The sequence below is a fragment of the Streptomyces sp. URMC 129 genome, from assembly GCF_051386415.1.
GTDB lineage: Bacteria > Actinomycetota > Actinomycetes > Streptomycetales > Streptomycetaceae > Streptomyces.
Genome location: NZ_JBPQTQ010000040.1, coordinates 1 through 41,854, shown reverse-complemented (window position 1 = coordinate 41,854; position 41,854 = coordinate 1). Strand labels below are relative to the sequence as shown.

The 41,854-nt window shown below is 73.1% G+C and carries 32 protein-coding genes and 1 pseudogene; 8 read left to right on the top strand and 25 right to left on the bottom strand.

Annotated elements, in window-relative coordinates:
* Positions 1–33: 33 nt before the first annotated feature.
* The 11 genes from mshA to ACSNOC_RS11145 form a co-directional block, all read right to left on the bottom strand.
* Complete coding sequence (mshA, locus tag ACSNOC_RS11195) at positions 34–1,386, bottom strand: D-inositol-3-phosphate glycosyltransferase (protein ID WP_436747191.1); 1,353 nt, start codon at positions 1,384–1,386, stop codon at positions 34–36.
* 47 nt (positions 1,387–1,433) lie between these two features.
* Positions 1,434–2,306 (bottom strand): formate dehydrogenase accessory sulfurtransferase FdhD, encoded by an 873-nt coding sequence (gene fdhD / locus ACSNOC_RS11190; RefSeq protein WP_436747188.1) that lies wholly within the window; start codon positions 2,304–2,306, stop codon positions 1,434–1,436.
* A gap of 171 nt (positions 2,307–2,477) precedes the next feature.
* The gene (locus ACSNOC_RS11185; RefSeq protein ID WP_436747187.1) at positions 2,478–3,860 is read right to left on the bottom strand and encodes an L-serine ammonia-lyase; all 1,383 of its coding nucleotides are present in this window, start codon (positions 3,858–3,860) and stop codon (positions 2,478–2,480) included.
* Between the two features lie 73 nt (positions 3,861–3,933).
* The gene (glyA, locus tag ACSNOC_RS11180; RefSeq protein ID WP_436747186.1) at positions 3,934–5,193 is read right to left on the bottom strand and encodes a serine hydroxymethyltransferase; all 1,260 of its coding nucleotides are present in this window, start codon (positions 5,191–5,193) and stop codon (positions 3,934–3,936) included.
* Positions 5,190–6,398 (bottom strand): NAD(P)/FAD-dependent oxidoreductase, encoded by a 1,209-nt coding sequence (locus ACSNOC_RS11175; protein ID WP_436747185.1) that lies wholly within the window; start codon positions 6,396–6,398, stop codon positions 5,190–5,192. The genes glyA and ACSNOC_RS11175 overlap by 4 nt, the downstream gene beginning before the upstream one ends.
* Complete coding sequence (locus tag ACSNOC_RS11170) at positions 6,395–6,715, bottom strand: bifunctional 3-phenylpropionate/cinnamic acid dioxygenase ferredoxin subunit (RefSeq protein ID WP_436747184.1); 321 nt, start codon at positions 6,713–6,715, stop codon at positions 6,395–6,397. The genes ACSNOC_RS11175 and ACSNOC_RS11170 overlap by 4 nt, the downstream gene beginning before the upstream one ends.
* A 272-nt stretch (positions 6,716–6,987) precedes the next feature.
* Positions 6,988–8,724 (bottom strand): BCCT family transporter, encoded by a 1,737-nt coding sequence (locus tag ACSNOC_RS11165; RefSeq protein ID WP_436747183.1) that lies wholly within the window; start codon positions 8,722–8,724, stop codon positions 6,988–6,990.
* Between the two features lie 136 nt (positions 8,725–8,860).
* Positions 8,861–9,982, bottom strand: a complete 1,122-nt coding sequence (locus ACSNOC_RS11160) for an aromatic ring-hydroxylating oxygenase subunit alpha (RefSeq protein ID WP_436747182.1) — start codon at positions 9,980–9,982, stop codon at positions 8,861–8,863.
* Between the two features lie 20 nt (positions 9,983–10,002).
* Positions 10,003–11,151: an N-methyl-L-tryptophan oxidase gene (solA, locus tag ACSNOC_RS11155; protein WP_436747181.1), complete on the bottom strand. Its 1,149-nt coding sequence runs from the start codon at positions 11,149–11,151 to the stop codon at positions 10,003–10,005.
* A 91-nt stretch (positions 11,152–11,242) separates the two neighbouring features.
* Positions 11,243–11,872 carry an MBL fold metallo-hydrolase gene (locus tag ACSNOC_RS11150; RefSeq protein WP_436747180.1) on the bottom strand — a complete coding sequence of 210 codons (630 nt, stop codon included), beginning with the start codon at positions 11,870–11,872 and terminating at the stop codon, positions 11,243–11,245.
* Positions 11,869–12,954 (bottom strand): S-(hydroxymethyl)mycothiol dehydrogenase, encoded by a 1,086-nt coding sequence (locus ACSNOC_RS11145; RefSeq protein ID WP_436747179.1) that lies wholly within the window; start codon positions 12,952–12,954, stop codon positions 11,869–11,871. The genes ACSNOC_RS11150 and ACSNOC_RS11145 overlap by 4 nt, the downstream gene beginning before the upstream one ends.
* 558 nt (positions 12,955–13,512) lie before the next feature.
* On the opposite strand from ACSNOC_RS11145, the gene ACSNOC_RS11140 reads away from it, so the two are divergent.
* Positions 13,513–14,274, top strand: a complete 762-nt coding sequence (locus ACSNOC_RS11140; RefSeq protein WP_436747190.1) for an IclR family transcriptional regulator — start codon at positions 13,513–13,515, stop codon at positions 14,272–14,274.
* Between the two features lie 134 nt (positions 14,275–14,408).
* On the opposite strand, the gene ACSNOC_RS11135 is transcribed toward ACSNOC_RS11140, so the two are convergent.
* The 5 genes and pseudogenes from ACSNOC_RS11135 to ACSNOC_RS11115 form a co-directional block, all read right to left on the bottom strand.
* Positions 14,409–15,077 carry a sarcosine oxidase subunit gamma gene (locus tag ACSNOC_RS11135; protein ID WP_436747178.1) on the bottom strand — a complete coding sequence of 223 codons (669 nt, stop codon included), beginning with the start codon at positions 15,075–15,077 and terminating at the stop codon, positions 14,409–14,411.
* Positions 15,070–18,170, bottom strand: a pseudogene (locus ACSNOC_RS11130) (sarcosine oxidase subunit delta family protein). The gene ACSNOC_RS11135 and the pseudogene ACSNOC_RS11130 overlap by 8 nt, the downstream one beginning before the upstream one ends.
* Positions 18,171–18,180: 10 nt before the next feature.
* Positions 18,181–19,413 carry a sarcosine oxidase subunit beta family protein gene (locus ACSNOC_RS11125; protein WP_436747177.1) on the bottom strand — a complete coding sequence of 411 codons (1,233 nt, stop codon included), beginning with the start codon at positions 19,411–19,413 and terminating at the stop codon, positions 18,181–18,183.
* Between the two features lie 73 nt (positions 19,414–19,486).
* Positions 19,487–20,398 (bottom strand): bifunctional methylenetetrahydrofolate dehydrogenase/methenyltetrahydrofolate cyclohydrolase, encoded by a 912-nt coding sequence (locus ACSNOC_RS11120; protein ID WP_436747176.1) that lies wholly within the window; start codon positions 20,396–20,398, stop codon positions 19,487–19,489.
* A 14-nt stretch (positions 20,399–20,412) separates the two neighbouring features.
* Positions 20,413–22,851, bottom strand: coding sequence for a GcvT family protein (locus tag ACSNOC_RS11115; RefSeq protein WP_436747175.1), 2,439 nt, complete (start codon positions 22,849–22,851; stop codon positions 20,413–20,415).
* A 216-nt stretch (positions 22,852–23,067) separates the two neighbouring features.
* Between ACSNOC_RS11115 and purU the strand changes: the two genes are divergently transcribed.
* Positions 23,068–23,940: a formyltetrahydrofolate deformylase gene (gene purU / locus ACSNOC_RS11110; RefSeq protein WP_436747174.1), complete on the top strand. Its 873-nt coding sequence runs from the start codon at positions 23,068–23,070 to the stop codon at positions 23,938–23,940.
* Positions 23,941–24,003: 63 nt separating this feature from the next.
* Complete coding sequence (locus ACSNOC_RS11105) at positions 24,004–24,801, top strand: IclR family transcriptional regulator (RefSeq protein WP_436747173.1); 798 nt, start codon at positions 24,004–24,006, stop codon at positions 24,799–24,801.
* Here the strand turns inward: ACSNOC_RS11105 and ACSNOC_RS11100 are convergent.
* From ACSNOC_RS11100 to ACSNOC_RS11080, 5 genes are all read right to left on the bottom strand, one after another.
* The gene (locus ACSNOC_RS11100) at positions 24,789–27,143 is read right to left on the bottom strand and encodes an FdhF/YdeP family oxidoreductase (RefSeq protein WP_436747172.1); all 2,355 of its coding nucleotides are present in this window, start codon (positions 27,141–27,143) and stop codon (positions 24,789–24,791) included. The two genes, ACSNOC_RS11105 and ACSNOC_RS11100, sit on opposite strands and share 13 nt — an antisense overlap.
* A 221-nt stretch (positions 27,144–27,364) precedes the next feature.
* Positions 27,365–28,222, bottom strand: a complete 858-nt coding sequence (gene folP / locus ACSNOC_RS11095; RefSeq protein WP_436747189.1) for a dihydropteroate synthase — start codon at positions 28,220–28,222, stop codon at positions 27,365–27,367.
* A gap of 187 nt (positions 28,223–28,409) precedes the next feature.
* Entirely contained in the window at positions 28,410–29,495 is a 1,086-nt protein-coding gene (locus ACSNOC_RS11090; protein ID WP_436747171.1) for a chorismate-binding protein, read from the bottom strand.
* Between the two features lie 817 nt (positions 29,496–30,312).
* Positions 30,313–30,942 carry a choice-of-anchor C family protein gene (locus ACSNOC_RS11085; RefSeq protein WP_436747170.1) on the bottom strand — a complete coding sequence of 210 codons (630 nt, stop codon included), beginning with the start codon at positions 30,940–30,942 and terminating at the stop codon, positions 30,313–30,315.
* A gap of 245 nt (positions 30,943–31,187) precedes the next feature.
* Positions 31,188–31,760: a TetR family transcriptional regulator gene (locus tag ACSNOC_RS11080; protein WP_436747169.1), complete on the bottom strand. Its 573-nt coding sequence runs from the start codon at positions 31,758–31,760 to the stop codon at positions 31,188–31,190.
* Positions 31,761–31,834: 74 nt separating this feature from the next.
* Here ACSNOC_RS11080 and ACSNOC_RS11075 point away from each other — a divergent pair, with 74 nt between their 5' ends.
* Both ACSNOC_RS11075 and ACSNOC_RS11070 read left to right on the top strand, forming a co-directional pair.
* Complete coding sequence (locus tag ACSNOC_RS11075) at positions 31,835–33,601, top strand: ABC transporter ATP-binding protein (protein WP_436747168.1); 1,767 nt, start codon at positions 31,835–31,837, stop codon at positions 33,599–33,601.
* A gap of 103 nt (positions 33,602–33,704) precedes the next feature.
* Positions 33,705–34,292, top strand: a complete 588-nt coding sequence (locus ACSNOC_RS11070) for a PadR family transcriptional regulator (protein ID WP_436747167.1) — start codon at positions 33,705–33,707, stop codon at positions 34,290–34,292.
* 410 nt (positions 34,293–34,702) lie between these two features.
* Here ACSNOC_RS11070 and ACSNOC_RS11065 read toward each other — a convergent pair whose 3' ends face one another.
* Positions 34,703–35,410 (bottom strand): TetR/AcrR family transcriptional regulator, encoded by a 708-nt coding sequence (locus ACSNOC_RS11065; RefSeq protein ID WP_436747166.1) that lies wholly within the window; start codon positions 35,408–35,410, stop codon positions 34,703–34,705.
* Positions 35,411–35,769: 359 nt separating this feature from the next.
* On the opposite strand from ACSNOC_RS11065, the gene ACSNOC_RS11060 reads away from it, so the two are divergent.
* On the top strand, positions 35,770–36,771 hold the full coding sequence (locus ACSNOC_RS11060; RefSeq protein WP_436747165.1) for a purine-nucleoside phosphorylase: 1,002 nt from the start codon (positions 35,770–35,772) through the stop codon (positions 36,769–36,771).
* 43 nt (positions 36,772–36,814) lie between these two features.
* On the opposite strand, the gene rpsR is transcribed toward ACSNOC_RS11060, so the two are convergent.
* The 3 genes from rpsR to ACSNOC_RS11045 all read right to left on the bottom strand — a co-directional run bounded on the left by rpsR (position 36,815) and on the right by ACSNOC_RS11045 (position 39,124).
* Complete coding sequence (gene rpsR / locus ACSNOC_RS11055; RefSeq protein WP_436747164.1) at positions 36,815–37,069, bottom strand: 30S ribosomal protein S18; 255 nt, start codon at positions 37,067–37,069, stop codon at positions 36,815–36,817.
* Between the two features lie 139 nt (positions 37,070–37,208).
* The gene (locus ACSNOC_RS11050; RefSeq protein ID WP_436747163.1) at positions 37,209–38,216 is read right to left on the bottom strand and encodes a porin PorA family protein; all 1,008 of its coding nucleotides are present in this window, start codon (positions 38,214–38,216) and stop codon (positions 37,209–37,211) included.
* Positions 38,217–38,371: 155 nt separating this feature from the next.
* Positions 38,372–39,124 carry a hypothetical protein gene (locus ACSNOC_RS11045; protein WP_436747162.1) on the bottom strand — a complete coding sequence of 251 codons (753 nt, stop codon included), beginning with the start codon at positions 39,122–39,124 and terminating at the stop codon, positions 38,372–38,374.
* 209 nt (positions 39,125–39,333) lie between these two features.
* Between ACSNOC_RS11045 and ACSNOC_RS11040 the strand changes: the two genes are divergently transcribed.
* A complete protein-coding gene (locus tag ACSNOC_RS11040; RefSeq protein WP_436747161.1) occupies positions 39,334–40,995 on the top strand; it encodes an FAD-binding dehydrogenase in 1,662 nt (553 codons plus the stop codon).
* Positions 40,992–41,789, top strand: coding sequence for an SDR family oxidoreductase (locus ACSNOC_RS11035; RefSeq protein ID WP_436747160.1), 798 nt, complete (start codon positions 40,992–40,994; stop codon positions 41,787–41,789). Before ACSNOC_RS11040 ends, ACSNOC_RS11035 begins: the two co-directional genes overlap by 4 nt.
* The last annotated feature ends 65 nt before the right edge of the window (positions 41,790–41,854 follow it).

Below are 41,854 nucleotides of genomic sequence, written 5' to 3'. Positions count from 1 at the left end.
CGCCCGCCCGGAATGAACCTTCATGCCCCATATCTAGCATTGCTGCCGGTGTACGGATACTCGTTCGGCCGAGTGCGCGGAGGGCATCGGTGAGCGGCTCACACAGGTGCCCCGGCGCTCGTCCACTGCCGCCATGTACACGTCTGCCGTGGCCGCCGCGGCCGTGTCCCAGCCGAAGGACCGGGCGTGGCGGGCCGCGGCCTCGCCCATCCGGGCGGAGAGCGCCGGGGCGTCGGCGAAGCGGCGCAGCGCCCGCGCGTAGTCCGCCGGATCGTGCCCCGGGATGAGCAGCCCGCTCGCCCCGTCCCTCACCGCCACCGGCAGGCCGCCGACGTCGGCGGCGATCACGGGGGTTCCGCAGGCCTGCGCCTCGAGGGCGACCAGGCCGAAGGACTCGTTGTGGGACGGCATGACCAGGACGGACGCCGCCCGGTACCAGTCGGCCAGCTGATCCTGGCCGACGGGCGGCCGGAACCGCACCACATCGGAAATGCCGAGCCGTGCCGCCAGCTTCGGCAGGCCGTCGGGCCCGGCGAGGCCGCGCCCGCTCGGGCCGCCCACGACCGGCACCACGATCCGCTCGCGCAGCCGCGGCCGTTCCGCCAGCAGCAGGGCGACGGCGCGCAGCAGGACGTCCGGCGCCTTCAGGGGCTGTATGCGGCCGGCGAACAACGGGATGAACGCGTCCCGCGGCAGTCCGAGGCGGGCGCGGGCCGCGGCCCGGCCCGCCCCGGCGTTCGGGGCGCCGGTGTGGAAGCGGTCCAGATCGACGCCGGGGTGGACGACGGCGACCCGGCCGGTGTCGGCGAGGTAGTGGCGGAGCAGTTCCCCCGCCTCCTTCTCGGTGTTCGCTATCAGCCGGTCGGCGGCCCGCACGACCTGGGTCTCGCCGAGCACACGGGCGGCGGGCTCGGGGGTGTCGCCCGCGGCGAGGGACGCGTTCTTGACCTTGGCCATGGTGTGCATGACATGGACGAGCGGGACGCCCCAGCGCTCGGCGACGAGCCGGCCGACGTGACCGGAGAGCCAGTAGTGGGAGTGGACCAGGTCGTAGCGGCCGGGGTCGTGGCCGGCCCGGGCCCGCAGCACCCCGTGCGCGAATGCGCCCAGCCGTGCGGGCAGGTCGTCCTTGGCCAGGCCGCCGCGGGGTCCGGCGTCCACGTGGCGTACGAGGACGCCGGGCGCGAGCTCGACGCTGGGCGGGAGCGCGGCGGAGGTGGCCCGGGTGAAGATCTCCACCTCGATGTCGATCGCGGCGAGGCGCTTGGCGAGCTCGACGACGTAGACGTTCATCCCGCCCGCGTCGCCGGTGCCGGGCTGGTCCAGCGGTGAGGTGTGCACACTGAGCATCGCGACGCGGCGGGGGCGGCGTCGGGTGCCGGGCAGCGGGGGCCCGGGCGGGGCGACGAGCGTGCCGGAGGTCGCGTGCGGGTTCACCTGGCGTGTCCTCCTTCCGGCTGCCGTGGCCGGCCGGCCGCCCGCAGATCGATGCGCCGCTGTCCCGCGTAGACGTTCATGGAGCCGCCGCGCAGGAATCCGACGAGCGTGAGCCCGGTCTCCGCCGCGAGGTCCACCGCGAGGGAGGACGGCGCCGAGACCGACGCCAGCAGCGGGATGCCCGCCATGACCGCCTTCTGCGCCAGCTCGAAGGACGCTCGCCCGGAGACCAGCAGGACGCTCCGGGACAGCGGCAGGTCGCCGGACCGGAGCGCGCGGCCGATCAGCTTGTCGACGGCGTTGTGCCGGCCCACGTCCTCGCGCAGGTCCAGCAGTGTGCCCTCGGGCGAGAACAGCCCGGCGGCGTGCAGTCCCCCGGTCCGGTCGAACACCCGCTGCGCCGCCCGCAGGCGGTCGGGCAGGGCGGCCAGCAGCTCGGGGGCGACCCGGACCGCGGGTGTGTCGGAGATCGGCCAGCGGGCGGTGGTCCGCACGGCCTCCAGACCGGCCTTCCCGCACAGCCCGCAGGAGGAGGTGGTGTACACGTTCCGCTCCAGCGTGATGTCGGGCACGGTCACGCCGGGGGCGAGGCGCACGTCGACGACGTTGTACGTGTTGGCACCGTCCTCCGTGGCGCCCGCGCAGTACACGATGTTCGCCACCTCCTCGGCGCGGCCCACGACGCCCTCGCTGACCAGGAACCCGGCGGCCAGCGCGAAGTCGTCACCGGGCGTGCGCATGGTGATGGCCAGCGGCTTGCCGCCCAGCCGGATCTCCAGCGGCTCCTCCGCGACCAGCGTGTCGGGGCGGGTGCTCGCCGCACCGTCCCGGATCCGCAGCACGCGCCGTCGCTCGGTGACCCGTCCCATGGCCTTCCTCCCGGTTCTGTCGTCCTGGTGGCCGAACTGCTGGTTCCTGTGACGGCGGTGCGGACGGGCCGGACGGTCTCCCTGTCGTGGGTGAGCGCGTGCGGCCCGGTCGGGCACGCCGGCCGCCGCGCGGTGCCCACCGCGCCCGATGGCGCCGTTCCGCCCACGGCCTCAGCACTCGATGACATTGACGGCGAGGCCACCGCGGGCGGTCTCCTTGTACTTGATCTTCATGTCGGCGCCGGTCTCCTTCATGGTCTTGATGACCTTGTCGAGGGAGACGTGGTGGCGACCGTCGCCGTGCAGCGCCATCCGTGCGGCGGTGATCGCCTTCACCGCGGCCATGCCGTTGCGCTCGATGCAGGGGATCTGGACCAGGCCGCCGACGGGGTCGCAGGTCAGGCCCAGGTTGTGCTCCATGCCGATCTCGGCGGCGTTCTCCACCTGTTCCGGGCTGCCGCCGAGCACCTCGGCGAGCCCGCCGGCCGCCATGGAGCACGCGGAGCCGACTTCGCCCTGGCAGCCGACCTCGGCGCCGGAGATGGAGGCGTTCTCCTTGAAGAGGAGTCCGATGGCGCCCGCCGCCAGCAGGAAGCGGACGATCCCGTCGTCGCCGGCGCCCGGCACGAAGTCGAGGTAGTAGTGCAGAACGGCGGGGATGATGCCGGCCGCGCCGTTCGTCGGGGCGGTGACGACCCGGCCGCCCGCGGCGTTCTCCTCGTTGACGGCCATCGCGTAGAGGGTCACCCACTCCATGGCGCGGCCCGCCGGGTCGCCCTGGCTCCGCAGCGCCCGGGCCGCCGCCGCGGCCCGGCGGCGGACCTTCAGGCCGCCGGGGAGGATGCCCTCGCGGGTCAGGCCCCGGCCGACACAGTCCGCCATGACCCGCCAGATCTCCAGCAGGCCCGCGCGGATCTCCTCCTCCGTGCGCCAGGCCTTCTCGTTCTCCAGCATCAGCGCGGAGATCGACAGGCCGGTCTCGCGGGCCAGGCGCAGGAGTTCGTCACCGGTGCGGAACGGGTGGGGCAGCACCGTGTCGTCGAGCTTGATCCGGTCGGCACCGGCGGCTTCCTCGTCGACGACGAAGCCGCCGCCGACCGAGTAGTACGTCTTCTCCAGCAGCGGCAGACCGTCGGCGTCGTACGCGAAGAGTGTCATGCCGTTGGCGTGGTACGGCAGGGAGCGGCGGCGGTGCAGGACGAGCTGGGTCGGGACGTCGAAGTCGATCTCGTGGGCCGGGCCGATCTCGGCGCCCAGGAGGCGGATCCGCCCGGTCGCGCGGATCCGCTCGACGTCCAGTTCGGCCCGGGCGACATCGACGGTGTGCGGCTCGTTGCCCTCCAGGCCGAGCAGCACGGCCTTGGGGGTGCCGTGGCCGTGCCCGGTGGCGCCGAGGGAGCCGAACAGTTCCGCCCGCACGGCGGCGGTCTGGGCGAGCAGGCCGTCCTTCTTCAGCCGGGCGGCGAACATCCGGGCGGCCCGCATCGGGCCGACGGTGTGCGAGCTGGACGGGCCGATGCCGATGGAGAACAGGTCGAAGACGCTGATAGCCACGCCATACTCCGGGGGATGGGAGGGGTGTGCCGCGACGGGTCACGGGCACACCCCCGCGGGAGGGGTTGCCGGATCACAGACCGGGGTAGAGCGGATGCTTCCGCGCCAGGGCGGTGACGCGGGCCTTCAGTCCGTCGGCGTCGTACGCCGGCTTCAGCGCCTCGGCGATGATGTCCGCGACCTCGCGGAAGTCCTCGGCCGCGAAGCCGCGGGTGGCCAGCGCCGGGGTGCCGATCCGCAGGCCGGAGGTGACCATGGGCGGTCGCGGGTCGTCGGGGACGGCGTTGCGGTTGACCGTGATGCCGACCTCGTGGAGGCGGTCCTCGGCCTGCCTGCCGTCCAGTTCGGACGTGCGCAGGTCGACCAGGACGAGGTGCACGTCCGTGCCGCCGGACAGCACGGAGACGCCCGCCTCGGCGGCATCCGCCCGGCCCAGGCGCTCGGCGAGGATCCGGGCGCCCTCGAGCGTGCGCCGCTGGCGCTCCTTGAAGTCCTCGCTCGCCGCCACCTTGAAGGCCACGGCCTTCGCCGCGATGACGTGCTCCAGCGGGCCGCCCTGCTGGCCGGGGAAGACCGCGGAGTTGATCTTCTTCGCCAGCTCGGCCGTGGACAGGATCACGCCGCCGCGCGGGCCGCCGAGGGTCTTGTGGGTGGTGGTCGTCACGATGTGGGCGTGCGGCACGGGGTTGGGGTGCAGGCCCGCGGCGACCAGGCCGGCGAAGTGCGCCATGTCGACCATCAGGTACGCGCCGACCTCGTCCGCGATCCGGCGGAACGCGGCGAAGTCGAGGTGACGCGGGTACGCCGACCAGCCGGCGACGATCAGCTTCGGCCGGTGTTCCTTGGCCAGGCGCTCGACCTCGGCCATGTCGACCCGGCCGGTCTCCGCGTCGACGTGGTAGGCGGCGACGGTGTAGAGCTTGCCCGAGAAGTTGATCTTCATGCCGTGGGTCAGGTGCCCGCCGTGGGCGAGGTTCAGGCCCAGGATGGTGTCGCCGGGGGAGAGCACGGCGAACATCGCGGCGGCGTTGGCCTGCGCGCCGGAGTGCGGCTGCACGTTCGCGGCCTCGGCGCCGAAGAGCGCCCTGACCCGGTCGATGGCCAGTCGCTCGATCACGTCGACGTGCTCGCAGCCGCCGTAGTAGCGGCGGCCGGGATAGCCCTCGGCGTACTTGTTGGTGAGCACCGAGCCCTGGGCCTGGAGGACCGCGACCGGGGCGAAGTTCTCCGAGGCGATCATCTCCAGGGTGGACTGCTGACGGTGGAGCTCGGCGTCGACGGCGGCGGCGACGTCCGGGTCCAGCTCGTGCAGGGGGCGGTCGAAGAGAGTCATCGGCGGGCTCCTTGGACTGGGGCGGGGTGCGCGGCAACCGCGGCGGCGGGGGTGAGGGTGCGGCGGAGCCGGTTGAACGACTTCGGCTGGTTCATGGCGAGAACGGCGACCGGGAAGCCCTCGCGCCGGTAGACGGCCGTGAAGCAACGGCTGTCGACGTCGCCGTCGAGGAGCTCGGGGCGGTCGCCGGGGGCGACGTGTCCGGCGAACTGGATACGCACCTGGTACTGGTCGGACCAGAAGTACGGCGCGGTGACCGGGCCGGGGGCCGACACGCCGGTGAGCAGCGTGCGGGCGGCGGTCCTCGCCTGCTCCACGGCGTTGCTCCAGTGCTCGATGCGGGCGTGCCGCCCGGTGAACGGGTGGGGGCGGCGGGCGACGTCCCCGACGGCCACCACGTGGGGCACGCCGGTCGCGCTTCCGGCGTCGCACACCACGCCGTCGTCCACCTGGACACCGGAACCGGAGAGCCAGTCGGTGGCGGGCCGCACGCCGACCCCGACCACGACGATGTCGGCGGGCAGCAGGCGCCCGTCCGCCAGCCGGACGCCGGTGACCCGGCCGTCGCCGGTGAGTCCGGCCACGCCGGCTCCGCACAGCAGCCGGACGCCGTGGTCGCTGTGGAGCGACGAGCAGGCCAGCCCCATCTCGGGTCCCAGCTGGCGCTCCAGCGGCACGTCGAGCGCCTCGACGACGGTGACGTGGAGGCCGAGCCGGTGGGCGGTGGACGCCACCTCGGCACCGATGAAGCCGGCGCCGATGACGACGACCCGGGGCAGGCCGTCCAGCAGCTCGGCACGCAGGGCCTGGGCGTCGTCCAGGGTGCGCAGGGTGTGGACGCCGGCCAGTCCGTCCGTGCCGGGCAGCGTCCGGGGACGGGCGCCGGTGGCGATGACGACCCCGTCGGTGGACAGCTCCCGTCCTCCGGCCAGGGTGACGGACCGGGCCGCGGGGTCGAGCCGTACCGCGCGCTCGCCGAGCAGCCACCGCGCTTCCAGGTCCTCGTACTCGTCCGCGTCCCCGAGGGCGAGCGCGTCGGCGGCGAGGTCGCCCTTGAGGAAGTCCTTGGACAGGGGCGGGCGGTCGTAGGGGGCGTGGCGCTCCTCCCCCACGACGACAATGTCGCCGTCGAATCCTTCCGCGCGCAGGGCGCGGACGGTGCTCAGGCCGGCCAGCGACGCTCCGACGACGGTGATGCTTCTCATGCCGGCTCCCCCTCGGTGACGTGGAGCAGGACGTAGCCGTCCGCCAGGGAGACCCGGTGGGTGCGCACCGGGTCCTTCGCCGGCGGGCAGGTCGGGCGACCGGTGCGCAGGTCGAAGGAGGCCTCGTGCAGGGGGCATTCGACGAAGCAGCCCTCCAGCCAGCCGTCGGCGAGCGAGGCGTCCTGGTGCGTACAGGTGTCATCGATGGCGTACACCGTGCCGTCCGCGTTGAACAGCGCGATGGGGACGGGGACGCCCTGGGTGACACGGATGGACTCGCCAGGCGGCAGGTCTTCGATCCGGCACACCGTGATCATGGGGAACCTCCGGGTTGCGGGTGCCCGACAGAGAGGGGGAGCCGTCGGCCGGCCGGTGACGCCCGGCCGTGCGACGGGAGAGGAGAGACAGCGGGTGGCGCCTCGCATGACGCAACCTAATTCACTATGCGCAACATGCTTTCCGTCGCGCCCGGGGTTGTCAAGAGGGGAACGGCATCAGCCCGGGACGGCGCATGTCGTTGCGCTTCGCGCAACGCGCGGAGGGCGGGGCCGTGGCCGCACAGGCCGGTTCCACGGCCCCGCCTCCGGCCTCAGAGCGCCGAGGGGGACGGGGACTCCCGGGTCGCCGTGCCGTTGGGAGGTGTGGCGGGACCTATGCGGAGTTCGAACTCCCCGTCGTACTTCTCGTGGCCGGCCATGACGGCCGTCTCGATGGCTTCCTTGCCCTTCTGTCCACGGATGATGAGCGGGTCCTGACACAGATCGCGCGTGAGAGCGATGCACAACCCGACCATCACCAGCGTGAAGGGAGCCGCCGCGAGAATCGTGAGGTTCTGCAGTCCGGTGAGCGCGTCGCCCGTGCCGCCGCCGACGAGCAGCATGACCGCGGCGACCGCACCGGTCAGCACGCCCCAGAACACCACGATGGTCCGGGTGGGTTCCAGGGACCCGCGCTGCGAGAGCGTCCCCATCACGATCGAGGCGGCGTCCGCGCCGGAGACGAAGAAGATGCCGACGAGGATCATCACCACCAGGCTCGTCACCGAGGCGATCGGGTACTGCTGGAGCACGTCGAAGAGCTGGCCCTGCGCCGTCGTCGCGTCGCCGAGCTGTCCCTCGCCCTGCAGCCGTATCGCCGAGCCGCCGAAGATCGCGAACCACAGCAGACTGACCGTGCTGGGCACCAGGATGACCCCGCCCACGAACTGCCGGATGGTCCGGCCCCGGCTGATGCGGGCGATGAACATGCCGACGAACGGCGTCCACGAGATCCACCAGGCCCAGTAGAAGACCGTCCACCCGGACAGCCAGTCGGCGACTCCCTCGCCGCTGGAGGCTTCGGTGCGTCCCGCCATCTGCGCCAGGTCACCGACGTAGGCGGTGACGGAGGTGGGCAGCAGGTCGAGGATGAGGATGGTCGGCCCGGCGACGAACACGAAGACCGCCAGGCTCAGCGCCAGCACCATGTTGATGTTGGACAGCCACTGGATGCCCTTGGCGATGCCGGACACCGCGGAGGCGACGAACGCCACGGTCAGCACCGCGATCACGGCGATCAGCAGGCCGGTGCCGACGCTTCCCAGCCACCCCAGTTCGGTGATGCCGCTGCCGATCTGCAGGGCGCCGAGCCCCAGGGAGGCCGCGGAGCCGAAGAGGGTGGCGAAAATGGCGAGGATGTCGATGACCCGTCCGCCCCAGCCGTTCGCGCGCTCCGCGCCGATCAGCGGGGTGAACACGGCGCTGATCAGTTGCCGGCGCCCGCGGCGGAACGTGCTGTAGGCGATGGCCAGGCCCACGACCGCGTACATCGCCCACGGGTGGATCGTCCAGTGGAAGAGGGTGGTGGCCATGGCGGTTTCCGTGGCCTCGGCGGCGTCGGCCGGGGTGGTGCCCGGCGGCGGGGCGGAGAAGTGGGACAGTGGTTCGCTGACGCCGTAGAACATCAGGCCGATGCCCATGCCGGCGCTGAACATCATGGCGATCCAGGAGATGGTGCGGAACTCGGGCTGCTCGTTCTCCCGGCCCAGGGTGATCCGCCCGTAACGGCTCAGTGCCAGCCAGAGGGCGAAGACGACGAAGCCCGAGGCGGCGAGGACGAACGCCCAGCCGCCGTTCACCATGAGGGTGTCCAGCAGCGTCCCGGACACGCGCTCCAGGGAATCGGTGGCCGTGGCTCCCACCAGGATGAAGGCCAGGGTGAGGACCGCGGTGACGCCGAAGACGACGCGGTCGGTCCGGGGACGGGCGCCGGTCGCCGGGCTGCCCGGCAGGTCCGCGCGCGCCGTATGGCTTCTGCTCCCGTCTCTGCCGCGTTGTGTGTCGGTCATGGGTCGTCCTTTCGGGGGCGGTGGGGGGTTGTGAAGGGGTCGGTCGGCGGCTCACCTGCCGGCCTGTCGGGGACGCCGTCGGACTGCCGTGCGGGGAGTCCGACCGGTTCGTCCGGAAGCGGCGTGGAACGGGATCTCACGCGCCGAGCTTGTTCTGGAGCCAGGTGTGGAATTCGCCGATGTGGTGCTCGCTGGGCACCAGGACACCGCCCTTGGCATAGGACCGGGAACTCATGCCCGGCTGGGTGCGCTCACAGGCGTCGAAATCCTGCTGATTCACGCGGTGGAACAGCTCCACCGAACGCTCCACATCCGCACCGCTTTCCACGACATGCGGCAGGTACAGCCAGTCGCACTCCACGATGGTCCGGTCCTGCGCCATCGGGAACATCCGATGGAAGATCACGTGATCCGGCACCAGATTGATGAAGACCTGCGGCCTGACCGTGATCGCGTAATAGCGCCGGTCCTGCCCCTCCGTTACACCGGGAATCCGGTCCAGTCCCGCGGAACCGTCGACGGTGAACCCGTCGACCTCCTCCCCGAACGCCGCGCCGTGACCCACGAAATACTGCGCCGCATACCCGTCGGCGAACTCCGGCAACACCTCGGTCAGCTCCGGATGAATGGTCGCGCAGTGATAGCACTCCATGAAGTTCTCGATGATCAGCTTCCAGTTGGCCTTCACGTCGTACGTGATCCGCCGCCCCACCCGCAGATCGTCGATCCCGTAATTCCCGATCGACTCCACATCGCCCAGCCGCTCCACCACCGCGCCGATCACGTCCTCCTCGAAGGACGGCGGAGCATCGGCCAGGCACACCCACACATAGCCCAGCCACTCCCGGACATGGACGTCGACCAGCCCGTACCCGACCCGGTCGACATCCGGCATCGACGTCAGATTCGGCGCCGCCACCAGCTTCCCGTCCAGACCGTAGGTCCAGGCGTGGTACGGACACTGGAACGCCCGCTTGACCTCACCCGACTCCTCCAGGCACAACTTCGCCCCACGGTGCCGGCAGATGTTCAGGAACGCTTTGACCGAACCGTCCCGGGAACGGGAGACCAGCACGCTCTCCCGCCCCACCTGACAGGTCCGGAACTGACCCGGCCGCGCCAGATCCGAAGCACGGGCCACGCAGAACCACATCGCCTCGAAAACCCGCTCCTGCTCCAGGGCGAAAATCCCCGGATCGGTGTAGTAATCCCCCGGCAGCGTCGGGATCAGGCTGGAGGACGCATTCGTCACGGTCATCGTGTCACCTTCGGAAATCGTCAGACGCGCACGCGTCGGGGGTCGAACAGGGCGATGGGATGCTTGGTGGTGCCTTCGGTGGCCAGGTCGGCGAGGATTTCGCCGATCACCGGCACGAACTTGAACCCGTGGCCGGAGAACCCGCACGCCACGGTCACCCGGGGGTGCTCGGGATACGCGGAGACGACGAAATGCTCGTCGGGGGTGTTGGCGTACATGCAGGCCGCGGCCTTGAGGAAACTGCCGGGCAGGGTGGGGATGCGCGGGCGCAGGTACTCGGTCATGGCCGCGATCTCGTCCGGGTGGATCCGGCGGTCGAGGCTGTCGGGGTCGCTGGGGACGCCCTTGCGGAAGAAGGCGACCTTGGCGCCGCCTTCGGGTCCGTCGAGGGCGGGGAAGCCGTAGATCTGGGTGCCGTCCGGGTCCTCCCAGATGTAGACGGGGTGCCCGTCGGCGGAGAACGGGCCCGTTCCGCCTTCGGGCTGGAACCAGTACATGACCTGCCGTTCCACCGCCACGGTCACGCCCAGGTCGGGGAGGAGCCCGGGGGCCCACGCGCCGGGGGCGATGACCAGCCGGTCCGCGGTGTACACGCCGCGGTCGGTGGCCACCCAGACGCGACCGCCCGGTCCGTCCGCCTCCCAGCCCCGCACCTGCTCCGCGAAACGCAGCTCGGCACCGTGGGCGCGGGCCAGCTCCAGGTGGGCGGTGACGGTCGCCTCCGGCCGGGCCACCCCCGCCTTGCGCTCGTAGAAGGCGATGTCCTCGGCGGCCGGACGGAACGTCGGGAAGCGTCGCCGGATGTCGGCGGCGGTGAGGACCTCGTGGTCCAGGTCCCACTGCCGGGCGCTGTTCAGCGTGCCGGCGAACGCGGCGCTGTTCTCGCGGCCGATCATCAGGCCGCCGGTCTCGATGAAGACCTCGTGTCCCGAGTCGATCGTCAGCTTCTCCCAGAGTTCGTGGGCGCGCAGCAGCAGGGGAACGTAGGCGGGGTCCTCGAAGTAGGCCTGCCGGTAGATGCGGGATCCGCCGTGGCTGGAGCCGAGGTTGTGGGCCGGTCCGAAGCGCTCCAGGCCGAGCACTCGCTGGCCGCGGGAGGCCAGATGGTAGGCGGCGGCGCTGCCCATCCCGCCCAGACCCACGACGATCACGTCGTACGAGGAGGGCATGTGTCCATCTCCTGGTTCTTGCTGACGTTGCGTTGGTGGTGCCGGTGCCCGGACGGGCTCAGCCGGTCGGTGCCGCCCCGGGCGGGGCGGGTCAGTGCCCTCGGGCGATCCAGTCGTCGAGAGCGGGGGCCTCGGCGCCGATCGAGGTGGTGCCGCCGTGTCCGGTGTGCACGGTGGTGTCGGCGGGGAGCGTGAGCAGCCGGTCCCGGATCGAGGCGATGATGGTGCCGAAGTCGGAGTACGAGCGGCCGGTGGCGCCGGGGCCGCCCTGGAAGAGGGTGTCGCCGGAGAACAGCGCCCCCAGCTCCGGCGCGTACAGGCAGACCGCGCCGGGAGCGTGCCCGGGTGTGTGCACCACGTGCAGTCCGGTGCCGGCCACGGTCAGCAGCTCGCCGTCGGCCAGCTCCCCGTCGGGTTCCCGCTGAGGGTGTGCGAGCTTCCACAGCACCGTGTCGGCGGGGTGGAGCAGGATGGGCGCTCCGGTGCGGGCGGCGAGGGCCGGAGCCGCGTTGACGTGGTCGTTGTGGCCGTGCGTGCACACGATGGCGACCAGACGCCGGTCGCCGACCGCCGCCGCGATCGCCGCGGCGTCGTGAGCGGCGTCGATGACCAGGACCTCCTGGTCGTCGCCGACCAGCCAGACGTTGTTGTCCACCTCCCACCTGCCGCCGTCCAGTTCGAAGGTCCCGGAGGTGATCAGGTGCTCGATCCGCGCGGTCACAGGACCACCACCGAACGCAGAACCTCACCGCGGTGCATCTTCTCGAACGCCGACTCCACCTGGTCCAGGGCGATCTCCTCGCTGACGAAGGCGTCCAGGTCGAGGCGCCCCTGCAGATAGAGGTCGATCAGGGCGGGGAAGTCCCGGGACGGCAGGCAGTCGCCGTACCAGGAGGACTTCAGTGCCCCGCCGCGGCCGAAGACGTCCAGCAGCGGCAGCTCCGGCTTCGCCCCGGGCATGGGCACGCCCACCAGCACGACCGTTCCGGCCAGATCGCGGGCGTAGAAGGCCTGCTCGTACGTCTCGGGACGGCCCACCGCGTCCACGACGACATCGGCGCCGAAGCCGCCGGTGAGCGTACGGACGGCCTCGACCGCGTCGGTCTGGGAGGAGTTGACGGTGGCGGTGGCACCGAACTTCTCGGCCCACTTCAGCTTCCGCTCGTCGACGTCGACGGCGATGATGCGGCCGGCGCCGGCGACCACGGCGCCGGCGATGGCCGCCATGCCCACGCCTCCGCAGCCGATCACGGCGATCGAGTCGCCCCTGCCGACGGCGCCGGTGTTGACCGCGGCGCCGAACCCGGCCATCACCCCGCAGCCGAGCAGCCCCGCCGCGGCGGGCGAGGCGGCCGGATCGACCTTGGTGCACTGTCCGGCGGCGACCAGGGTCTTCTCGGCGAACGCGCCGATGCCGAGCGCGGAGCCGAGCGGTGTGCCGTCGAGCAGCGTCATCGGCTGGGTGGCGTTGTGGGTGGCGAAGCAGTACCACGGCTTGCCCTTGCGGCAGGCCCGGCACTGACCGCAGACGGCGCGCCAGTTGAGGACGACGAAGTCGCCGGGCGCGACCCCGGTGACGTCCGCGCCGACCGCCTCGACCACGCCCGCGGCCTCGTGACCGAGCAGGAAGGGGAACTCGTCGGTGATCCCGCCCTCCCGGTAGTGCAGGTCGGTGTGGCAGACGCCGCAGGCCTGCACCCGCACCAGCGCCTCCCCCGGGCCGGGGTCCGGCACCAGGATGGACTCCACCGAGACCGGAGCGCCCTTCTCCCGGGCGACGACGGCGCGTACCTCATGTGTCATGGTCAAGCTCCTCGCTGGGGGCCGAAGGCGGGCTTCGGTCGGACGTTCGGTGGCGGCGACGCCGGATCACGCGGGGCGGGATCGGCGCGGGAAGGGCGTGGCCCTCACTGGTGGTGGGTGCTCCGCAGGAACGAGGTCCGATGTGCTCGACGGCCCCGGCGGCCGATCGCACTGTTGCGTATCACGCACCGTTCTTCACTTAGCACAACAGTCTGGCGACCCGGAGAGGGCTGTCAAGGGGGCGGTCGGATCGAGTTGCCCGACGACGCCCGCCCGAGCCGCCCCGGCCCGGCCACACATCGCAGCGCCGTTGCGCCAAAAGATGTGCGTTTCTGCATACGCAACAGAACATCGATTGTGTGTCGGCGTCAAGACGCGCCGTTGAAGCTCTTGTAACTTCCCCGAGCGCCGGCGACGACCACTCCCGGAGGTCCGGAAGAGGCCGCACGAAGGTCGCCATGAGGATCGCCTAGCGCATAGAGTTGCGCCATGGGCAACAGTGTGGACGGCCGTTGGCCGCCTGAAGGGGCGAACTCCTCGCACCGGCCGGAGTCCCCGGTGCAGTCCGTCGACCGGGCCGTGGTCATCCTGGAGTTTCTCGGGCACCGGGAAGAGGCGGGCGTCACCGAGATGGCGGCCGAACTCGGGGTGCACAAGTCCACGGCATCCCGGCTCGCCACCGCTCTGGAGATGCGCGGGCTCATCGAGCAGACGGACGAGCGCGGCAAGTACCGCCTCGGACTCGGCCTGATCCGCCTCGCCGGTGCCGCCACGGTCCGGCTGGACCTGTCCCGGCAGAGCCGCCGGGTCTGCGAACAGCTCGCGGCGCAGGTCGCGGAGACCATCAACCTCGCCATTCTCGACGGGGACGCCGCCATCAACATCGACCAGGTGCTCGGCCCCTCGGCCATCACCACGCACAACTGGCTGGGGCGCCGTACGCCGCTGCACGCGACCTCCAGCGGCAAGGCCCTGCTGGCGCATCTCCCCGAGCCCGAGCGCGAGGGCAGACTGGCGGCACCCCTGGAGCGCTACACGCCGCGCACCGTCACCGATCCCGGCACCGTCCGGGCCCACCTGGCGAGCGTCCGCGCGGAGGGCTGCGCCTACAGCGTCGAGGAGTTCGAAACCGGCCTGAACGCGGTGGCCGCGCCGGTCTTCACCGTCAACGGGCGAGTGGTGGCCGCCCTCAGCGCCTCGGGGCCGTCCTTCCGGCTGACCGAGCGGCGACTGCGGGAGATCGCGCCCGTGGTGCGGGCCGCGGCCGGGAAGATCTCGGACCGGCTCGGCCACCTCCGCCGGTCCGTACCGCGCGAGTGAGGCGCCTCGCGCCCCGCGGGCGCGCACACCGGCGTCTCACCCACAGGGCGCCCCGAGGACGTCCTGTGGGTGAGACGGGAGCCCGGGCAGGCCGGAGACACCCCCCGGCCGCGCGGGCGTGACGGCCACCCCGGCTACGGCTGCTCGGCGAGCTCCCCGCCGGTCACGTCCCACACCTCGCAGGGCAGCACCCCGCGGAGGCGGTCCCGCGCGACGTACTCGGACGCCGCGTCGAGCAGCCAGTCGGCCAGGTAGCCGGCGAACGAGGAGCGCACCAGCACCCAGAAGCCGGGCTTGTGCTCGTCCCGGGGGACGAGCACCACCTGGGCGCGGGCGAGTGTCGTCTGGGCGCAGCGGCCGGCCCCGAAGGACCGGGGGTGCAGGTCGAGGGAGCAGCCATGCGCCAGCAGCCCGGCGGCCCGTGGCCCGGCGACGAGCAGCGTGGTGCGCTGTGCCGACACGTCCACGACGGAGGAGGGCTCCTCGCCCACGGCCGCACGCAGCCGCGCCTCCAGTTCCCCCGCGCCGCCGGGCGGGCCGACGACGAGCCACTCGTCCGGACCCAGCCACAGGACGGCCAGCTCGCCGCCCCGGCTGACGGTGTTCGGCTCCAGCGGCAGCGGTACGCCGAGCGCCAGGCCGACGGCCTCCGCCGCCGCGCTCTTGGGGTCGACGCGCAGATTGACCTGGGCGAGGAACGGGAGTTCGGCCAGGCGCAGCGCGCCGCCCGACGCCCGGCCCACGGCCGCGAGCCGGTCGGCGGCGTGCGCCAACGGGCTGCGGCGAGTGGTGATGTCAGCCATCGCGGCGTGCCCCCTCGGGGTCGTGGAGAACTGGGCTGGTGACGGTCACCGGGACCAGCTCGCCGCCCACCGGCGCGAACAGCCGCTCACCGATGCGCTCGCGTCCGCCCTTGAGGAGAGCGAGCGCGAAGGTGCGGCCGAGCGCCGCACTGCGGTAGCTGGAGGTGACATGTCCGAGCATCGGCACCGGCGGCTCGGGCAACCGGTCCGTGGCGACGAGCTGGGTGCCTTCGGGCAGCAGCGTGCCCGGCTCGTCGGGGAGCAGGCCGACGAGGTGCTTGCGGTCGGGCCTGCGGGTGTCGGCACGGGCGTGGGAGCGCTTGCCGATGAAGTCGGCCTTCTTCTTCGACACCACCCAGCTCATGCCGAGGTCCTGCGGGGTCACCGTGCCGTCGGTGTCCTGACCGACGATCGGATACCCCTTCTCGGCGCGCAGCACGTGCATCGTCTCCGTACCGTACGGGGTGATGCCGAGGGGCCGTCCGGCCTCGTACAGCGCTTCCCACAGCGCGGTCGCGTCCCACGGGGAGACGTTGATCTCGAAGGCCAGCTCACCGGAGAAGCTGATGCGGCACACCCGCGCCGGGATGCCGGCGACCTCGGTGTCGTGCCACGCCATGAACGGGAAGCTCTCGTTGTCCACGGCCAGCCGGGGGGCGAGGCCGGCGAGCACCTCGCGGGAGCGGGGCCCGACGAGCGCGACGGTGGCCCACTGCTCGGTGACCGACGTGCAGTGCACGCGCAGCTCCGGCCATTCGGTCTGGAGCCACTCCTCCATCCAGTCCAGGACGGCGGCGGCGTTGCCGGTGGTGGTGGTCACCAGGAACCGGTGCTCGGCGATGCGGATGACGGTGCCGTCGTCGAAGACCATGCCGTCGGGGCGGCACATCACGCCGTAGCGGATCCGGCCGGCCTTCAGGGTGCTCATCATGTTGGTGTAGAGCCGGTCCAGGAAGACACCCGCGTCCGGCCCCTGCACGTCGATCTTGCCGAGGGTGGAGGCGTCCATGAGGGCGACACCCTCCCGGGCGGCACGGCACTCGCGCAGCACGGCGGCTTCCATGTCCTCGCCGTCGCGCGGGTAGTACCAGGGCCGCTTCCACTGACCGACGTTCTCGAACCGGGCGCCATGGGCGACGTGCCAGTCGTGGAGGGCGGTCACGCGCACGGGGTCGTGCAGGACCCCACGGTCCCGGCCGGCGAGGGCGGCGAAGGAGACGGGCGCGTACGGGGCGCGGAACGTCGTCGTGCCCAGGTCGCCGATGCCGACCCCCAGCAGCGTGGCGACGGCTCCGCTGGTGAGCACGCCGGAGGTCTTGCCCTGGTCGTGCGCCGTGCCCGCCGTCGTGTAGCGCTTGACGTGCTCGACCGACCGCAGGCCGGCGCCCGTCGCGCGCGCCACGTCCCCGACGGTGACGTCGCGTTGCAGGTCGACGAAGCTGCGGGCGGGGTCCGCGCCCGGAACCACCCACAGGTGCGCGGCGGGCGACGTGGGGACGACCGCGGTCTCCGGGAGCGGGAACGGCCCGGCCGCGGTGAAGCCCTCGGCCTCGACCGCGCGGGCACCGGCGGCGGCGCCGTCGGCCAGGACGTCCGGCAGGCCGGGCACGCCGCGGGCGGCCCCGGCGGCCTCCACCCGCTGGCGGCAGCTTCCGGGGACGAACGAGCCGAGCGCCTCGTCGTAGCGCAGCGTCCCGCCGGCCTGGCTGAAGAGATGGACGACCGGGTTCCAGCCACCGGAGACGAGGAGCAGATCGGCGCCGATCTCCCGGGCCGGGGTCCCCTCGCCGAGGGCGGCGACGGTCACCGAGGTCAGCCGCGGCTCGCCGGCGGTGCCGGTGACGGCCTGGCCGTGCAGCACCTCGATCCCGGCCTGTGCCGCGTGGCGCGCCGCCTCGCCCGCCTCCCGCCGTGTGTCGACGATCGCCGCGACCCGCACGCCCGCCGCGGCCAGGTCGAGGGCGGCGGCGTACGCGCTGTCGTTGGTGGTGAAGACGACCGCGCGGCGGCCCGGGACGACGGCGTACCGGTTGACGTACGCGCGGGCCGCGCCGGCGAGCATGATGCCGGGCCGGTCGTTGTCGGCGAACGCGAGCGACCGCTCGTGGGCGCCGGTCGCCAGGACGACCCGCCGGGCCCGGATCCGCCACACCCGCTCGCGCGCCACGTGCGCCGGAGCCTGCGCGCCGAGGTGGTTGGTGCGGCGCTCGACGGCGAGGACGTGGTTGTCGTCGTAGTACCCGAAGACCGTGGTGCGGCGCAGCACCCGCACATCGGGGGCGGCAGCGAGGTGGTCGCGGACGCCGGCGACCCAGTCCGGCAGCTCTCCGGTGTTCAGCAGGCTGCCGCCGGGTTCGGGCTGGTCGTCGGCGAGGATGACGCGCGCCCCGCTGCGGGCGGCGGTCGCGGCCGCGGCGAGTCCGGCCGGTCCCGCGCCGACGACCAGCAGGTCGCAGTGGGCGTGGACGGCGTCGTAGCGGGCCGGGTCGGGTTCGGTGGCGAGCCGCCCCTGGCCGGGCAGACTGCCGGCGGCGAGCCCGTCGTACAGCTCGACCGTGGTCGCCGGGAGCATGGGCTCCGGGAAGGGGGCGTCGATCTGCACGACGGCGTTCGGCTCCTCGCCGCCGGCCGAGAAGATGCCGCGCGGGCGGCCGAGCTTGACGCTGGTGGCGACCTGGTGGACACCGTTGGCCAGCAGCGCGGAGGCGAGGGTGTCGCCCCGGTGGCCCTGGTAGGTGATCCCGTCGAAGCGGAAGGTCAGCGGCTGGTCCCGCGCGATCCGCCCGCCGGTGGTCAGCCGGAAGTCCTGTGCGGTCATGAGGTCACCGGCCTCGGCTCGCCGGCCCGGTAGACGGCGAGGATCTCGTTGGTCGCCGTGTCCCGGACGGCGTTGAACCAGCGGCGGCAGCCGTCGGCGTGACTCCACCGCTCGGGGAACGGCCCCTTGGGGTTGTCGCGGAAGAACAGGTAGCGGGCCCACTCCTCGTCGGTCAGGGCCGCAGGGTTCTCGGGGTAGGCCACGTGGGCCTGGCCGCCGTAGTGGAACTCGGCCTCGTCGCGAGGCCCGCACCAGGGGCAGGGAATGAGCAGCATCGGCAGGCTCCTAGTGAGCGACCGCGGCCGCGCCGTGCTCGTCGACGAGCGCGCCCGTGGTGAAACGGTCGAGCGAGAAGGGGGCGTTGAGCGGGTGCGGGGCGTCGTGGGCGATGGTGTGGGCGTACGCCCAGCCGACTCCCGGGGTGGCCTTGAAGCCGCCGGTCCCCCAGCCGCAGTTGACGTACAGGTTGTCCACGGGGGTGAGTCCGACGATCGGCGAGGCGTCGGGGCTGACGTCGACGATGCCGCCCCAGGTGCGCAGGACATGGGCCCGGGCGAAGACGGGGAACAGTTCCAGAGCCGCCGCCATCTGGCGCTCGACGATGTGGAACGCGCCGCGCTGGGTGTACGCGTTGTACGCGTCGATGCCCGCGCCCATGACCAGCTCGCCCTTGTGGGCCTGGCTGACGTACACGTGCACCGCGTTGGACATGACGACGGTCGGGTGCACGGGCTCCAGCAGTTCGGACACCAGGGCCTGCAGCGGGTGGCTCTGGATCGGCAGCCCGAATCCGGCCATGGCGGCGAGGACGGAGGAGTGGCCGGCGGCGCACAGGGCCACCTTGCCCGCGGAGATCGGGCCGAGCGTGGTCCGCACTCCGGTCACCCGGCCGCCGTGGATGTCGATGCCGGTGACCTCGCAGTTCTGGATGAGGTCGATCCCGGCGGCGTCGGCGGAGCGGGCCAGGCCCCAGGCGACGTAGTCGTGCTTGGCGATCCCGGCGCGCGGCTGGTACGTCGCGCCCAGCACCGGATAGCGCACGTCCGGCGAGACGTTGACGATCGGGCAGACGTCCTTGACCTGCCGCGGGTCGAGCCACTCGGCGTCGACGCCGTTGAGCCGGTTGGCCTCCACGCGGCGCACGCTGTCGCGGACGTCCTGGAGGCTGTGCGCCAGGTTGAGCACACCGCGCTGGGAGAACAGGATCGGATAGTCGAGCTCCTCCTCCAGGCCCTCCCACAGCTTGAGCGCGTGCTCGTAGATCCCGGCGCTCTCGTCCCACAGGTAGTTGGACCGGATGATGGTGGTGTTGCGGGCCATGTTGCCGCCGGCCAGCCAGCCCTTCTCCAGCACCGCCACATTGGTGATGCCGTGGTTCCTGGCGAGGTAGTGGGCGGTGGCGAGGCCGTGCCCGCCCCCGCCGACGATGACGACGTCGTAGGAACGCCGGGGCTCGGGCGTGCGCCAGAGCCGGTCGGGGTGCTCGGGCAGGTCGGCGCCCGGGGTGCGGGGGCTCATCGCGCGCCTCCTGACCGGCGCGGGCCGAGAGGGTGCCGGGCGGCCGGGGTCTCGCCACGGTGCGGGAACGTGTTCATACAACCTGCCTCGGTCGTGGGGACGGGAGGGGATCCCGGGAAGGCCGGGCGGGTCCGGCGCCGGCGGCGCGCTCGGCGGCCTCCACCACGTTGGTGAGCAGCATGGCCCGGGTCATGGGGCCGACGCCGCCCGGCATCGGGGCGAGCCACCCGGCGACCTTGGCCACGTCGGGGTGCACGTCGCCGAGGAGTCCGTCCGGGGTGCGGCTGATGCCGACGTCGAGGACCGCGGCACCGGGCCGGACCTTGTCCGGGGTGACCAGCCCGGGCGAACCGGCCGCCGCGACGACGATGTCCGCCTCGCGCAGGTGCCAGGCCATGCCCTGGGTACCGGTGTGGCACAGCGTCACGGTGGCGTTCTCGGACCTGCGGGTGAGCAGCAGGCCGAGGGGACGTCCGACCGTGACGCCGCGGCCGATGACGCACACCCGGGCGCCGGCGAGCGGGACGTCGTGGCGGCGGAGCAGTTCGACGATGCCGCGCGGGGTGCAGGGCAGCGGGCCGTCGACGCCGAGCACGAGCCGGCCCAGGTTGACCGGGTGCAGGCCGTCGGCGTCCTTGGCCGGGTCCATGCGCTCCAGGACGGCGCCGGAGTCCAGGCCGCGGGGCAGCGGGAGCTGCACGATGTAGCCGGTGCAGGCGGGGTCGGCGTTGAGCTCGTCGACGACGGCCTCGACCTGTGCCTGGGTGGCGTCGGCGGGGAGTTCGCGCCGGATCGAGGCGATCCCGACCTGCGCGCAGTCGCGGTGCTTGCCGGCGACGTAGGCGTGGCTGCCGGGGTCGTCGCCGACGAGCACGGTGCCGAGGCTGGGGGTGAGGCCCCGGGCGGCCAGGGCGGCGACGCGCTCGGTGAGTTCGGTGCGGATCGCCGCGGCGGTGCGGCGTCCGTCGAGGATGTGTGCGGTCACGGGGTTCCCCTTTCTCAGCCGCGCAGGCGCCGCATCGACGGGTCGAACAGGGGCTCCTCGGCGACGACCGCGGGGATGCGCCGGTCGAAGTAGCCGATGCCCAGGGTGCGTCCGGGGGTGGCGAGCCCGGCGGGGAGCCAGGCGTAGGCGATGCCCTTGCCGATGGTGTAGCCGTACGCGGCGCTGGTGACGTAGCCGACCGGGCGGTCGCCGTCGTAGACGGGCTCCTTGCCCATGACGACGGAGCGCGGGTCGTCGATCGTCAGGCAGGCGAGGCGGCGCGTCACGTCGGCCGCACGCCGCTCCAGCGCGGCGCGGCCGATGAAGTCGCCCTTGTCCATCTTCACGGCGAAGCCGAGTCCGGCCTCGTACGGGTCGTGCTCGTAGGTCATGTCGGTGCCGAAGGAGCGGTACCCCTTCTCCAGGCGGAGGCTGTTGAACGCGCCCCGGCCGGCGGCGACGATCCCGGATCCCTGTCCGGCCTCCCAGAGGGTGTCCCACAGCTTCGCGCCCATGTCGGCGGTCGTGTACAGCTCCCAGCCCAGCTCCCCCACGTAGCTCAGCCGCATGGCGGTGACGGGGACGGCCCCGATGTGCGCGCGCTGGGCCCGGAAGTACTTCAGGCCCTGGTTGGAGAAGTCCTTGTCGGCCAGTGGCTGCAGGACGTCGCGCGCCCTGGGGCCCCACAGGCCGACGCAGCAGGTACCGGCCGTGAGGTCGCGCACCTGTACCGACCCGTCGCCGGGCAGGTGCCGGGTGAACCAGTCGAGGTCGAGGTTGCCGTTGGCGCCGACCTGGTAGTGGTCGCGGCCGAGGCGGGCGACGGTCACGTCGCTGCGGATCCCGCCGTCGTGGTCGAGCACCAGGGTGTACGTGACCGAGCCGACGGACTTGTCGACGTTGGCCGTGGTCATGCGCTGGAGGAAGGCGGCGGCCCCGCGGCCGGTGACCTCCAGGCGTTTGAGGGCCGTCATGTCGTACAGGGCGACGGTCTCGCGCGTGGCCTGGGCCTCGGCGCCGACGATCGGCGACCAGTAGCGTGCCGCCCAGTCGTTGGGCACCGGGATGTCCCGGCCCTCCACCAGCGGCTCGTTGGCGGCGTACCACTGGGGCCGCTCCCAGCCGGCCGCCTCCAGGAAGAAGGCACCCAGCTCCTGCTGGCGGGCGTGGAAGGGACTGGTGCGCAGCGGCCGGGGCGCGCCGGGCGGCTGGAGGGGGTGGAGGATGTCGTAGACCTCGACGAAGTTCTGGCAGTCGCGGGCCAGCACGTACTCCGGGGCGAGCTGGTGGGGCTCGAAGCGGTTGACGTCGCACTCGTGCAGGTCGAAGGACGAGCAGTGGCCGTCGACGAGCCATTCGGCCATGGCGCGTCCGACCCCGGCGGAGTGGGTGACCCACACCGCCTCGGCCACCCAGAAGCCCTTCACGTCCGGGGACTCGCCCAGCAGGGGCAGCCCGTCGGTGGTGAAGGAGAACAGGCCGTTGAGGCCCTCCTCGACCTCGGCCTCCTTTGTCGCGGGCAGCAGCGACTGGGTCTCGGTCCATGCCTCGGCGAAGTCGTCCGGGGTGAAGCGCAGCACCGAAGGCATCCCCCCGGCGGCGTCGACGGACAGGATGTCGTCCACGTCGACGGGCAGGGGCCGGTGTCCGTAGAAGCCGATGCCGAGCCGGTCGAAGCGGTCCCGGTAGTACAGGTCCGCGTCCTGGTGGCGCAGGATCGGGCGGACGGCCTCCTGCTCCTGCCCGGCGAGGGCGGGCACCGGGCCGGTCCAGGCGAGCTGGTGGGCCAGGGGGGTCAGCGGAAGCTCCATACCGGCCATGCGGGCCACCTTGGGGCCCCAGATCCCGGCGCAGCAGACCACGATGTCCGCGGGGATCTCCCCCTGGTCGGTGACGACGGCTGTCACGCGGCCGTCCTCCGTGCGGATGTCGAGCACCTCGTGGCGGCCGAGCGTCCGTACACCACGGGCCCGGGCCGCGCGGAGCTGCGCCTCGACCGCGAGAACCGCCTTGGCCAGGCCGTCGGTGGGGACGAGGAGTCCGCCGAGCACGCGCTCGCGGGCCACCAGCGGGTGCAGTTCGACGCACTCGTCCGGGCCGATCACCCGGGCCTCGATGCCCCAGGAGGCCAGCCAGCCGTGCCGGCGGTGGAGTTCGGCCAGGCGCTCGGGGGTGGTGGCCACCTCCAGGCCGCCGACCTGCAGGAAACAGGGCTGACCGTCGACGTCGAGGGAGCAGAACTTCTCGACCGTGTAGCGGGCCAGCTCGGTCATGGTCTTCGAGGAGTTCGTCTGGAACACCAGGCCGGGGGCGTGGGACGTCGACCCGCCGGTGGCGGGCAGCGGGCCCTGGTCCACGACCGTGACCTCGGTCCAGCCCCGGGAGGACAGTTCGTCCGCCAGCGACGCCCCCACGACGCCGGCACCGATGATGACCACTCGCGGTCCCGCCATCACAAAACCTCCGGTTGCATTGCACGCAACGTACTTCGCATTGTGCAACTCACAGTGCCGGGACCCCACGAGCACTGTCAAGGGGCCGCGGCCCCCGAACGGCAACGCGCCGGCGGGCGGGACAACCGCGCCACCCCTTGACCGGCGGGTCACCCGCACTGGACGATGTTGCGTATCACCCACCACGTTGCGCTATACGCACCCATGGAGGATGTCATGTCTCCCCGACCGCAGCCCGGCCGCGAGTTCGTCCTCACCCTGTCCTGTCCCGACCAGGCCGGTCTCGTCCACGCCGTGACCACCTTTCTCGTCAGCCACTCCGGCAACATCCTGGAGAGCCAGCAGTTCGACGACCGACTGCACGACCGCTTCTTCATGCGGGTGCACTTCGAGGTCTCGGACCCGAGCGTCTCACTGGAGAAGCTGCGCGCCGGTTTCGCGCCGGTGGCCGGGACGTACCGGATCATCTGGCAGCTCCACGACGCCTCGACCCCGACCCGCACGCTGATCATGGTGTCGAGGTTCGGCCACTGCCTGAACGACCTGCTCTTCCGCAGGTCCACGGGCGCGCTCAACATCGAGGTGGCGGCGATCGTCTCCAACCACCGCGACTTCGAGCCGCTGGCCCGGAACTACGGCATCCCCTTCCACCACATCCCGGTGACCCCGCCGACCAAGGCCGAGGCGGAGGCACGCCTGATGCGCCTCGTCCACGAGCTCGACGTCGACCTGGTGGTGCTCGCCCGCTACATGCAGATCCTCTCCGACGACCTGTGCAAGCGGCTCGACGGCCGGGCGATCAACATCCACCACTCCTTCCTGCCGAGCTTCAAGGGGGCCAGGCCGTACGTCCAGGCACACGAGCGCGGCGTCAAGCTCGTCGGCGCCACGGCGCACTACGTCACCTCCGACCTCGACGAAGGCCCGATCATCGAGCAGGACGTCGTCCGTGTGGACCACTCGCGCGCCCCCGACGAGCTGGTCACCATCGGCCGCGACGTCGAGGCCCAGGTACTCGCCCGGGCCGTGGAATGGCACAGTGAGAGCCGCGTGCTGGTCAACGGCAACCGCACGGTGGTCTTCCGCTGACGGGCGCCGGCCGGGCGGCGCCCGTCCCGCGAGCCATGGATTACCAGTGGGTATAGTTGCGCTATGGGCAACTACACGGCAGAGAGCGAAACAGCAGGTCCGGCGGTGAACGGGGTGCAGTCCGTCGACCGTGCCGTCAGCGTCCTGGAGATCCTCGCCCAGCGCGGCGAGGCGGGCGTGAGCGAGGTCGCCGCCGAGATCGACGTCCACAAGTCGACCGCCTTCCGCCTGCTCGGAGCGCTGGAGGCGCGCGGTCTGGTCGAACAGGCGGCCGACCGGGGCAAGTACCGGCTCGGCTTCGGGATCGTACGCCTGGCGGGCGCGGTCACGGGCCGCCTGGACATCACGCAGCAGGGCCGGCCCGTGTGCGAGCGGCTCAGCGAGGAGATCGGCGAGACCGTGAACATCGCCGTCCTCCAGGAGCACTACGCGGTCAACCTCTACCAGGTGCGCGGCCCGGGCGCGGTGGGCACGCACAACTGGGTCGGGCAGCTCACCCCGCTCCACGCCACGTCCAGCGGCAAGATCCTGCTGGCCCACCTGCCGGAGAAGAGGCGCGCCGAAGCGCTCGCGGCGTCCCGGTTGCAGAAGCTGACGCCGCACACCCTGACCGCCAGGGCGAAGCTGGAGAAGAACCTCGCCGAGGCGCGGGAGCGCGGGTACGCGGTGACGCTGGAGGAACTGGAGATCGGGCTGCACGCCATGGCGGCCCCGATCCGGTCCCGCGACGGTGAGGTCATCGCCGCCCTCAGCGCCTCCGGCCCGGCGTACCGCTTCACCGAGGAGCGCATCCACCAGTTCGCGCCCGTGCTGCTCAAGGGCGCGGAGGAGATCAGCCACCGGATGGGCTACCTGGGCTGAGCCTCCCCCGGCCCGCGGGAGGGGGACCCGCGGTGCTCCAGGCGCACCACGATGCTCTTGGACGTCGGCGTGTTGGAGGTGTCGGCCACCGAGTCGAGCGGGACGAGCACGTTGGCCTCGGGGAAGTACGCCGCGCAGCAGCCGCGGGGCGTGTCGTAGGCGACGGCGCGGAAGGCCTCGGCCCGCCGCTCCGGTCCGTCCGGCCATTCGCTGACGAGATCCACCAGCCCGCCGTCGGTGATCCCGCGCTCCGCGAGGTCGTCGGGGTGGACGAAGACCACCCGGCGTCCCCGGCGGATGCCCCGGTAGCGGTCGTCGAGCCCGTAGATCGTGGTGTTGTACTGATCGTGGCTGCGCAGTGTCTGGAGCAGCAGGCGGCCGGGCGGGACGCGCGGCACCTCCAGCGGGTTGACCGTGAAGTTGGCCTTGCCCGTGCGGGTGGGGAAGCGCCGCTCGTCCCGGGGGGCGTGCGGCAGGACGAAGCCGCCGGGACGCCGCACCCGGGCGTTGAAGTCGGCGAATCCGGGCACGACCCGGGCGATGCTGTCGCGGACGGCGTCGTAGTCGGCCCCGAAAACCGCCCACGGCACGTCGCTGTCCGCGACGGCTCCGGCTCCGCCGCCGGGGCCGAAGAGGCTGCGTGCCAGCCGGCAGACGACGTCCGGCTCGGAGAGCAGGTGCGGGGAGGCGGGCGGCAGCCCGCCGCGCGAGGCGTGCACCACCCCCATCGAGTCCTCGACGGTGACGAACCGGTCCGCCCCGTCCGGTCCCCGGTCCCGCTCCGTGCGGCCGAGGACGGGGAGGATGAGGGCCTCGCGCCCGCAGACCGCGTGGGAACGGTTCAGCTTGGTGGAGACCTGGACGGTGAGCCGGCAGTTCCGCAGGGCCCGCTCGGTGACGGCCGTGTCCGGGCTGGCGGAGACGAAGTTGCCGCCCATGGCGAAGAACACCTTCACCTTTCCGGCGTCCATCGCCCGGATCGTCTCCACCGCGTCGAATCCGTGGTGGCGGGGCGGGTCGAAGCCGAATTCCCTCCGCAGCGCGTCGAGGAATTCCGGCGCCGGTTTCTCGTAGATGCCCATGGTCCGGTCGCCCTGGACGTTGGAGTGGCCCCGCACGGGACACACGCCCGCGCCGGGGCGTCCGATGTTGCCGCGCAGCAGCAGGAAGTTCACCACCTCGCGGATGGTGGGCACGGAGTGCTTGTGCTGGGTCAGGCCCATGGCCCAGCACACCACGACCGACGGGGCGGCCAGGACGTCGCGAGCGGTCGCCTCGATGACGTCGCGCGTGAGTCCGGTCGCCTCGGCGACGTCGTCCCAGTCGAGTTCGCGCAGCCGTCCGGCGTATGCCTCGAAGCCGTGGGTGTGCGCGGCGATGAAGTCACGGTCGAGGACGGTGCCGGGCGCGGCGTCCTCGGCGTCGAGCAGCAGCCGTGACAGCGCCTGGAAGAGCGCCTGGTCGCCACCGAGCCGGATCTGCAGGAAGCGGTCCGCGAGGGACGTGCCGCCACCGGCGACTCCGCGGGCGTTCTGCGGGTTCTTGAAACGCAGCAGCCCGGCCTCGGGCAGGGGGTTGACCGCGATGACGCGCGCACCGCGCCGCTTGGCCTTCTCCAGCGCGGACAGCATGCGCGGGTGGTTGGTGCCGGGATTCTGCCCGACGACGAAGATCAGCCCGGCGCGGTACAGGTCGTCGAGGTGGACGCTGCCCTTGCCCACCCCGATGGTCTCGGTGAGCGCCGATCCGCTCGACTCGTGGCACATGTTCGAGCAGTCGGGCAGGTTGTTGGTCCCGAACTGCCGCACGAGGAGCTGGTAGAGGTACGCCGCCTCGTTGGAGGTCCGCCCCGAGGTGTAGAAGGCGGCCTCGTCGGGGCTTCGCAGCGCCCTGAGCTCCCGGGAGACGACGGTGAACGCCGTCTCCCAGGTGACCGGCACATACGTCTCCGAGCCGGCCGGCTTGTACATCGGCTCGGTGAGGCGGCCCTGCTGGCCCAGCCAGTAGTCGCTGCGCCCCGCGAGGTCGCCCACCGGGTGCGCGGCGAAGAACGCGGGGGTCACCCGGCGGACGGTGGCCTCCTCGGCGACGGCTTTGGCGCCGTTCTCGCAGAACTCGGCCACGCTGCGGTGATCACCCTCCGGCCAGGCGCAGCCGGGGCAGTCGAAGCCGTCCTTCTGGTTGACCTTGAGCAGCGTGAGCGCCGTGCGCCGCACGCCCATCTGGTCGTATCCCATGCGCAGCGCATGGGTCACCGCGGGGATCCCCGCGGCCCAGTCCTTGGGCGCGGACACCTCCAGCGCGTCCTCGCCGGGGTCCTCGCGCGGTGCCTTGCGTGCCATGACTGCCTCTCCTCGTCGTGTGCCGGATGGGACTGCCGCGGCGGTGCGCCGGGCTTGTGCCGGAGTCAGGTGGGGAACGCGCCGGTGCGGGGCTCGCCGGGCACCGGGACACCGCGCCCGGCACAAGCCCGGGAACGCGTCCCCGGCCCCGCGCGACCCCGGGCGTCGACGTCCTGCCGATCCGGATCCGTCCCGGTCACCGGCTTCGCCTTCACCACGCGTCAGACGCGCACGCGCCGGGCGCCGGCCCGGCGGCGCGGGGGCGGTTGCGCCGAGGCTGCCGCCTCGGCGCCCCAGCGAGCAGTGACCCGTACCGCGTCGAGCGTCGAGGCCACGTCGTGCACGCGCAGGCACCAGGCGCCCTGCGTGGCGGCGAGCACGGAGACGGCGGTGGTCGCGGCGTCCCGCGACCGGGCGGGGCGCGGCTGCCCCGTTGCCGGATCCGCCAGCACGCGCCCCAGAAACGACTTGCGGGACGCGCCGACCAGCACGGGGTACCCCAGCGCGCCGACCTCCCCGAGACGGGCCAGCAGCTCCCAGTTGTGCCCGGGCGCCTTGGCGAAGCCCAGCCCGGGGTCGACGATCAGGTAATGGGGTGGAATCCCCGCCCGCAGCGCGGCCTCGACCCTCAGGCTCAACTCGTCGACCACGTCGGTGACGACGTCGTCGTAGACCGCGTTCGCCTGCATGCCGGCGGCGTGCCCGCGCCAGTGCATCAGCACGTACGGCGTGGCGGACCGCGCCATCAGCGGAAGCATCCCGGGGTCGGCCAGGCCGCCCGAGACGTCGTTGACGAGCCGTGCGCCCGCGTCGAGAGCGCGGGCGGCGACATCGGCCCGCATGGTGTCGACGCTGACGGTCCCGCCCGCCGCGGCGAGTTTCCGCACGACGGGCAGGACGCGCCGCAGCTCCTCCTCGACCGGCGGGCGTGCGGCGCCGGGACGGGTGGACTCACCGCCCACGTCCACGATGTCCGCGCCCTGCTCGAACAGCACGAGTCCGTGCGCGACAGCGGTCTCGGGAACGAACGAACGACCGCCGTCGGAGAACGAGTCCGGCGTGACGTTGACCACTCCCATGACCAGCGTCCGGCCGGGCCGCGGCAGCCCGCACGGGTGGAGCTCCGGCACTCCGGGACGCGGTGCGGCGGTGGCGCGGGCCGTGCGGCTCACCGGGATCCGCCCTTCCGGCTCCTCACCCGAGGTCCCCGGCGGGCGAGACGACACGCGGACATCATCACGACCACCTCGATGCATATAACGAAACTCATTGCGCAAGGCGCAACGTCAGTCTGGAGTCGCCCCTCCCCCTTGTCAAGGAGCCGGCCCCCGACGCCAGGGCGAGCAGCCGGGCCGCCTTCAGCTCCGTCTCCGCCCACTCCCGCTCCGGGTCGGAGTCCCAGGTGATACCGGCGCCCGTACCGAAGCGCAGCGCCGGGCCCCCGGGGGCGGAGCGGTCGATCCAGAAGGTGCGGATGCCCACGGCCAGCTCGCCGGTCCCCCGGTCGGCGTCGACCCAGCCGATGCCGCCGCAGTACGGACCGCGGGGCGCCGTCTCCAGTGCCCCGATGATCCGCAGCGCGCTGGACTTGGGCGCGCCCGTGACGGAGCCGGGAGGGAACGTGCCGGCCAGCAGCCCGGGCCAGCCCACCCCCTCGGCCAGCTCGCCCCGCACGGTGGAGACCAGGTGGACCAGGCCCGGATGGCGCTGGACCGCGCACAGCTCCGGCACCGTCACGGATCCGGTGGCGCAGACACGGCCCAGGTCGTTGCGGACCAGATCCACGATCATCACGTTCTCGGCCCGGTCCTTCTCCAGCAGGTCGTCCGCGGTCCGGCCGGTGCCCTTGATCGGCCCGGACTCCACGGTCCGCCCGGTGCGCCGCAGGAAGAGCTCGGGCGAGGCGGTGGCCACCTCGACGCCGTGGGCCGGCAGCCGGACCGTGCCGGCGTACGGGGCGGGGTTGCCGCGGGCCAGCAGCGAGGTCAGGGCGTCGGCGTCGGCCGTCGCGGGATCGGGCAGCGGCGCGGACAGCACCCGGCACAGATTGGCCTGGTACACCTCGCCCGCCGCGATGTGCTCGCGGACGCGCCGCACGCCCGCCGTGTACGCGACCCGGTCCAGGGACGAGGTCCAGTCGGCGGTCGCAGGCCCGCGCCAGGCTCCGGCCACGGGGGCGGGCACCGGCGCGCGGCGCACGTCCCCGAAGCGGGCACACACCAGACGGCCCTCGAAGCCGGCGACCACCGCCCAGAAGCCGGACGAGTCCAGGGCCGCGGGGTCGCTGGTGACGTCGCGCAGGTCAGCGGCGACAAGGCCGTCGAAGCGGGCCAGAGGGGCGAGGTCGTGCACGGCGGCGAGCCTTTCTCGTGACCTGGGCCGGGAGCTCCGGGGGCCGGGGTCACCCCCGCTCCCGGCGCGGGCCGGACCGGCGCCGAGCACCGGGAGGCGCCGAGAGCTCGTGAGGGTGGCGCGCAGAGAGAGCCCCTATGTTGCACATAAAGAGACGCATATCTCAATGTACAACAACAGACTGCCGCCCTCGGAGCCGCTTCCTCCGGTCGCGTCGACCGGGCCCCCCCCCGCCCGTGCGACATCCCGCGGGACGGAGCCCGCGGATCGCGTACCACCCGGTCCGCACGTGCCGATCGGGTTGCCGAACGCGTCGGTCTCCCGCTCCCGGTGGGGCACGCCGGCCTCGCCCACCACGGGGAGCCGGCCATCCGGCCGTCCCATCGGCGTGTGTGTCGTCGCCTTCGACGGGCCGCGCCCCTTCGGCACGGACGACGTCGCGTACGCCCGCGGGCAGGCTCCGCCCGGGCCCCTCAGGACGTTCCCGGCACACGGGCCGTGGGCGTGCGAGGCTCGGGAGGGCACGGAGTCCGTACACGCGACGCGAAGGACGTGAGCACCCCGCGCGGAACGGTTCTCCACGCTCCCGGGGACGTGCGTTTCGAGGAGCGCGCGGCCCGGAGATCGTCAGGCCGACCGACGCGGTCATCAGCCGCCCGCCCGCCGCGCCCACCGGCCGAAGGGGGCGGGACGTGGCGCCGCCGTTGCGCACCGGCGGCGCCGTGGGGCCGGGTCCGGCCGTCACCCGGGGGCCCTGCGGGTGACGGGGGGCGGGACGCGGCGGTCGCCGGTCAGGCGGTCGGCCGCGGCCCCCGGGTCAGCAGGCGCAGGGGCAGCAGGAGGTGACCTGCACGTCGTCGATCACCGGCCCGTAGGCGCTGCCGGGGGTGGTGCTGACGAACGACAGCGTCGTGGTGGCGCCGGTGGCCACGAAGGTCACCTGCCGTTTGATGTATCCCATGTCGGTCAGCGACGTGCCGGTGATGTCGAAGGAGAAGTCCTGGATGTTCTGGCCGTCGAGCAGGACCCGGCCGGTCTTCAGGGCCGGGCCGCCTGCCGGGTTTCCGGCCAGCGCGTACGTGACGGTGTAGGTCTCCCCCGGGGTGGTGGTGAAGGTCTGGGCCACCGCTCCCGTGTTGCTGCCGTTGAGGTCGAGGGACTGATCGCCCTCGGCCGCCTGCCAGAGCCCGTCGTCGACGAGGTCCACGGACCCGCTGGACACCTGCCACGGCCCGATGAACTGCCCCGCCGGGAAGTTGGTGAACGAGTCCGTCCGGGCGAACGGGGACTCGAAGCTGCCGTTGTCGAACCGGCTGACGAGAGGGGCGACTTCCGCCGTCCCGGTCCCCTCGGCCGGGGCGGCCAGCGCGGTGCCGGCGCCGGAGATCAGCACGGCGGCGACGGCGGGCGCGGTGAGTGCGGTGAGTAAGGAGCGCTTGGGTAACACGATTCCTCCTCGGTGAACGGCCCCGGCCTCCCTGACGTTCGGGCCGGGAGCTTCTCAACTCTCCTTGAAAATGGTTGAGTTGGGCCACACCGCAGGGGCGGGGTGCGGAGGTGCGCGGCCGGGGCGCGGCGCCCGTCGCGGGCGCGTTCCTCCGCGACGCGCCGATGCGCGTGTCCGGGCGCCGTTCCGCGCCCCCACCGTCACGACGCCCGTGCCGCGGGGACCGGATGCCCGCCGGAGCAGGGCTACGGCGCGACTGCCTTGCGCAGCGTCCGCAGGCAGAGCGTCAGCGCCTCGTGCTTCGTGCCGCCGGCGCGGGTCCGCTCCCAGGCGGCGTACAGCAGCGACCACAGCACCTGGGAGATCCAGGCCGCGTCCAGGCCGGTGTCGAAGTCGCCCTGCGCGTGCCCGCGCTCGACGAGGCGGGTCAGGGCCCGGTCGGCGTCGGTGTCCTCCTCCCAGCCCTCCCAGTTCCAGACCGCCGCCAGCGACTCGTCGAAGACGAGGCTGAGCGCGTCCCCGAGCTCGAAGAGCTCCTGGCACAGCCGCTCCAGCGCGAGGAGCGCGGGCCCCTCCTCCAGGCGGGCCCGCTCGGTGGCGACGGCCACCTTCTCCAGCACGTCCGCGCCGAGGGCACGCACCAGGTCGGAGCGCTCCGGGAAGTAGCGGTGCACCGTCGTGCGGCCGACCGCCGCGGCGGCGGCCACGTCCGCGAGGGAGGCCGCGGAGTTCGTGGCCAGCACGGCGGTGGCGGCGTCGAGGATGGCACGCCTGGTGCGGCTGCGCGCCCCGGCTCTGCTGCTGGCGGCGGTGTTCATGGCCCTACCGTAGCGCGAGGCCCATTATGGAACACGTTTGACACTGATGGAACGTCGATGTTCCACTGGCGAACATGATTGCTCCGGATAGTCTGCGGATCCTGTGGTCGTTCGCCCGCCCGCACCGGCGCGCGCTGGGCGGCGGCCTGCTGCTGGCGCTGGCCGCGTCCGCGATGGGCCTGGCCACGCCGATGGTGACCAAGCAGGTCCTGGACGCGCTGGACGACGGCACCTCGCTGCGCGGGCCGGTGCTCGCGCTGCTCGGGCTGCTCGTCGTCGGCGCGGTGCTGTACTGCGTCGAGTGGATCCTGCTCGGCACGATCGGCGAGCGCGTGGTGCTCGAAGCCCGGGAGTCGATGGTGCGGCGGTTCTTCCGCGCCACCGTGCCCGCAATCACCGCACGGCCACCGGGCGAGCTGGTCACGCGCGCCGTGTCGGACACGGTGCTGCTGCGCGAGGCCGCCTCGTCCAGCGTCAGCGGGCTGATCAACGGTGTGGTCATGCTGGTCGGCACGCTGGTGCTGATGAGCGTGCTGGACCTGGTGCTGCTCGGCACGACCGTGGCCGCGGTGCTGGTCGTGGTCCTGCTCTTCGGCGTGCTGATGCCGGCCATCGCGAAGGCGCAGGAGCGGGCTCAGGAGCACGTGGGCCGCGTGGGCGGCACGCTGGAGGGCGCGCTGCGGGCGATCCGCACGGTCAAGGCCAGCGGCGCGGAGGACCGGCAGGCGGAACGCATCGCGGAGGACGCGCGGGCCTCGGCCCGCCACGGCATCCGGGCCGTCCGCCTGGAGGCCACGGCGTGGACCATCGCCTGGACCGGCGTCCAGCTCGCGGTCATCCTCATTCTCGGTGTCGGCGCGTGGCGGGTCAGCGAGGGCCATCTGGAGATCTCCAGCCTGATCGCCTTCCTGCTCTACGCCTTCGGGCTGATGGAGCCGCTCACGGAGCTGTCCCAGGACCTCACCGCGCTGCAGTCGGGCATCGCCGCGGCGGAGCGGATCAAGGCCGTGGAACAACTGGCCCAGGAGGGCCAGGAGGGCCACGGGGGTCACGGGGGCGACGCGCCACGGACGGCGGTGCCCGACCGAGGCACGGGCGGCCCGGTGATCGAGGTGCGCGGCGTCACGGCGGCCTACGGTCCGGAGCGGGAACCGGCCGTGCGCGGGCTGGACCTGGCGCTCCCGCGCCGCGGGCACGTGGCCATTGTCGGGCCGTCCGGAGCGGGCAAGACCACGGTCTTCTCCCTGCTGCTGCGCTTCCTCGAGCCGCGGCGGGGCGAGCTGCTGCTGGACGGTGTCCCGTACGAGCGGCACGGCCACGCGGCGGTCCGCGCCCGGCTGGCGTACGTGGAGCAGGACACGCCGGTGGTGCCCGGCACTCTGCGCGACAACCTGCTCTACTCCCGCCCCGACGCCGGCGAGGCGGAGCTGCGCCGGGTGCTCGCGGACGTACGGCTGGCGGAAAAGGTGGCGTCGCTGCCGGACGGCCTGGACACCGAGCTGTCGTCGGCCGCGGTGTCGGGCGGCGAGCGGCAGCGGATCGCGCTGGCGCGGGCGCTGCTGCGGGAGCCGGACGTCCTGCTGCTGGACGAGGCGACGGCCCAGCTCGACGCGCTCACCGAGGCGGCGGTGCACGACTGCGTCCGGCGGCGGGCCCGCGAGGGCGCGGTGGTGACGATCGCGCACCGGCTGTCCACCGTGGTCGACGCGGACCTGATCGTGCTGATGGAGTCCGGCCGGATACGGGCCCAGGGCACCCATGACGAACTGCTCGCGGCGGACGGGCTCTACCGCTCACTGGTGGCGGCGCTGCGGATGGCGGACGGGGCGCCGACGACGTGACGCGCGCCGGGGGGACGGAAAGGGGTTGTCGATAGCGTGTATCCGATATATCGTTGATGCATCGCGATGCTTACGCGATCCAACACAGAAGGAGCAACGAATCATGCGATCCCACCACTTTTCCCACCGGCACGGCCTCGGCGACAGGGGCCGGGCGGCTTTCGGTCCCTTCGGTCCTCCCTTCGGCGGTCCGGGGCGCTTCGGCCCCGGCGGCCCCGGCGGTCGAGGGGGGCGCGGCGGGCCTGGAGGGCGTGCCCGCAGGGGCGACGTCCGGGCCTCGCTCCTGGCTCTGCTCAGGGAACGGCCGATGCACGGCTACGAGATGATCCAGGAGATCGGCGAGCGGAGCGGCGGCGCCTGGCGCCCGAGCCCCGGCTCGGTCTACCCCTCGCTGCAGCTTCTCGAGGACGAGGGCCTGATCACCTGCGAGACGGAGGGCGGCAAGAAGCTGTTCACCCTGACCGAGGAGGGCCGCACCGAGGCGGAGGCCGGCCCGGAGGCTCCCTGGGAGGAAGCCGGCCGGGGGGTCGACTGGGAGGCCATGCGGGAGATCAGGCAGGCCGGAACAGCCCTGGGCGAGGCCCTGCGCCAGACATGGACGACGGGCACCCCGGAACAGCGCGAGAAAGCACTCGCCGTGATCAACGAGGCCCGCAAGAAGCTCTACCTGATCCTCGCCGAGGAGGACTGAGCGGCACCGACGAGCGGTTGCCCGCTCCCCCTCCACCGGCGGGACGCGCGCCGCCGCCCGGCCACGGGACCCGCGGTGCTCCGGGTCATACGTCGCCGTCGAGAAGAACTGGCCCGGCTCCGACAACGGCCTGCTGCGGGCGCGTTCCACCTCCGTGGGCGGCTAGGAGCGGTTCGGGCTGTGGGTCGACGACGCGACCGGCCACTGCGCGATCCGCTCCCTCGCCAACGGCCGCTTCGTCGCGATGGAGCACGGCTGGACCGGCTCGCGCCGGTACGCGCTGCGGGCCCGTTCCACGGACTGGCTCGGTTCGTGGGAAGAGTTCGACATCGGGGAGCTGGCCTGAGGCCGGTCCCGGACTGCCCCGGGACCTCCCTGTCCGCCCGCGGGCGCGTGGCCCCGCGGGCGGTTCACCCGCCGCCGCGACGACCGTCCCGCCCGGTCGGCTCCCCGCCCCCGTCCGTATCCGCGTCCGCGTCCGGTGTGCTGTAGGCGAGGAGGACCCGCCCGAACAGTTCCTCGCGGCGGCGGCGGGCGGTCTCGCTGCCCGGCTCCAGCAGGACCTGCACGGCGGTGCCGTCGTGGACGGCCACCAGCGCCTGCCCCAGCGCCGCCTCGTCGGGGACCCGGCGCCCGGCCCGGCCCAGCGCGGCCACCACGATCGGCAGCACGGTGTCCTGGATCGCCTGCTCCCGGGCGGCCATCACGCGGCGCAGCGGCGGAGTGCGCAGCGCGTGCGCGGTGAACTCCGCCGTCACCCGGTACCAGGCGTCCTCGACGGGGATCGCGGTCAGCGCGGCCCGCAGCACTTCCTCCGGGGTCGCCTCCTCCCCCACCGTCCCCAGCGCGGCCCGCAGGTCGTCCAGCATCCGGGTGGAGCGCCGCTCCCACATGGCGAGGAACAATTCGTCGAGCGAGGTGAAGTTCGAGTAGAAGGCGCCCCGCGAGTACCCGGCGCGCTCGCAGACCTGCTCGACGGTGGAGCGGCCGAAGCCCTCCTCGGCGAACACCTCCAGCGCCGCGTCGAGCAGCCGCTGCCGCGTCCGCGCCCGCCGCGCGGTCACCCGCCGGGCCGGGGGCGCGCTCCGCCCGGCCGGAGTCGTCGCCTCTGGCGCCATCGTCCCTCGCTGTCTTTCCGACGCGCTGCGATACATGAACGTATCCGATCTGTCCGGCAAGCGACAAGGACGGCACCGCCCTCGCCCGTGAGCGGACGGGCGACGGCCCGCCCGTGGCCCTGCCCGCCGGGGCCGCCCACACCCGCGTACCGGTGCGGCCACGACCGCCCGGCCGCCCAACCCCTCGTTTCCGCACGGTAATTGACGTGGCGCCGGGCGGCGCCGCCGGTAGCCTTCGCCGTGCGCGCGCGGCGCCGTCCCCGGCTGATCCGTGTGTCCCTGACGGCGGTTGACCCGCCGGGGCCTCGGCGCCGCACGTCCGCACCCGGGACCGCACCGACCACGAGGGAACCTCACCCATGCCACGCATAGCACGCCGCGCGCGGCGGCTGCTGCCGAAGACCGCAGCGTCCCTGGCCGCCGTCCTGGCGATCGGTGCCCTGCCGCAGTCCAGTGCCGTCGCGGGGGACGGCCCGCCCGGCCGGGAGCAGGTCGAGGTCGGCGTGCTCGTCATCACCATGTTCGACGGCGAGACCGCCCCGTGGCTGGAGAACGAGTCCCTCCCGCTCACCGTGGACATCCCGGGCGCCTACCGGCCGCTGCGGTGCGACACCGGCGGACTGTGCGTCGCCCAGATCGGCATGGGGAAGTCCAACGCCGGTATCAGCATGGAGGCGATTCTCGGCAGTCCGGAACTGGAGCTGAGCGACGCCTATTTCCTGACGGCGGGCATCGGGGGCACGCCGCCGGAGAACGGGACGCTCGGCTTCGCCGCCTGGGCGCGCTGGATCGTGGACTACGACCTGGGCCACCACCTGCCCCCGGAGGACGTACCCGGCGTCCCGCACGGCTACCTGCCGATCGACAACGACACGAGCGTGTACCGCCTCGACGAGGAACTGGTCACCACCGCCTACGAGGTGACGAAGGACGTCGAACTGACCGACAACCGGGAGTCGGTGGACAACCGCGCCCAGTACCCGGGCGAGGCGGACGACAAGCCCTACGTCACCGTGTGCGACACCGTCACCGGGGACAACTGGTTCGCCGGCCGGGAGGCGTCGGAGCGGGCGCAGTACATCACCGACCTGCGCACCGGGAACCGCGGCGAGTACTGCACGACGCAGATGGGGGACAACGCCACCGCCGCCGCCCTGGACCGGCACGGCCACCTCGACCGCTACCTCAGCCTGCGCACCGCCAGCGACTTCGACCAGCCGTACCCGGGGCAGAGCCTGGAGGATCTCCTCGCGCACTTCCCCGGCTACGGGCCGTCCGTCGAGAACGCCTACCGCGTGGGCTCCGCCATGGCCCGCCACCTCCTCGGCCGTCCCGCCGCGGACGCGGGGTCCGGCGGCTGACGGACTTGCGGAGGGTGGGCGGAGGCCCGGGCGGACTCCCCGGTCAGCGGGGCGTCTTGCCGGGGGCGTACGGCAACAGGGCCATCTCGCGCGCGTTCTTGATGGCCCGGCTCATCTGCCGCTGCTGCCGGACGGTGAGCCGGGTCACCCGGCGGCTGCGGATCTTGCCCCGGTCGGAGATGAACTTCCGCAGCAGGTCGGTGTTCTTGTAGTCGATGTAGGTGATCCCGGCCGCGTCCAGGGGGTTGGGCTTGGTGGCGCGGCGGTCCTTGCCCCGCTCGGACTTCCTCGTCGGCATGACGCCTTCTCCGCTCCTTCTCCGCTCGGCAGCAGATGGAAATGGTTTTCATGAGCAGCCTACCGGAGCGGACGTGCGGGCCGCGGCCGGGGCGCCGCGGCGCGGGGAAGGCTTCGGCGATCTTTCGGGGCCGCGGCGGTCAGGCCGGGTCGGCGGGGGCGCGCCGGGTCTTCCGGGCCTGCCAGGAGGCCACGGCGTAGAGGGGCAGGGCCAGGACGAGCAGGGCCAGCGGGGCGCCCGTGCGCAGCAGCCACAGGGAGCGGGCCGCCGCCTCGGCGTCGTCGGCCTGACTCCGGACGCTCTCGTCCGTCGACCGCACCTCGACGTCGCTGACCGGGAGGAGCGCCACGGGCTCCGGCTCGACGGAGGCCTGGGCGACGAAGGTCTGGTGCTGCTCGGTGTCCAGCACGATGCCCGTCGCGGAGTCGACCCAGATCCGCAGGTCGGTGGTGGCCGCGTAGGTGAGCGGCACGGTGTCGGGCAGCGCCTCCAGCGCGGCGGCGTCCGGGCGCCGGTCGGCGGGGAGGGCGGCGGCGATGCCGGTGACGACGTCCCTGGGCAGAGCGGCCGGGAGGGCGGCGGTCCGGTCCGGGTCGGCCAGGGGTCCCTCGGCGTGCACCGTGTAGACGTGGGCGGTGCGGCCCTCGACCGTCTCCGTGCGGTCGTAGACGGCGGTCGTCGCGGTGCGGGTCGCGGAGTCCCAGAACGGGTAGTCCCGCTCGTCCGGCGCGATGGGCCAGCCGATCACCAGGCCGTCGTGGGGCGCGGCGCCGGAGTCGTCCGGTACCGGGGCGTCCTCGAACGACTCGCGGTCCACGGCCCACTGCTCGTCCGTGGCGAGCAGCTCCCGGTCGTCCGGGCCGGTGATCACCCGGTGGTCGGAGAAGACCGCGGTGTCACCGCTGGTGTCCACGACCTGGACGCGGCGGTCGACCGTCACCGGCACGTCGCCGAGCAGGGCGCCCGCGAGGTCGCCGGACTCGACGGCGGCGGCGTCGAGCATGTCCATGGTGCCGGTGTACCGCACCGTGATGTCCACGTCGGACGGGATCCGGGCGAGCTCCGGGTACACCCCGAGGCGCACCACGCCCGAGGCGGCCAGCAGCACGGTGGCGGTTCCGGTGAGTACCCAGACTGACTTGCGCATGACGCCTCCTCTGTGCGAACGCACAGCGATGTACGGGGATGCGGAGTGCGGAGTGCGGCGGCTGTTCCGGAGGTTCGTCAGGCAACGTAGGGTCGCCGCGCGGGGACGTCAATAAGGTGGGAGCGCTCTCACCCGGACCAGTGATGGCCCAGAAGTCACAAGGGATATCCCGCCTCACCGGGATGGAACAGCCGGGCGGCTGTCGAAGAGGATCCGGATTCCAGGCCGCCGGGGACCGGGAGGCGCGCGGCGTCGGCCGTCGCGGGCGCGCCCTTGAAATTCGCGATCGTGAATGCCCGCATCACCGCGGGCTTCGCCGGGGGTCGGTCCGTCGTGATGCCCGGGGCCGGGGCCGGGACGGCGCGCCAGGTGGCGTAGACGCGGTCGAGGTCGACGGCGTCGGGGGCGATGCGCCCCTGCTGGTGGATGCCGATCAGGGTGCCGAGGAGGACGACGGCGAGGGCGTCGGGGTCGAGGCCGGGCGGGAGGGCGGCCGGGTCCGGCCACGCGCGGACCGGGGAGCGCAGGGCGCCGTGGAGTTCGGCGTAGTGCCCGTGGAGCGGGGAGCCGGGCGCCACGGCCTCGGCGATCAGGGTGAGGAACAGCCTGCTCGTCGGCGCGTCCGGCGCGGCCATCGTGTCGCAGGCCGGGCGCTGCCGGGTGGGACCGGCATCGGAGCGCTGCCGGCGGGGCTGCTGACCCGGCCGGCCGCGGACCCCGGCTCCTGCGTCCCGTCCGACGGCCCGCGCCTGGGCCCGGTGGTGGCCGATCTGGTGTCCGCGCTGTTCGCCCACGAGCTGGGGGCGGGCCGCTGCCTGCCGCCGGAGTCCCACCGGCGGACCCTGCTGCTGCGCGTGCGGGCGTTCGTCCAGCGGCACGTGCGCGACCCGGATCTGAACGCCGGTCACGATCGCCGCCGCGCACCACCGTACGGAGGCCGCCGCGCCTGCGAAATATCGCCCGCCCGGTTGCGGCGGAAGATGTGACCGCGTCACACGACGGATCGCGCGGGCGCCTCCTTGTCGCCGCGCGAACCCATCGGATACGTTCATGTATCGAACGAGGGTCGCCGTGCGCGCCGGAGCGGCGCGGCGCACCGATCGCGTGAGGAGACACCGTGGCGGACGACGCCGACGTCATCGTCGTGGGAGCCGGACTGGCCGGGCTGGTCGCGACGTACGAACTGACCCGCGCGGGACGGCGGGTGATCGTCGTGGACCAGGAGAACGAGGCGAACCTCGGCGGCCAGGCGTTCTGGTCGCTGGGCGGACTGTTCTTCGTGGGCAGCCCCGAGCAGCGCCGCATGGGCATCAAGGACTCCCCCGACCTGGCGCTGGCCGACTGGCTCGCCTCGGCGGGCTTCGACCGCGACCGGGAGGACCACTGGCCCCGGAAGTGGGCGCACGCCTACGTGGACTTCGCCGCCGGGGAGAAGCGGCGGTACCTGCACGGCCTGGGCCTGCGCGTGACGCCGATGGTGAGCTGGGCCGAACGCGGCGCGGGCACCGCCACCGGCCACGGCAACTCGGTGCCGCGCTTCCACATCACCTGGGGCACCGGGCCCGAGGTGGTGCGGGTCGTCCGGGAGCCCGTGCTGGCCGCCGCCGGCCGCGGGCTGGTCACCTTCCGGCACCGGCACCGGGTGGACGGGCTGATCACCGAGGGCGGCGCGGCGGTGGGCGTGCGCGGCACCGTGCTGGAGCCGTCCGCCGCGCCGCGCGGGGTCGCGTCGTCGCGGGAGGCGGTGGGCGCGTTCGAACTGCGGGCGCAGGCCGTGGTGGTGACCTCGGGCGGCATCGGCGGCAACCACGACCTGGTGCGGGCCAACTGGCCGGCCGACCGCCTCGGCCCGGCGCCGGAGTCGATGCTCACGGGCGTGCCGGCGCACGTCGACGGCCGGATGCTGGGCATCGCGGAGGGCGCGGGCGCGTCGGTCGTCAACCGCGACCGGATGTGGCACTACACCGAGGGCGTCGCCAACTGGGACCCGGTCTGGCCCGGCCACGCGATCCGCATCATCCCCGGCCCGTCCTCGCTGTGGCTCGACGCGACCGGGCGGCGGCTGCCCGCCCCGCTGTTCCCCGGGCACGACACGCTGGGCACGCTGCGGCACATCCTGGGGACCGGCCACCCCTACACGTGGTTCGTCCTCACCCGCTCCATCGTGGAGAAGGAGTTCGCCCTGTCCGGCTCGGAGCAGAACCCCGACCTCACCGGCAAGGACCTGGGGCTGGTGCTGTCCCGCGTCCGCAAGGGCGCGCCGGGACCGGTGCAGGCGTTCCTCGACCGCGGCGAGGACTTCGTGGTCCGCCGCACGCTGCGCGAGCTGGTCGACGGCATGAACGCGATCGCCCCCGGCCCGCGGCTCGACGCCGCCGAGGTGGAACGCCAGGTCGTGGCCCGCGACCGCGAGGTCGGCAACGCCTACTCGAAGGATCTGCAATTGATGACCGTCGCCAACGCCCGCGCCTACTGGCCGGACCGGCTCACGCGGGTCGCGAAGCCGCACCGGCTGCTGGACCCCACGCACGGGCCGCTGATCGCGGTGCGCCTGCGCGTCCTGACCCGCAAGACGCTCGGCGGCCTGGAGACGACGCTGGACTCGCAGGTGGTGCGGCCCGGCGGCGAGGTGTTCGACGGCCTGTACGCGGCCGGCGAGGCCGCCGGCTTCGGCGGCGGCGGGGTGCACGGCTACAACGCGCTGGAGGGCACCTTCCTCGGCGGCTGCGTCTTCTCCGGCCGCGCGGCCGGCCGCGCCCTCGCCCGGGGCCTGGCGTGAGCCCCCGCACCGCGCTCGTGACGGGCGCGTCCTCCGGCATCGGCGCGGCGGTGGCCACGGCGCTGGCCGGGCGCGGCTACCGGGTCCTGGGCACCAGCCGCGACCCGTCGCGGATAGCCGCCCCGGTGCCCGGCGTGGCCTACCTGGCGCTCGACCTCGCCGACGAGGCGAGCGTCGAGTCGTGCGCGGCGGCGGCCGGCGCCGTCGACGTCCTGGTCAACAACGCGGGCGAGAGCCAGAGCGGGCCGATCGAGGAGCTGCCGATGGACGCGCTCCTGCGGCTGTTCCAAATCAACGTCTTCGGCGCGGTGCGGCTCACCCAGCTCCTGCTGCCCGGCATGCGGGAGCGGGGGTACGGGCGGGTGGTGATGGTCGGCTCGATGCTGGCCAGCTTCCCGCTCGCCTACCGCTCGTCGTACGTGGCGTCCAAGGCGGCGCTCAAGGGCTTCGCCAGCGCGGCCCGCCGCGAGGTGGCGCCGTACGGGGTCGCCCTCACCACCGTCGAGCCGGGCTCCATCAACACCGGCATCAGCGAGCGGCGCACCCAGTACCTGGCCGACGGCTCGCCGCACACCCAGCGGTACCACCGGATGCTGACGGCGCTCAACGCCAACGAGGCGAAGGGCGTCCCCGCCGAACGCGTGGCCGCCACCGTGGTGAAGGCGATCGAGGCCGCCCGCCCCAGACCCCTGTACGCCGTGGGCAGCAACGCGCCGGTGGTCTTCGCGCTGCGGCGGCTGGCCCCCCGCGCCGCCGTGGAACGCGTGGTGGCCCGCCGTCACGGACTGCGCTGACCCGCGGTCACCGCGCGGGCCCCGGCGGGGCGGGGGCGGGCGGCCGTGGCCGAACGGCGCCGGGC

Bases quoted from the DNA above. Each gene is read 5' to 3' on its own strand.
- fdhD (WP_436747188.1), bottom strand. From the start codon at position 2,306: ATGGGACGGGTCACCGAGCGACGGCGCGTGCTGCGGATCCGGGACGGT.
- glyA (WP_436747186.1), bottom strand. From the start codon at position 5,193: ATGACTCTCTTCGACCGCCCCCTGCACGAGCTGGACCCGGACGTCGCC.
- ACSNOC_RS11175 (WP_436747185.1), bottom strand. From the start codon at position 6,398: ATGAGAAGCATCACCGTCGTCGGAGCGTCGCTGGCCGGCCTGAGCACC.
- ACSNOC_RS11170 (WP_436747184.1), bottom strand. From the start codon at position 6,715: ATGATCACGGTGTGCCGGATCGAAGACCTGCCGCCTGGCGAGTCCATC.
- ACSNOC_RS11165 (WP_436747183.1), bottom strand. From the start codon at position 8,724: ATGACCGACACACAACGCGGCAGAGACGGGAGCAGAAGCCATACGGCG.
- ACSNOC_RS11160 (WP_436747182.1), bottom strand. From the start codon at position 9,982: ATGACCGTGACGAATGCGTCCTCCAGCCTGATCCCGACGCTGCCGGGG.
- solA (WP_436747181.1), bottom strand. From the start codon at position 11,151: ATGCCCTCCTCGTACGACGTGATCGTCGTGGGTCTGGGCGGGATGGGC.
- ACSNOC_RS11145 (WP_436747179.1), bottom strand. From the start codon at position 12,954: ATGACACATGAGGTACGCGCCGTCGTCGCCCGGGAGAAGGGCGCTCCG.
- ACSNOC_RS11135 (WP_436747178.1), bottom strand. From the start codon at position 15,077: ATGGCTGACATCACCACTCGCCGCAGCCCGTTGGCGCACGCCGCCGAC.
- ACSNOC_RS11125 (WP_436747177.1), bottom strand. From the start codon at position 19,413: ATGAGCCCCCGCACCCCGGGCGCCGACCTGCCCGAGCACCCCGACCGG.
- ACSNOC_RS11115 (WP_436747175.1), bottom strand. From the start codon at position 22,851: ATGGCGGGACCGCGAGTGGTCATCATCGGTGCCGGCGTCGTGGGGGCG.
- purU (WP_436747174.1), top strand. From the start codon at position 23,068: ATGTCTCCCCGACCGCAGCCCGGCCGCGAGTTCGTCCTCACCCTGTCC.
- ACSNOC_RS11105 (WP_436747173.1), top strand. From the start codon at position 24,004: ATGGGCAACTACACGGCAGAGAGCGAAACAGCAGGTCCGGCGGTGAAC.
- ACSNOC_RS11100 (WP_436747172.1), bottom strand. From the start codon at position 27,143: ATGGCACGCAAGGCACCGCGCGAGGACCCCGGCGAGGACGCGCTGGAG.
- folP (WP_436747189.1), bottom strand. From the start codon at position 28,222: ATGGGAGTGGTCAACGTCACGCCGGACTCGTTCTCCGACGGCGGTCGT.
- ACSNOC_RS11080 (WP_436747169.1), bottom strand. From the start codon at position 31,760: ATGAACACCGCCGCCAGCAGCAGAGCCGGGGCGCGCAGCCGCACCAGG.
- ACSNOC_RS11075 (WP_436747168.1), top strand. From the start codon at position 31,835: ATGATTGCTCCGGATAGTCTGCGGATCCTGTGGTCGTTCGCCCGCCCG.
- ACSNOC_RS11070 (WP_436747167.1), top strand. From the start codon at position 33,705: ATGCGATCCCACCACTTTTCCCACCGGCACGGCCTCGGCGACAGGGGC.
- ACSNOC_RS11065 (WP_436747166.1), bottom strand. From the start codon at position 35,410: ATGGCGCCAGAGGCGACGACTCCGGCCGGGCGGAGCGCGCCCCCGGCC.
- ACSNOC_RS11060 (WP_436747165.1), top strand. From the start codon at position 35,770: ATGCCACGCATAGCACGCCGCGCGCGGCGGCTGCTGCCGAAGACCGCA.
- rpsR (WP_436747164.1), bottom strand. From the start codon at position 37,069: ATGCCGACGAGGAAGTCCGAGCGGGGCAAGGACCGCCGCGCCACCAAG.
- ACSNOC_RS11050 (WP_436747163.1), bottom strand. From the start codon at position 38,216: ATGCGCAAGTCAGTCTGGGTACTCACCGGAACCGCCACCGTGCTGCTG.